This is a genomic window from Candidatus Gastranaerophilales bacterium (assembly GCA_028696075.1).
In the GTDB taxonomy this organism is placed as follows: domain Bacteria; phylum Cyanobacteriota; class Vampirovibrionia; order Gastranaerophilales; family JAILCC01; genus JAQVHS01.
Map to the genome: position 1 here is coordinate 1 of JAQVHS010000001.1, position 57671 is coordinate 57671.

Consider the following 57671-nt stretch of genomic DNA (forward strand, 5'->3'; position numbering starts at 1 on the left):
TCCCCTTAAAGTAGGAAGTGTTTACAAAGCTTTTAAAATGCCCTTTTCCGCTTTTAAACGAGGAAGTAACTTCCCTCTTGTTTCGATTACCTAAAATGAGAATTCTCATTCTGTCTGTTATTTATATCATATAACTTCAAACCCTTTAAGTAGGAAGTTTTTGTGCGAATTTTTGCCCGATTTCTTGAAATTCATTTCAAAATGAAAAATAAATATGCTCAGGTAATCGAAAAATCAAAAATCAGGTAATCGAAGAACGAAATATTCGTTTAAATTTGGACACAAATCTTTAGCCTTCCCCCTAATTTTGGATAAAATGATAATTTTACCGTACGGGAAATATTAAATCGTTTTTGTGGCTTTTTATGCAAATATTACCGAGCGGTAAATTTAAAAAATAGTCAAATGTTTTAATTAATTATTAATCGGAGAATTTAAAAGCATTTCGCATTTGTTCTATTTCAGAACGCTTTATGCCAAATGACTTTGCAATGTTTTCCCAATCGTTTACTAGAACCTGCATTTCTTTTACAATCGCATTTGCTTCATCATCTTTTATATCAAAATAATAAGCAACATCAAGTGCGGAATCGATATTTGCAGAATTATCATTTTCTGAAATAAATGTTGTTAAAGTCCCGGCACTTTGAGGATTAGGGTTGATGTCATAAACAGGGGACAACCTCCATCCCATTTCTGAGTCATATAAAAACCCGTGATTTCTCAAGTGATCGTCAGTATTTGAAATCATTATAGAAAAGACTATTCTCTTCCATAATTCTTTTAAGTCTGCTTTTGGATTAGAACCATTCATTCTTATTACATCTGCAATCTCCAAATAGCTATAATGTCTTTCGTCATTATCAATTGCATTTAACATGCTCATAGCTGATAAGAACGGGATTCTTATCTGTCCGATTCTATCGAATCTTTTCATTATTATCACGTCTTTATTACTGATTTTTTCTAAGTTCCATTCTTGAGTATTGAGCCCTGCCTTTTTTGCCAAAGTTAGTGCAACTGCCTCCCATAAAACTAAATTGTGAGTGTCGCTGCTTTTGGGGAATTTCGCAATGCAAAGATTCCCTTGCTTATCAATAACTGATGCTTTAGGTCTTGCCCCACCTAAAGAAGAACCCGGTGCAAGCAAAAGTTTTATGTCCTCAAAATTTTCATTGTCATTTTCAATATTCTCCGCCGCCGCCAATAATTTTTTTATATCAACCAATGGCGGTATCGGGTCGGCATTTTTTGTTGTTAAAAATTCGCCACTCGCAGCATCTTTAAATCTTAAAGCACCTTGTCTTGTTAAATCATTTACCCCAAGTAAATAATCAATTTCATTTAGTGTTTTAGATGCGCGACCTTCTTCTTTTGCAAGTTTAGACTCATATCTTCGCATTAAAATTCGCCCCCAAGTATCAGGAGCAGAATCTCCAAATGCACCGAATATTTTTATCCCTTGCCTTGTGGTTTGTTTCCCTTTGCCTAAAAACAAATTAGGCTCAAGAGAAAATGATTCTTTTCTGGCTAACCATTCATTTGCATATTCAAATGTAGACGTTTCTTTGCCATTCTTAAAATGGGACCACATTTCGCCAACGAAAAAATCTTCGCCTTTTATATTTATATATACAAATACTTTTTTATCAGCCATAGTTAATCATCAGCTTTCTTGTTTTTTATAACGAACCCTTTTGGGCAAGTTTTCACTTTCTAATATTTTCCCTACTTCGTCTTTGTCGGGGTTTGCAATTTCATAAATATTTTCTACTAAACCTAATACAAATAAAACTTTTGCATAAATACCCATTGAAACAGTTACACTTCCCTTTTCAACTTTAGATAAAGTGTCTGTTTTTATACCTGCACGTTCTGCGACAAGCTTCATCGTGAGTCGGCGCTTTATTCTTGCTTCTTTTAAATTAGCGCCGAATGTTTTTAAAGCTTTTTGTACAGGGATTGGAATAACTGTTGTCTTTTTCATTTTAAACCCCTTTATGGTGGTTATTATATTATTTAATATACACTATAATGGGTTTTATTTCAAGTACACTGATAAAAGATTTAACATGAATTTTATTGTTTCAGAAAGAACACACTTCCCCCAAATCGGTTCCAATTTGAGAATGAACGATTTATCATTCACAACAAGCGGATTGCGAGCAGAGGCTGAAGGGCTCGGAGTAGTCCGAGACCGAAACGCCGTTTAATGCGAGCAACCAAGTTGAGGAATCAAGATATGGCAAACATTAATAATATTAATACAGAAAACACTTGGCTTGATGTTGAGACGGTTGCAAAGTTGAAAAATATCAGCAAGCGAGGAATTCGACTTTCGCTCAATCAAGACAAATACGAATACAAGGTTGAAAAAGTCAGAGGCGGAAAAACATATAAAATTAAACTGAGTTCACTCGAGGAAGAATATCAAATTAAATACATTAAAGAATATTATAACGATTTAACTTATGTAGATGGCGAAATTATAGAATTACAAAATTTAAATATTAAGCAGGAAAAATTAATCTCCCAAGTTCAAAAACAAAGAGCACTTGCAAAATACGATATAGTAATGTGCTGGCTTGAGTTTAGAAGAAGTTACAAAAAGAATAAAATTGAAAAAGCTAACTCCGACAAGAAATTCGTTGAACTATACAACACAGGAATTCTTCACGAAAACATTTTTAAAACCTTGGGTAGAATATCATTTGGCTCATTATACAGATGGCGGTCGCTGATTAAATTCAGTGATGATTGGACGGCTTTAGTCGGACAGTACAAATATTCAACAAGCAAAGAATACAACACATCATTAAATGAAGAACAAGTCAAAATATTTTTAAAAATACTTTTATCCCCTAATTCATTTTCTATAGGAAAATCCATAAGCCTCACAAAACATATATTGTCAGAGCGAGGCTATGAAATTCTACCAAAAGATGTAACTTTCAGAAGATACGCAGAGTGGTTCAGAGATGCAAATTACGACAAATGGATACTCGCCAGAGAAGGTCAAAAAGCACTAAAAGATAAAGTTGAACCCTATATCGTCCGAAACGCAAGCCTTTTAAAAACGGGGCAAGTTTTAATTGCCGATGGACACACACTGAATTTCCAAGTTATAAACCCATTCACAGGAAGACCTTGCCGAGCAACACTGCTCGGCTTTTTAGACTGGAAATCGGGAGGGCTTGTCGGCTACGATATAATGCTCGAAGAATGTACCCAAAATATTGCATCAGCACTTCGAAACGCAATATTGAATTTGGACCACGTTCCAGATTTTGTTTATCAGGATAACGGCAGAGCCTTTAAAAGCAAGTTTTTTAATGGGGACAAAAAGTTTGAAGAATTAGGATTTACAGGGATTTATCAAAAGTTAGGAATAAAACCTGTTTACGCTGTTCCTTACAACGCCAGAGCAAAAGTAATTGAAAGATTCTTCCTCGATTTTCAAGAGGGGTTTGAAAAACTTATGCCAAGTTATATAGGCACAAGCATCGAGAATAAACCTGCTTACATGAAAAGGAATGAAAAATTACACAGGGCACTGCACGAAAAGAACCATTTTATTCCGACTATTGAGCAGGCAATGGGGTTAATAAACGAATGGTTAAAGTATAAACACGCACAGCCCTGCACCAACGCTGAAGGTAAAACAATTCAAGAAGTGCTTGATGATGTGGAAAAGCAAAACATATGCGAGAAACAGCTTGATGATTTAATGTTGGCACAAGAGGTTAAACACATCGGCAGAAACGGTATCAGGTTCTTAAAAGCAGATTACTTCGATGAGGCTCTTTACGGAGTCAAGGGGCAAGCCATTATCAAATACAGTTTATCAAATTTGAGATATATAAAAGTTTATTCAATAAAAGGTGAATTTATCTGCCGAGCCGACAGGGTAACAGAAACCCATCCGCTCGCAGTACAGATGGGCGATATCAATGACATTGAAGATTTTAAACACAAAATCGAAAAGCAACAAAAGCTTAGAAGAAAAACTATAAAAGCAGTCAAAGAACATTTCAAACTTGATGACCTTGAACTTATCGAAAAGGAATTGGTTAATAAAATGCTTATTAAGGATAATTTAAACTTGCCTAAAAAAGTTGCAACGGAAACAAAATTAATCCCAAAAGTAAAAACTTCAATTGTTGCTCGCCCGATATTTAAATCAAATTTTGAAAGATACGATTGGCATATGAAATACGGTTGTATATCGCAGGACGACAGAACTTGGCTTGCTAGCTATATAAAATCAGAAGAGTACAAAGAAATATATGAAATATAAGGAGGTAAAATGAAACGAGTTTTTGTAAAAACTAAAAATGTAAAAAACTTTATCACTATGATGAATAACTTACAGCAAAGGGCTGATGGGGTCCCAGGGATGGGGCTTTTGTATGGTGAACCAGGGCTTGGAAAAACTCAAGCCGTAAACTGGTGGGCAATGAAAAATGATGCAATTGTCGTCAGGTGCAGTAACTTGATGTCAGTGCGGTGGCTTTTATCAGAAGTAGTAGAAGAGCTTGGGGAAATGCCTTATTATTCAACGGCAGAGAGTTTCAAACTGATTGTTCAAAAACTTATAAACGAACCTCGGATAATTATTTTTGATGAGATTGATTACCTGACAAGTGAACATAATGTGATTGAAACTATAAGGGATATTCACGATAAAACTAATGTCCCGGTTGTTCTTGTCGGTATGGCACAAGCAAACACTCGTTTGATTCGCTACAAACACCTCTATGACAGAATATCTGAAATAGTTAGATTTGAACCTTTTACAAAAGGTGATTTAAATCAAATTTTAAAAGAACTTGCAGAGGTTGAACTCACCGACTGTGCCATAAAATTTATTCATTCAAAAACAAATCGTTTCAGGCAAATTGTGAAAATTATAAATAAAGCTGAGATTTTGGCAAAGGCTAACGGACTGACTACAATTGACGAAATTATTCTTAAGGAGGTGGTTAAAGATGAAACAACAGATAGCGAAGCTATTGAAGCGTCAAACTAAGTTAAAATTTGATGAACTTTTAATTCTTTCAGAACTTGAAGAAGGCGAATTAGAGAAAATTCTTCAGAATCTTATTTCTGAAGAAATCATTAAAAAAGTCGGCGATGAATATGTCTATATTCTTCCTTTAATTGCTGAAGCACATAAAAAAAGTAAAAAGAAAAATAAATTAAAAAAATATAATTCGATAAAAAGGGACTTGAGAGCTTTTTCAACTGAAATCCCCAAAAAAGAAAAAGTTTTCAGGAATGAAAAAGAAATTGAGCAATTTAATTCAATACCTGATTATGCAAAAAAATTCGTTTTCAAATATCTTACTTTAATGAAAGCCGCAGGAGGTTTGGGCGGTAAGGCATTGCAATTATTCTTGAAGAATTTTGCAGAAAATAACCCTGGCTACAAGGTAAGCTACTCTTCTTTCATGAGGGCGAAAAGAGATTATGCAAGATATGGCATTGCTGGAATAATTCCAGATTACAGCAGTAAAATTCCATTGGCCACCACGGATGAAGAATACGCAATATTTAAAAAATTATACCTTACTCCTGATAGTAGAAGTCTAGCAAGCTGTTTAAAGCTAATGAAAGAACAAGGAGTATTTGGAGATAGAATAATTATTCCAACAGAAAATACTTTTAAAAGAAGATTGCTCAAAGATTTTTCACTTGAAGAAATAAGACAAATTCGCACAAAGTATCTTTTTCTCCCTGAAGAGTTTTTGGAAGAACAGAAGGATGGTGTTCAAAAAAAGAAGATTCAAAAAACGAAAAATATTGAATTTATGAACTGTAAAAACCTGCTTCAGGCAAGTGAATTGTTTCTTAAATCTGATAACTACTATTCAATCACTGACGCAGGACAGAAGAATATTCAATCGGTCCTTAACAAGCATCTACTGCCCTTTTTTAAGGATATAGATTTGGCTGATATTACTGATGATATTATTGAAAAATTCAAAATTCAAAAAACTTCAGAAGGTTATCGTCCTGCGAGTATTTCAATGTTTTTAAATCTCATGCAGAAGTTAGTCTCCAGATATTCAAAAGTCAAAGTCAAAAATTATTACAATGATCCCCAGGTGGTAAATACTCTTTTGATTTTGAATGCAGAAGAAATGGCAGAATTGCTGAATAAAGCAAAAAACTCCGATCTATATACCCCATTGCTCTTAATCTTCTGCTTGGGGCTATCTTTGCCCGAAGTAAAGGCTTTAACTGCCGAGGATATAGATTTAAAATCAAATAAAATCGCTATAAGTAAGATTTTGGGAATTAATGGGGTGCAAAAATATCGAACCAAATACCAAATAAGAGAAATTTTTATTCCACAATCATTAAGAAAAATCTTAAAAATGCTGACATCAAAGGATTTTGAAAAATTTAAAAAAATTACTGATGCTGAGCTAAAAAAGTTATCAAATAGGAATATAACCTTTCTTGACCTACAAAACAGCAGTATTAATAATTTAATACGGAACAATATTCCTCTGAACTTAATCACAAAGCAAATCGGGTTAGCAAGCACGGATGAATTTATTAAAAAATACGGTACCTTTATTGATGAAAAAGCTTTGGAGAAATTTGATTTTATCTCCCAACTTTTTACATAAAAAGTATGGCACTTTTATGTAAAAAACTTCAAAACTAATCGAACAAAAAATAACCCAGTAGACCCTTTTCAACTTTATATTAAAATTTAGGGGCAGTGGTGGTAGCCCGAATTGAGATTCGGGAAATATGCTACTTGAAAAATTAATCAAAATACATTTTTCTGCACGACTTTTTGCAACATGAGCTGCATTTTACGCACGACTTTTTTGATTTAAATATTTCTTATCCATACATCCCGTTCGGGAATATTCACTTGACTTTTTAATAAAATCGGTTACAATGTTACTGTACGGTAACAAGGTTAAAATCCTTGTAATTTCAAAGGAATAGCCAATGATTATAAAAAAAGTTGAAGATATTGCACAAATTATCAAAGAAGCAAGAATTAAGCAAGATTTAACACAAGTAAAATTGGCACAGCTCTGCGGTGTTGGAACACGTTTTATAATCGATTTAGAAAAGGCAAAACCGACTTGTCAGATAGATAAAATATTAAAAGTAGTAGTCGGGCTTGGAATAAAATTAAGTGGCGAATAATAGAGTTAGAAAATTATCGGTAAGATTATACGGAAAAGAAGTCGGCATTCTTGAAGAACGCTTAGGCAAAATGCGTTTTAAATATAATGAAGATGCGACAGTTCCTTTATCTTTAAGCCTGCCGATTAAAACGACAGCATATTCTGAAAAAGCTTGCAAGGGTTATTTCGGAGGCTTGTTACCTGAAAGTGCAGATATAAGAAAAATTATTGGAATGCAAAATAAAATTAATGCCAATAATGATTTTGCAATGCTCGGAGCAATAGGAAAAGATTGCGCCGGTGCAGTCTCGTTCCATGGAATTGAAGAAGCTGAGCGCGATGAAAAAGATTTATTGATTGATGGTGATGTTTTATCTGAGGACGAGCTAGAAGAACATATTTTAAGTTTACCTAGAAAACCTTTATCTTCCGGTAGAAAATTATCCTTAGCCGGTGCTCAACAAAAAACTGCTGTTAGTATAATTAATGGTAAAATTGCGCTTGCTAAAGAAGGAAGCCCGACCACTCATATTTTAAAACCTGCAATGAAAGAATTTAAGCAAACTGTTGCTAATGAATATATTTGTATGAAGGCTGCAAAGGCTTGCGGACTTTTAGCGCCGAATGTAGAAATGAAAAAAATTAACTCAACTGAATTCTTTTTAATAGAACGATATGATAGGGTTATCCAAGGAAACAAAATAAAACGACTTCAACAAGAAGACTTCACGCAATCATTAGGAGTATGGTCAGATAATAAATATGACGTAACTATTAAAGACTGCGAAAAAGTGTTGATGATGCTCTCAAGACCAGCAATAAGTAAAGCCCAGTTTGTTGAGTATGTTATTTTTAATTATTTAATAGGCAATTGCGATGCGCATGGCAAGAACTTTTCGGTGTTATATAAAGAAAATGGAGATCTTGAATTAACGCCAATTTATGATGTTTTATGCACTTCTATATATGAAGAGTTAGATTCATTTATGGCGATGAAAATCGGTAAAACAAATATTATAAATAAAGTAACAATTAAAGATTGGCGTACTTTTGCAAAACAACTTGATATTAATCCAAGCTTTGTAGAAGGAACTCTATCAAAGCAATCAAAAAAGCTACCTATTGAGCTTGAAAAAATAGTAAAAAATGTTAATCTTGAAATAGGGTATGGAATTTTAGAATTTGTTACAAAAAATTGCCTAAGAGTTCAGTCAAAATTATCAGTTTAGCATTATTCCCGTTCAGTAATAATAAGCGATGAATTTCACTCAAACCCCTAAAATATTCCCGTACGGTAAACTTAAAGGTTTTTAAAATGGAATTTAAAAACTTTTAAAACAAAATTTCTTTAACATATTTTTTCAGTCTGTCGATATCTGTTTTAAATTCTTTTTCTGCGGCGGCTGTACCATATAATGTTGATTTATCGCAAATGGTATTTTTGCCTTTAATAAATATGGCTGCATCGGCAGGCTACGGTGCGTTAATTCAAGAACGAGAAATGACAAAAGATTTCATTGCTTTTGCGAAAAAATGGCTTACGGATATCACTGTTGCATCGTCAAAACATCTTATGGTTTTCACCGTAAAAGGTAATTCAATGGCTGGCGAAATCAATGACGGTGACTTGATTATCGTAAATGATTCGATGAATGATTTATCAAATGACGGAACTTATGTTGTGAGTATTGATGACAAATTATACGTTAAACTCCTGCAAAGAATCCCTGGAAATAAAGTTCAGGTAGTGAGCAAAAACCAAGAATACTCCCCTTTCACAGTAGACTTAGAAACCGAACACTTTAAAATCATCGGCAAAGTCATCTGGTCAGGCGGGAAAAAAGATAGGTATTGATAATACATATTAAATTTGGTGGCTATGATCAAAGCGATTTAGAGAATATTTGAAGTTGAATAACATAATATAGAGGATTACAAAAATGAATGAAGAATACAATCAGTTATCATTAGAAACAGACGAAATAGAAAAACAAATTGAAAATGAAGAAAAGTCATCACCATATAATAATGAAGATCGAAAACTAATAACACAACCTTATGATATGAGCGTATCTACAGTGGTGGAACAAATTAAATCGGGAGATATTCAATTGGGCCCAGAATACCAACGAATGTACCGATGGCAAAACGATAAAGCCTCCAAATTTATCGAGTCTTTATTATTAAACATTCCTATCCCTACTGTGTTTTTAGCAGAAGAAGAAGATGTTACATATTCTGTAATTGATGGCAGCAAAACTTAAAATACTATAAAGAGAAAGTTAAATTAGATAAATTACAAGAATTATATGATGTTATATTGAAATTTGATGATGTATTTAAAAGATTAAATCCTTCATACAACGAAATCCCAATTTTATTGAACGAAATTGATAAACTTCGAAAAAATATAACTTCTGATGTTGAATTATCAACTGCATTAAATGATTTTAACAGTATTTATTGGTTAATTAATCGTTTCTTAATAACACTGAATGACCCAGGGAATAAAAAAAGTGCTGAAATTTCTGAAAGTTCTAAGAAAGAATTAGAAAAAATTCAATCAATAGTTCAAGATTTAATTTTGAAAATCCCACTAAAAGCAGAGCAATTGAAAAACATAATTCAAAAGGAATTGGCATGATTTCTGTAAATAAGATACGAATTAATTTAACACTTGCTTCAAAATATATTTATTTGTCAGCCAAAAACATTGTTTTGTAAAAGGTTTTCCATTTGGCAGCTCGTAACAATCGTTTTTATCTTGCCCATGGGGACGGACGTGAGATACTTCATTAAAAGTCATTCCCGGTAGATTATTGTAATCCTTGCCACTTTTTGTCGTAATTTTAATTCCGTCTTTTATAACCTTTACAGTTTCTTCCCAGACTTTTTTAACTTCTTCCAAATCTGAGACGGGCATATTCCAAAACATAACTCGCTCAAAAATCAAAACCCCTGTTTTATCAAACTTAAAAATAATGAACATAAATTTCGTTTGTGAAAACAAATTGTACATATAGGAATCTTCCCAAGTCTCTTCGATAATTTCTTTAAATTTAAATGTCGGGAAAGACATACTTTCTTTTACAGTATTATTGCTTTCTATTCGGATAGTTTTCGGAGCAATATTTGCTTTTATAAATTCTTCTGTTTTTGCAATACTTCCCTTAACTCCAAGGATAGCAGCAACAATCCTTTCGTTAACCTGTTTCATCTTTGGATTAAGATTAAATTCTTTAATCAATGAATCTTGAGTTCTTCCATAATATGGACGGAGTTTATTTTCAATGTATTCTTCAAATCCAACTTGAGCAAGAGTTTTTTCATCGCTAATCAATGTTTCTTCGGGCTTTTCACCAAATGCATAATTATTTAGGACATAAGTCATATAGGACTGTTTTAGGCAGAAAGCTCTTTGATTTGCTTTTATATCGCAACATGGTTGATTTCTTAAATCTTTATCACCGCCGGCACCTTTACGACAAGCCCCAAGATACAATGTATCACCTTCGGAAAGTTCATGAGCTTTTCCATCTCTGATTTTTTGAACAATTTTTTGCCAATCTTGTTTTATAATTATCAAATCTTTTTCAGGATATTCAAAAAGAATGGCTGAAAGTACTTTGAAATCTTTGACTTCAAGGTCTTTGAGGTATTCATAATACATCAACAATATTTTTTGATTTTTCGCCCAAAAATGACTTGTTTCAAAGCTTACCTTTACTTCTGCCATATAATCAATAACATTGAGGACTAAACGCTCTTTCGCAGTTTTCTTTCCTGATTTATTTTTTATAAACGGTGTAACTTTAAGCTCAACACCCAATTCTTTAAAATCAGCTTCCGGGCGTGAATTAACTTTTCTTCCAAACCAACATTCTTCAAACATTTGACCGACATTGCCTTTGTTTTTGCCTGTAGCAAGTCTCCCTGTACTATCAATTGAGCCGAAAGGAATATCAATTGCTTCTTTTGCTCTCGTCAATAAATCTGTTGTTGTTTTGTAACTTTTTTCTTGCATTTATGCCACCTTCACCCCATGTATGGTAACATAATTGAGTAGGAGAAAATAGGATTTTTAATCAAAATTAACATGGTGCAAGAAAAGAATAAAATCAGAATTGTTGAATTATTTGCCGGTGTCGGAGGCTTTAGGCTCGGATTTGAGCGGACTTCTGATGTTTTTGAAACCGTTTGGGCCAATCAATGGGAGCCTGGACGAATTACACAATATGCTTATGATTGTTATAAAACACGCTTTGGAGAAAATCATAATTGTATAAATAAAAATATTTCTTTGGTTAAAGATGATGTTCCCAACCACGACCTGCTCGTAGGCGGTTTCCCTTGTCAAGATTATTCTGTTGCTAAAACAGGTGCAAAGGGAATTAACGGCAAAAAAGGGGCTCTATGGTGGGATATTGTTGATATTGCTGAAAAGAAACGTCCCCAATATATTTTGCTTGAAAACGTTGATAGATTGCTTAAATCTCCTGCTGCACAACGTGGAAGAGATTTCGGGATAATACTTAGAGGTCTAACAGACTTAGGTTATGCTATTGAATGGCGAGTTATAAATGCTGCAGAATACGGTTGTGCTCAAAGAAGACGCCGTACATTTATTTTTGCAGTACATGAATCAGCTTCTTTTTATAATAAATTATTACAAACACCTAAATTTAAAGTATTAACTGAATGTGGATTTTTTGCTTCTGAATTCAAAGTTGATAAAAATATAATTTCAGAAAATGAAATAAGCGTTTGCGATATTTCGAAGAAAAAATATGCATCGCTAGTTTCTGTATCTGAAAAATTTAACATGCAATTTTGCAATACAGGAATTTGCATTGAGGGCAAAATTCACACGATTGAAACGACACCAATTATGCAATCGCCGATAACACTTAATGATATTTGTCTTAAATTTGAAGTTGATGCCAGATTTTTCTTAAATGGTAGCACAGAAAAATGGCAGTATTTGAAAGGTTCAAAGCGTGAACCGAGAGTCAAACCTAACGGGGAAAAATATTTTTATACTGAAGGGTCTATGGCTTTCCCTGATCACATGAATATGCCAAGCAGAACAATGCTTACAAGTGAATCTTCTTTAAACAGAAGCACACATGTTATTGTTGATTATAAAACTAAAAAAATGAGGCTGCTTACGCCTATTGAATGTGAAAGACTTAACGGATTCCCTGATGATTGGACAAACACAGGAATGCCTGAGAAATTTAGATATTTTGTAATGGGCAATGCACTTGTTGTTCCTATAATTGAAAGAATAGGTAGTAACCTCCTAAATATTATTAACAGCGAAAAAGTTATTTCACTTCCAGTCGAAAGTAAAGTTTTGGCACAAGTCTAAAAAGATTATAAATTAACCCCCAAAAAGCATTCAAAAAGCCATGCTTGTAATTTTCATAATATTGCCCAAAATCATTATTTTATAATGATTTCAGATGGGTAAACTCTTAATATGCTATAATTAGGAAATGAAGTTACACAAAACACAAAAAGGAGCCAAAGATGGAAATGACGATAAATCATTTAAATAAACTTATTGAGACAGGGAAGCAAATTCTGAAAACCAAAGAATATTATAATGTCAATGATAATTTTTCGGGGGTAGTTGTCGTTAATATAAATGCCGAAGGCTATAGGGTAAATTCTGAATTGTTTACAAGATGGAAAGCAGATATTGATATTTTTTTAGGAATGAATCAACTATTTTCAAAATCTTACGACTCCTTTAAGGAAAAACATAAACTAAATTCATTCGACGAAACAAATAGGTGTTTAACAATATTAATGGCTTTAAAAGATTATATTGAACAATATTTACAAAAGAATATTGATATAAATACTAATAAAGCCGTTCGTGCCAAAGTTGGATTTTGAAAATAAAAGTCAGATATAAAAGAAAGGCAAAACATGATTAATTTTAATATTCACGAAATGTGTCGCAAGGATTTGAAAATCTTATTGCAGTCATAACATCTATTATTAAATTTATTACGGTTTTCATTGCAATAAAAACTTATTTATCCAATATTACAAGCTCTTGTTTTTTAAATGATAAGAAATATTCTTCATCTGATAGTTCAATGCTAGGATAGTCAGAAAAATCTTCAAATTTGCCTTCAAGTAAATTTATACATTTATGTTTATAGCCCAAATATAAACAATGAGGAATAATAAATTCTTTCACAAATGGATTATTTTGATATTCTTTGCATACAAAATTCTTTATACCTGGAGGATTTTCAATAAACCACGGACGAAACCCAAGTGCGGTAAAAAAATAATCTATTATCTCATGTATTAAATTTACGGCTTGTAATGCTTTTTCTCTTCCATTGTTAAATATACTTTTATTATAGTGTACCGATTCAGTACGAAGCTTTTTTAATTTTTCAAAGCAGGTCCAAATATCTTGATTGTCAATGAATTCCCATTTTTTCAAAACTTTTATCATAAAACTCCAATCATCACAGGATTGTTTATTATAAATTGTTTTAATCTCTTTTGTGTTAAAAAGATCTTTTGCTTGTGCTTTATAGTAATCTCTCAGTTTAAACATAAATTCATTTAAAATTCTCTCCCCAAGGGTGCAAGCACCAACCCATGCAGTATAATAATTCCCAAAAACAAAGGTTTTGTATATTTGGCCATATAGAAGATTTTCTTCAGATGAAATTAATATTGGAGCTTTTTTTAAGTCTTTTAAGTTTTGAAGTTTTTCTTCAACATTGTTTTCACCAAAATCTTGGATGATGCTATTAACTGTATCATCCAAATCTAAGCTATTTCTTCTGAAATCAAAAAAATAATTAACAAGTCTATATCTTTTCATAACTTAATTATACATTGAATTAATAATATATAATTATAAATTTCTCAATTTGCCCTGTCACTTTTTCTCATTCTCTATGTCACTTTACAGTAGTTCTTATCAGGTTCATTCTGAATGTTTGACAATCAGTTTGGAAAATCTTCCCACTTGATTATATATGTAAGGTATACTCCCCCCATTCCCCCCGTAAGGGTTTTTCTCAAAGTGCGACATGGGCTGGGAACGAAAGAAGAGAAAGAAATGCGGACATATTTTTTATGGAATATTATTATCAAACCATATGTCTGATTATAGAATAGTTTTTGAAAAAGTCTTGCCTCGCTTTGAGTCCAAGCACTCAAGCTCAGCATTAACTTTTTCGTAACTTCTCCTAGGAGAAGTTCGCCAGGGCTCACTTCCGGATTTAAAGCGCCTGCAACACCTTTGGTGGTGGCGGGCTGAAAATTCCGAAGGAATTTGAAGGCCGCGAAAAATTGATATTTGGATGATATTGCTACGAAAGAACGTTTTGCTGACGTCAGCAAAATGGTCTTTTACTTCAAAATGTAATTTAATTATAGATTTTTATATTAAGACTTCAACATATTTTCTTGAAAAATTATCAGTCAGTTTTGTAGTTCTTATCAGGTTCATTCTGAATGTCTGACAATCAGTTTGGAAAATCTTCCCACTTGATTTTCTCAAAATTAAAATTTTTCCATTCTACTTGTCACATTTTCCATTCTGTCTGTCAAATTATAATTATAACTTAAATATTTATCAGACAGTTTTGTAGTTTTTATCAGGTTCATTCTAAATGTCTGACAATCAGTTTGGAAAATCTTCCGACTTGATTGTCGCAAAATTAAAATTTTTCCATTCTACTTGTCACATTTTCCATTCTGTCTGTCAAATTATATCCGACTTGATTTTCGCAAAATTAAAATTTTTCCATTCTACTTGTCACATTTTCCATTCTGTCTGTCAAATTATACAAATTATACAAAGAAATGACTTTAAAAGTATTACTTATTCAAGAATATAAAGAAGCTACCGATGAAGTAAAAGAAACTTGGCAATTTATAAGTATTCAGATATAGTCAAATAACTATGGGTAAAATTAGGGGTAATTTCAAAAAAATAAGGCTTTCGATTTCTCAAAAGCCTTATTATAATTGGTTGCGGAGGCAGGATTTGAACCTACGACCTTCGGGTTATGAGCCCGACGAGCTACCAGACTGCTCCACTCCGCGTTATAACATTTATTTAATTTTCAAGAACCTCGGAGCAGTCTTCCAGACTTACCTCTCACAAAACGATACTTAATCGTTTTGTTCGGCAGAGTACTCCGCGTTATAACATTTATTTGATTTTCAAGAACCTCGGAGCAGTCTTCCAGACTTACCTCTCACAAAACGATACTTAATCGTTTTGTTCGGCAGAGTACTCCGCGTTATAACTTTATTCTTTTTTCAATTCTATCTTATAATCACACAAAAAGATATTAATTTCAAGCATTTGCTAAACTACGCAATTTTCCGGGATAAAAACTCTTTATTAAAGTATGAGAATTATAGGGAACCTTTAATGAGCGAAATAACAATTAAACCTGTAGCTGAACCTGTAGTTATGCCTGTACCTACAGCTAAATCTAGGGCTGTAGCTGCATCTGGAACTGGGGCTCCATCAATTTTCTCAGGCACAGAATCTAAAACAAAACCGGAAACACTACCTGCAGAACCTGAATTTTCCGAACACACTGTAAAAAAAGGCGACACATTAACTAAAATAGCTGCTAGACATGGTATAGAGTTAAAGGAATTAATGCGGGCAAACGGACTTAATAAAAAAAGTGCAGACAAACTACAAATTGGACAAAAACTTCTTATTCCGATAAAACCTAAAGCACAAAATACCACTCAAACAATCAATAGCGCAAGTTCAGATAAAAACTTCCAACAAGCGCTTTCTTTCGTTCTCAAAAAAGAAGGCGGCTACAACCCTAATGACAAAGGCGGTGGAAGCAATAAAGGCATCAGACAAGATATTTACCATGCTTATCTGCGCAAAAATGGAAAAGAAATCAAACCAATAACACAAATAACTGATAAAGAAGTCGAAGAAATTTATTACAAAGAGTACTTTAAAGCCTCGGGTGCAGATAAAATAAAAGACCCTAAATTAGCATTAGCTGTTTTTGACACTTCTGTTAACATGGGTGTTTCTGTAGGAAAAGCTATTCTTAAAGCAAGCAACGGGGATTTCAATAAATTCTTGGAACTTAGAATAGAAAAATATAAATCAATAGTTAAAGCAAACCCTGCACATGCAAAATATTTAAACGGATGGATTGCCAGAGTAAATTCTCTTCGTGACTTTTAGTCAACTCCAAACGAACTGTTTCAGCCAACTATTTTATTGTTTAATCAATAATTTTACGTCTGTATAGTAAATAAATTAGCGAGATTAGACTTCATTTTATCAACAAGTCCCGTAAATTGCGCAAGTTCATTTTCCGTAAAGTTCTTAAGAATTTGCTGAACCTGTTTATTTTTAATAATAGCGACTTCTTTAACACGTTCCAGCCCTAAATCTGTAATATAAACATAAATAACTTTTTTATTACTTGCCTGTTGTTCTCTGCGAATAAATTTCTTTTCTTCAAGAATAGAAAGCATTCTTGTAACATTAGGTCTGTCTTTAAGCAAAAGTTTAGCAAGCTGTCTTTGATAAACCCCGTTATTTTTAAGCAGGACAAACAAAACTTCGTACTGTTCCAAAGTTATATCTTTAAAAGGTGACGCCATCAACGCCTGTAAAACCGATAACCTAATCATTGTAGTAATTCTATTAATATCGTAACAAATACCAAGCTCAACCGATTTATCTAAATTACTCAACGCCTTAACCCCTTCCAATAGTAACTTACTGTTATTATTAAATATATTAAACAATTAAGGCATGATTGTCAATTATATATACCAATAGCGGAATTAAAATCCGTTTAAAAAACTTTCATTTTAAGGCAAGCTTTTACTTTTTGCCAAAGAGAAAAAGGCATACATTTTTCGTAATCAAAGAAACCTTGTGTAAGGGGATTATATAACTTTGAAAAAGAATATTCATTTTTAATACTGTCAATAATCTCTTTAATTGTAACGCTTGCTGATTTATCACCATACAATTTGTTAATTTGTACGGCATCCTCACCCGTAAATATGGCATGCGTAGCTATTTTATGAGCCAATTCAGAAACAGGTAACATATTATTATTTTTATCAAAAACATCGGTTATTTGAACCTGGTCCACTAATTCAAACGGAATTTTTCTTTCTTTACACTTTTGCTTAATAAATTTTGTCATGGTATTTAATCGGTTCAAAGCGTTATAAACAGCATCATCAGCCTGAATATCAACAGAATCCCTGCATTCATAAAGCAGCATTTTCCCGGAAAAAGAAATAGGCGCAACCATAAATTACCTCAAGATGAAATATTATTCCTTAATGTAAAAATAGGAAAAGCAAAAAATTTGCTACTTTGTATATTAATCGTTAAGAACAAATTTTTCAATAACCTGTGCAATGCCGTCTTCTTCAACATCAGGCGCAATAAAATCAGCATTCTTTTTAATATCGGGGCTGCCGTTAGCCATAGCCACCCCAAAACCTGCCGCTTCAATCATATCTATATCATTATCCTGATCACCTGCAGCCATTATCTCATCTGTTTTAAGCCCCCACATTCCGGCCAAAAATTTTATTGACTTCCCCTTAGAAGCTTCTATATCAACAAATTCACAGTAATTATCAGTTGATTTAACAACGTTTAAAACCCCTTTATATTTTTCGGCGAATATATCTCTTATTTCACTAACCTTATCCTTGTTATCATCAATGGCAACTAATTTAGCAAAATGAGCATCATGCAAATCTTCAAACCTATCCACTTTTTTATATCCAATATGTCTGATGCCGATATAATTTGCCAAACAATCATAAACTTTTTCTACAATTAATTTTCCTTCCGCATAGAGATTTACTTGTACATCAAAAGGTCTTAACGCGTTTGCAACTTCCATTACGAGATTTTTTGGCAACTTAATTTCCCTATATATTTTATCTCTATCCCTGATAACTGCACCCTGATAATTGATGCAAGGGGTATCAAGCCCCAATTCTTCAAGCAAAGGATAAGTAGCCTCATACATTCTTCCTGTAGCAATAACCACCTTTACACCTTGCCGGGTAACTTTTTTAATAGCTTTTTTAACTCGTTCCGAGGGTTTTGTACTTTTGCCTACAATAGTACCGTCAATATCCAAAACAATTAATTTAATATTCTTTTTCATTTTTTATACTGCCTATAGCCCTGTAAATAGCACAAATAGTCTTCGCATCATTAATTTGTCCTGATTTAATCATATCATCAACCTGGTTTATATTCACATTAAACGTTTCAATAACTTCACCATCGTCAAAGTTTGTCTGCAAATACTCTAAATCCCGTGCAATGTACAGATGCAGCTTTTCATTACAAACCCCCGGAGTGGTAAAAATAAACCCCAGATTTTCCCATTCTTTAGCGCTGTATCCTGTTTCTTCGGTAAGTTCTCTTTTTATACAATCAAACGGGTCTTCCCCCTCTTCAAGCTTTCCTGCCGGAAGTTCAATAATTTCCTGAGAAACGGGATAGCGGTACTGTCTGATAAAAACTATTGTTTCCTTATTAAGAAAAGGAACCGCCACGACCCCTTCAGCAAGCTCAACAACCTCTCTTACACTTTTTCTGCCGTTAGAAATAAGTACATCATCAGAGCGGACTCTGAGCATTTTAGCTTTCAGAAGTTCTTTTGATGATAAAGTTTTTTCTTCAAGTTTAGACATAATTTTCCTCACTGAAATTTCGGGTAAGAGCCTATCAGCCTGTAAAAAGTAGTCATAGGCTTAATTAATTCAATAGCATTTTTAACATTTTCATCTTCAACATGCCCGTCAATATCGACATAAAACATGTACTCTCCGAGATTTTTCTTGGAAGGACGAGAATCGATACAGGACATATTAAGCCCACAATCCTTTAATACATTTAAAACACTAACCAGCGCCCCCGGTTGATTTAATGTAGAAAAAGCAATAGAAGTTCTGTCATTACCCGAAGCGGAAGGATAGGTTCTGCCGATACAAAGAAATCTTGTTTTATTGTCAGGCTCATCATTTATGTTTTTTTCAACAATTTTTTTACCGTATAACGCAGCAGCTTTTTCATTGCCGATAGCGGCAGCGTCATCAGCGAAATCACCTAATTCACTGATAGCTTTGGATGTACTTGTTGAAGGGATTAATTCTATATCAAGTCCTAATTTTTTTTCCAAAGAATGTATATAGTTATTGCATTGAGCCAAAGGCTGCGGGTGCGAAATTATCTTGCGGACTTTGGTTATATCGCCGCTGTTGCTGATTAAACAGTTGGCGACAGGAACTATAACCTCTTGGAATACCCTGATATAATTTTCAGTTCTAACTATTTTATCAACGGTTTCGCGCACCAAGCCTTCAATAGAATTTTCAACAGGCACAACAGCGACGCAATCAGGATTTTTATCTACATTAACAATAATTTCATTAATGTTAAAAACAGGCACAGGCTCAAATTCCTCCAAAAAAGGAAGTATTTTTTTTGCAACATCAACTGCAATATCAGAATAAGTGCCTCTTGGACCTAAGTATAAAAGCTTTTTGGAGTTATCCATTTTAAAACCGCTGAACCTTGTCTGCAAGTTATTTTATCACAAAAATTTATGAAAATAAAAATTACCTTGTACAAGCAGCCCCTGTTATGATTTAATAAGTGTATTGTCATTGTGGACGCAGGCAAAGAAGCAACCCTGTCAATATTTTACAAATTGGAGTAAACAATGCCGCATAATATAAAATTTGGTACAGATGGCTTTAGAGCAATAATAGCGGAAGATTTTACCTTCAAAAACGTAGAATTAATAACCAAATCCATTGCTATTTACATAAAAAACCGATATGGCGCTGATAAACCTGTATTAATCGGCTATGATACCAGATTTATGGCAGACAAATTTGCAAAGTTCTCAGCCGAAATTCTGCAATCCTTAGGTTACAAAGTCCTTTTAAGCAACGCTTTTCTTCCTACCCCGGCCATTGCATACTGCGCAAAACACTTGTGCAGCGCAGGAGCAATAATGTTCACAGCAAGCCATAACCCGCCCGAATACTGCGGAATTAAATATATTCCCGATTATGCAGGACCCGCTACGAACGCTATTACTGATGAAATCGTCGCAAACATAGGTATAGAACCCCAACCGTCGGGAAAAAAACATGAAATACAAACTTTCTGTGCCAAAGATTATTACTTTGCAGCGCTTGAAGAATTAATAGATTTTGATAAAATCAAAACACTAAAAACAAAAATAATTTTTGACCCGCTTTATGCTACAGCCCAAGGATATTTTGACACAATATTGAACAAAAACGGAATTGAAGTAACCACCATTCACAATTGGACAGACCCGTTGTACGGCGGGCATATGCCGGAGCCTAAAGAACAATATTTAGGCGAATTAAAACAACTTGTCCTCTCAAACCAAAACGCCGTAGGCTTTTCTAATGACGGAGATGCGGACAGATACGGAGTATTTGACGAAAACGGCGAATACGTAACTCCGAATGAAGTTATGACGATTTTACTCAACCATCTCATAAAGTATAAAAAAGCCAAAGGCAAGCTCATAAAAACCGTTGCAGGAAGCCTTATGCTTGATAAAACGGCAGAAATATATAATATAGAAGTTATAGAAACCGCAGTGGGTTTCAAACATGTAGGTGAGGCTATGAGGGAAAATCCGACTATAATAGGCGGAGAAGAATCAGGCGGATTAAGTATAGGAGTGCATATCCCCGAAAAAGACGGAATACTTGCGAACCTGCTTGTTTTAGAAGCAATGGCATATGCTCAAAAACCTTTATTTGAACTAAAAAAAGAAATAAAAGAACTTATTAAAACAAACTATATAAACAAACGTTATGACTTAAAATTAAGCGAAGAGCAAAAGCAAAAAATGTTAGATTTATTTTTGAATACCCCCCCGACTTCATTTGCAGGTAAAGCAGTAACCAAAACCTGCAAAAAAGACGGCGTCAAATTTTATATGGACGATAATAATTCCTGGATTTTAATAAGATTTTCAGGTACAGAGCCATTGCTTCGCATCTACTTTGAATCACCCGATGAAAATTTTATAGAACAAGCCTTTAACGAAATAAAAAGAACTTGTTAAATTGATTTATATTTGTTAAAATTTTGGCATCATAAATATGGAGTGGAATATGAAAAAGAATTTACTAATAATCGCAGCATTATTACTTATGTGTCTGAGCGCACCGCCTTCATTTGGAATAGAAATAGATGTAATTGATATAACAAAAGAAAAACAATACGTCGATACACTAAATCGGGTCGGATTTAGATTGCTCAATGCAAATGGACTTACCAACAGAGCAATATTTCGTTATGATCCTAAAAGAGTCGCAAATGCCTACGCATTAACACATATACGTACCGATAGACGGGTTGTAGTTTATAGAGGAGCATTAATGCTATGTGATTCAGATGATGAATTAGCAGGAGTGCTGGGGCATGAAATATCTCACATAATGGACTCATATGACGGTATCTTAAGGGGAAGCTTTGATATTCTCAAATACGTACTTACACCCAGAAAGTATGAATACAAAGCAGATAAACGCTCAATAGATTATATGGTAAAAGCCGGTTATAACCCTGTTGCTTACATTGTCCTAATGACAAAACTAATGGGGCAATTTAGATATGATACTATTTTCTCGGGGCACCCTCTTACAACAAGACGCACAGCAGAAGTATATGAATATATTTATAAAAAATACCCTTACTTCTTGGCAGAGAATGCGTACAAAGATAACATTTATTACCAAAACTTCCTTCTTACTTCAAGTGAAAACAGAAGAAGATTACAAAAAAACATCCAAAGCGGTTCGAACAAAAAAACCAACTACAAGTAGGGCATTATTATGAAAAAAATAATCTTGTTATTAGTTTGTTTTCAGTTGTTTATCATGCCTGCAACCGCCGCTGCCCCAATCAAGGATGACTTTGTCGAAAGCTCTCTAAGTACATACAGCAAACAAAAACCAACACCTAAAGCTACACCCGTTGAAGATGATTTTGCCCAAAAATCCCTAAATCAGTACGGAGAACAAAAACCAACGCACAAAGATACGCCTGTTGAAGATGACTTCGCCAAAAAATCTTTAAACAAGGAAAACATCCAAAAACCGGATTATACAAATAAACTCATCAACTCTCCTCTCGATTTTTTCAAAAAAGAGAAAAAACAAGAAGTAATTATAAGCGATGAACAAATAAAAAAATATCTGGAAGAGAAAAAATATGAAATACCTCAGGTTAATCTCGTCTATGATTACACCTCCATCGAACAATACCCGATTAAAATAAAAGTTGCAAAATATGTAACAAGCAAACAGAAAAATGCCGAAGGGCAATTTATTAACTTCTATACCAAAGAAAAAATAACGCTTAAAGACGGTACAATCCTCCCTGCCAATACCCTTATAACAGGCAGGATAGAAACTATTGCACCAAATCAAGTAATGGGAATCCCGGCAGATATCGACATAGGAAGTTTTAAAATAGACAACTATCCTAATATTAACATACAAGGAACTTTGGACAAAAAAGGTGCTAATCGTGCAATATGGGTATACCCTCTGGCATACAGCGGTATAATCTTTTTTGGAATAGGAGTAGTGGTCACATATTTTCTATTTATGCCAATCAGAGGCGGGCATGCCAAATTGCAAAAATGGCAAACATATACCATTTACTATAAATAACCTAATTTTTAGCCTTAAACCAAAATTTCAAATACTTAGGCATCATCAATAAGACAGGCAAATATCCTAAAATCCCGTAGCAAAGTTTATAATATAAGAACTTGCTTTCAAGCGCCTTCAACTGTTTTTTAGGCAATTTAGACTTACCTTCAAAATGATAAATCTCAGCCTGCGGAACCAAAAAAGCCTTATATCCGCATTTTCTTGCCATAAAACCCAAATGTGTATCTTCAAAATACATAAAAAACTTTTCTGAAAAATACCCTAATTCCTGAAGAACATTTCTTTTGATAACAAGGTCAGCACCTGTAATATACTCAACCTCAAAAGGTTCATGCGAAAATTTTTGTTCATAAGAATTGTAAAAAATTCTCTCTTTTTTAAACAAATACTTCAAGGGTGTTTGTGTACAAATTAAACTCTTGATTGTATGCAAATGCCCGAAAGAATGAGTTTTTTTCCCATCCTCTCCAAAAAGCAACGCTCCCGCAATGGGTGCGTCAGAACTGCGCACAAAATCTACAAGAATTTTAACGGCATTGTTTCTTAATTTGGTATCAGGATTTAAAAACATGACATAATCCGCCATGCTCAATTTAGCAGCCTGATTATTAGCTTTAGCAAAACCTTTATTCTCAGTATTGGCTATTAACTTAACCTGAGGGAATTCTTCTCTTATCATCGCAACAGTATTATCGGAAGAATTATTATCAACAACCGATACTTCAAAATCAACTTCCAAAGTATTTTCAAATATAGAGTTTAAACAATCTCTTATCAGGGTACATGTATTATAGCTGCATATAATAATTGAAATATCCATGCAATCATTATATGTCAAAAAGCCGATAAAAAGTGGATTTAGCAACAATGATTAACTTTTGTAACGAAAAGTACAAAAACTGAAATCCGCCCCTTCCGATATACTTTATATATACAAGGTAAATAAATTCAATAAGGAGTAAAAAATGGGTTCCATAGATTCAATATCAAATATCAGCTTCGATTTCAAAAAAAACTTCCTTCAAAATACTGAAAATTCCTTCTCCTTCACAGGTGCAGGAAGAAATATCAATTTATCAGCAGCAGAAGGTGCATTTTCATCAGCATTAATTAATAAAACAGAAAAAGAACTTGATAAAAACATAGAAGAAAATCAATTAACATCAATCTCCAACAATTTTAAAACAGCACAAGGTGAATACTTAAATTATTCAGGCATGCTTGATCAGGCGAAAGCAGTATCAGACTCATTATCAACACAATCAGCATCACTACTTTCACAACTGACAAAATCAGATGCAAAAATAGCCGGTTTAAACACACAAAGAGATGCAGCTCAAACAGAAGTAAACAGCATTAAAACAACAAAATCCGGTATTGAGCAACAAAAATCCCTTCAATTAACAAACTTGGGCAGACAAAAAGGCAGTGTTAACAGCAGTATTTCAAATGTAAGCGGAAAACTTTCAGCAGCTCAGTCAGAAGCAGCAATGCCTGCAGCAGACGGTTCTGAAAACACAGCGGCAAAAGCGTTGGTAAGTGCATTACAAAGCCAATTAGCAAGCCTTAAAGAAAACTTGAACAAAATCAATCAAGAAATCAGTGAAACAACTAAAGACTACAACCAAAAAATAAATGAACAAGAACAAAAATTAAACAAAGCCGAAGCAAACTTCAACAAAATCTCAAATGAATTAAACCAAGAATTGGTTGTAAATAACGGAATTTCTTTAGAAAGCGCACAAGTAACCCAAACATTAAAAGAAGCTCAAGTTTATGAAAGAAGCGTAGAAACTCTTTTAACAACTGCCGAAGCTAAAATGAACAAACTTGAAGCAGAAGAAAAGCTTCAACAAGAAAAAACAACAGAAAAGAAAAATGTATTCGCAACAGCAAGCAACTACACCATCGAAAAAGAAAAAGAATTGATGGAAAGAAAACAACAAGCACAGCTTGAAGAACAAAAACAACAACAACAATAATCAAATAGTTTGAAAAGGAGTAGAAGAAAAGCCGGTTATTAAAACCCGGCTTTTTCTTCTACTAACGCACAAATAATATGTCCAATCATAATATGCGCCTCTTGGACAACAGAAGTTTCAAAAGAAGGAACCTTAATAACAAAATCACACAAATTATCTAAATCGGATTGCGCGCTGCCTGTTAAGGCAACGACTATAAGCCCTGTTTTTTTTGCTTCTACAACAGCCTCAATAATATTCCCGGAAGAACCCGAGGTAGAAATAGCGAAGAAAACATCGCCCTTAGCGCCACAAGCGTTTATTTGTCTTGAAAAAATATTATTAAATTCAAAATCATTGGCAACAGCAGTCAAAATAGAAGTATTAACCGTAAGGGCAAATGCACACAAAGCCTTTCTATTTTTTCTGAATTTAGAAACAAGCTCACATGCCAAATGTTGTGAATCGGCAGCAGAGCCGCCATTACCTGCGAAAAGCACTTTCTTGCCTGATTTATAAGCTGTAACAATAACATTGACAATATTTTCTATATTATGTAAAAGTGCTTCATCAGCAAGCATCTGACATTTTACATCAACAGCTTCTTGTATATATTGCCGGATAAAATCTTTCATAAATCCTCGTAAACAGAACCACAAAACAATTATACAGCAAATTTTATACAAAAACATAGTTCATTTAAAGCACTTTTTCATAAATAATATTGGAAACAAGATTTCCTTTTTCCATCCCTGCGGCGAATTTTTCACCTACTTTCCTAAATCCAAGCCTTTGCGCCAAATGCCTCATAGGACGATTATTTTTTTTTGTTTCAATCCACACCCCCTTACAGCCTTTAAGTTTTAAATCATCAAGAATAAATAAGAGGCTTTGCTCTATCTGAAGAGCAAAGCCTCTTTTAGCCCCGCCATAAAAAGAACAGGTAAAATTTTTATCGGAAATTTTTTTAAAATCACACAAAACCACAAACCCAAAGTACTCTTTAGAATTTTGAGTAATAGAATAAGCTGCAATGGGAATATTTTTTTTGTTCAAGAACCCGTCCAAAAAGAAGGCAACAGGATTTTGATATGAAGAAAAAATAATTTCGGAATAAAAAACAAGCAGAGCCAATAGCTCATAAAAAGCCACGGACAGGTTTTTCACCTCAATCAACTGAATCATAAACTACCCTTGCAACCATCTGCTATCTTTCATCAAAAAACACATCACAGAACTCTACTCCTAAAAGAGCCAACGAATGATATAATTTATCCCCAAAGAACTGCAGCTGAACAGATTTATTACTTCCGCTGATAACTGACGAAAAATCGATTACCTTATCTGTGGTCATAGTTACGTAACCATAAGCAACATCATCATCGTCCAAGACACCTTGACCTTTTTGTCCATGGTCATCATAAAACACTAAAGTATTAGATTCCAAATGAGAAAAAGCAGAATTATCCTCAATTTCATAATCCGAATAATTCTTTTTAACCTGACAGTTAAAGTTGTTATCTTCATCCATAGCAAGTATCAAATAAAGATTTTCAATCGTTTTATTTATATTAATATTGCCAAAGTGAAAAAATGGACTGGACCACGAAAAAGTAACCGGTTCGCCTAAAAAACTGGAACCGACAGCTTCTTTAACAATACGCCCATCTCTAAGTGAACATAAAATCTGTCCTTCATATTCCCATGCAGCAACAATTTCATAAGGCGCAATCCTCTGAAACCAGGCTTTGTTAACATAATCGTATATCAGAATTGTATCAAAATACTTTTTATTAGAACGATATAAAAAGCACCACAGCTGGGATTTATCGTAATAATTCAAAAGCATGGCTTCGCGATTAGCATAATTAACAAAGTCCTGAAGTTTATTCTTTATAATCCCGGAAAGTGCGGATTCCTGAATAATTTGTCCCAGTTCATTAACCGTAAAAGGATAAATTCCGTTATTAAAAAAGACCTGAATACCATGGGAAGCATTTGTAGCAAACGGACTTACGGAGCCCAAATTTGAAAACGGCTCAATAGTAAAATTACCGGGAGAATTCCCTGTTAATACAAAAGTCTGCTGTGCTTTATGAATAATAAGCGTATCTTTATAGCAGCATAATGCCGTAATAGGGCTGGTATCATTATGAAAATTATTAATAACTCCCGCATCATTAGCAGAGGTCCAATCATTAAACTTTCCCAAAGCACTGTAATACAGAGCAGCCCCATCACCTATAAAAATCCTTCCTTTATAGATTTCAACGGCCTGACCTCTAATTTGGTGATTACCTGCCGTAGTGGCATTAGCCTGATAAATTTCCTGAGAGGAGCCGGGTATAAACAAAAACGGGTCATCAATACCGTTAGAAACAAAAACCCCATTTAAAAATTTCTTAAAATTAGGCTTTGTCTCCGGAGTTAAATCAGCTTTTTTAACTATAAACTCCTCATTATTATAATATAAAAATTTACCATTTTTAGTTACCACAACTAAAAAAGAATTGCCCTCGTTTTCCCCTTCAAAACCGCCGATAATTTCATCAGAAAGACTCTCAGGCAAAACAGCGTAAAGCTGTGAGCCTTTCATCTTAACAATACCGCCGCCTTTTAAAAGTTCAACATTGAATCCGTCAGACCAGGAACATTTTTTCTCATCCTGTGCAACTAAAGGCGGCGAACTTTTAAAATCAAGCCCCCCGCTAAAATTATAATATTGAAAACTTCTAAATTTAGCCATTATAACTTTTTAAAACCTCCGTTAATAATTATGTGATTTCCGGCAAATAATTTTGCATTGCCTGTCAATTTCCCTACAGAAGAATCAAAATTCATCTTCCAATGATTATATTTAGGATGAGTAGTATTTTGTTTAAAGTTGAAAGCCGCACCGTTAATAAACAGCTTTTCTACAAAATTTTCAGGAATAATACTTTTATCATCAGCTTCTTTAAAATCGCTTTTAAGCTCTCCTGTAGCATCTTCTACAAACAAATCAGTAATATAAAAAACTTTAGCTACTGCGTTTGTCGGCGCAATAAGCAATTTTGTCCCAAAAGAACCAAAAGAATAAGCAGGGGCAGTATTTTTATAGAACAAAGAATAATCAGATTCAAACTTATACTCCTGAGTTCCGGCAATAATTTTAGAAATATGTCCGCTTATATTTGGAGAATACTCAAACCTGTCATTAGTCAATTCGATTTCTTTTACTTTTTGTCTGAAATAAAAATCATCGCTTAATATGCAAATATCTTTGTTTAACCTGTTAATAACATCAAGCAGTCTTTTATTATCAGGCTTTTTAATATCAATATCAAAATCCGTTATTTCTTTATAATTCAACTCTACAAGAGTTTTATTCATAATTTCAAGTAAATTCATTATACATACTCCCTGCAATAAAAACTTATTAACTTATCATCCAATTGAGCCTGCCCGTTAGTCTTTTTTTGCATAAACTGTTTTTTGTACTCATCATTTAAGCCAAACAGTGCAGCAATTTGAGGACCATTCAAATAGTAAACCGTATTATTTTTAATATCAGATACCTCATAAAACGTCGAATAATCAAACACATCTCCGGAAGCCACTTTATCAAAGTCAGAAATACACTTTGTTTCGGTCTTGCCAATATTTTTAACCAACATGCCCAGCTTTTGTTTTTTTAATTCAGAAATTTTCTCGTCAATTTCCATAGGTGTAAGCAGCCTTTCCTCAAGACTTTTGTTGTTTTTGGAACTCATAATTTTCTCCTATATTAAGTAATACAAAAATGAGGCTTAAAGTGTTAAACCTCTCAAGCGCCGATTTAAAAGTTCAACGCTTATAAAAGCAATGCTTTTATGCTAAATTCAAAGAATGAGTGCAATAAAAGCAATATTTCAAGAATATAAAACATACTTCACATCACTAATATCCTTATCGCTGCCAATAATCGCAGGTAATTTGGGACATATTCTTATAGGTACCGTAGATGTAATAATAGCTGCGTACCATTCAACATTTACTTTAGCCGGGATAAGCCTTGCCACAGCAATTTTTATGACATTTTTAATAGGGGCTATAGGCTTAACTTCAAGCATCTCCCCTGTCATATCAAATTTACGCGGAGCAAAAAAACCGACAAAAAAACTTCTTCTGTCAACCATTGTATATTCACAAATAGTAAGCTTATTCTTTTTTATACTTTTAAGCATAGTAACATTTTTAATACCTAAAATAGGCTTGGCTGAAGGTATAGCCCCATATGTTATAACCTATTTGAAAATAACGAATTTTTCTATTTTCGGCGGAATTTTATTCAATGCGCTCAAAGAATTTCTGCAAGCTTACGAAATAGTAGTATTCCCTAATGCATTATCTATAATAGCAATCTTCCTGAATTTAATTTTATGTATAATTTTTGTATTCGGAGGTTTAGGTATCCCTTCACTTGGCATAGCAGGGCTGGCATACGCGGCATTGATAGTCAGAAGCCTTATAGGCATAATTTTGCTGATATATTGTTTGCCGCTCATAAAATTCAGCACAAGAAAGTATAATCATTATATAAAAGACCTATTAAAAGTAGGCTTACCTATGTCATTTGCTTTATTTTTTGAATTTTTAGGATTTAACACAACCGCCGTGCTGCTGGGTACATTTTCTGCCCTTCTTGCCGCAACCCACAATGTAATAATAACAATCACGGGAATGATATATATGATACCTTTAGCCATTTCCAATGCTATCTCAATAAAAGTAGGATTTTCTAACGGCGAAAAAAACATAACCAACGTTAAACGCTACACAATAGCAGGAATTATTTTGATACTTGGTTATATGACAACAATGATAATTTTGTGTTCGGTTTTCCCATCGCAAATTCTCGGTTTGTTTACTCCCGATAAAACCATAGTAACAACAGCAATCCCCGTTATAAGTATAGTATGCTGTTTCCTTTTGTTTGACGGGCTTCAATGCGCAAGCGCAGGGGCTTTAAAAGGGCTCAAAGAGACCAAAGCAATAATGCTGACAATGTGTCTTTCTTATCTGGTGCTTGGAATTCCCATCGGCTGCATACTGGCATTTAAATTTAATATAGTCCTTACAGGTTTTTGGCTCGGACTTGCCATCGCACTTTTTGCAGCCGGCATGGTAGCAACCGGTATTTTAATTTATAAAATAAAAAAATTGCAGTATAAATATGACTTTTAATACTGGTATTTTAAATTTTTAAGTAATAGAATATATACAGTAAGAGATTTCATTAGACAGAGATGATAGAAGAGAACAAAAAGGCAGAGAAAACCCTATGGGTATCACACTTTGCAGTTGATACATATTCCGGTTTCGTAAACCCTATAATGCCATTTATAGCAGCCCATCTTGGCATGTCATTAGCAATTACAACATTGATAATAGGCTTATCTCACTTATGTTCTTCAATGTTACAACCGATTTTTGGGTTTATATCAGACAACTGTAGAAAAAGGTTTTTCATATTTTGGGGAATGCTGATTACTTCAATCTTTATTCCAATGATAGGTATAGCCCCAAGCATTTTTGTTTTAGCCATATGCCTTATTTTAGGAAGCGTAGGTAACGGTTTTTTCCATCCTCAGGCAACAAGCTTCATTAACCTGTTTTCAAAACCCGAAACCTTAACCAAAAACATGAGTGCTTTTTTGGCGGCAGGAACTATAGGATTTGCAGCAGGACCCATAATTTCATCATTAATACATGATTGTTTCAGCGAAAAAGCCCTTATCTATACCTCACTGCCGGGTCTGTTATGTGCTTTTGCAATAATAAAATTTGTCCCTAAAATATCCCATATTCCGATTACAACCCCCAAAATCATTTTCAAAAAAGCAATAAGAGATATATTTTCAAGCAAACCAATGAAAGTTCTGCTGTGTTTTTCCATTTCCAAATCACTTACAACCCAATCTTTGTGCATATTATTGCCATTTCTATGGAAAAGCATAGGGTACAGCGCATCTCATATAGGTATACTATTATCTTTGTATTTGATAGCAGGAGCCTTAGGCACAATGACAAGCCCAAAACTTGAAAAAAGATTCGGCACCCGTAAAGTTATTAACGGTTCCTTATTGTCTATATTGCCGTTATCCGTTATTTTTGCAATAACCTATCAAAGCATTCCGTTAATCTCATATTTAACCTTCATAATAATAGGCTTTTTTTCAATGTTAAGCGTGCCGATAAATATGATACTTGCCCATCAGGTAATGCCTGATTATAAAAGCCTTACTTCAGGGTTAATAGGCGGCTTCAGCTGGGGAATAGTAGGGATTGCAATGTCGCTGGTCGGCGCTTTAGCCCAACAAATAGGAATAATCAATATTCTTATCACAGTAGCAATTTTCCCCGCAGTTTTCGCATATTTTACGAAATATATCCCAAATAAAATCGGTGAATAAACCTTTACCTCCAAACTCTCTATGTTGATGGTCTTAAATTTCAGGTTTATTGGCTATGCTCAATTCCACCCTCCCGAAATCCGCTGAAAAGCGCTCACAGCCCCTGCCATAAAACAAGCCTTCAATCTGTTTACACCGTATAAAATCAAAATATCCCTGAAAATATCACTGCTGATTTTGGCACCGTCTTTTATAATGAAGTCTTTATTTTCACAAAGCCAATCATGCACCATAGAAGCGGGCAAAAAAGCGGGGTCGTACTGCGACCCCACTAACCGCCATAAAAAACGGGGTATATTTGCCCCGTTCCAATTATAGCCCTTATTTACGGCAATTCCGTAGGATTGCCCGTCGCCGAAATAAGAAGACAAATAATAAATATCGTTCTTTAAAATAAAAGGTTTTTCTTTGTTTTCAGGATTAACAACAATCACGGGTCTTTTATTAAAAGAATTATACATTTAACCCCTCTTTTTCCTTTTGCAGAATAGCTTTTGCTTGTTTTCGCTCGTTAAAATACCCTTGCTGAACCCCTGCCAAAAATATGGTCAGATTAGTTAATTCGCTTAAAGACATTTCAACGGCACGTTCTTGCAGTTCGCTGCTATCCCAAATTTTCATGGGGAACATATCAGGTATCATCTGTCCTGCGCTTAAGAGCGAAATATAGGTATCTTGAGCGTATTTAGGTTTATAAGCAAACCCATTTGTATAAGTAACAGGTGTGTCAAGCTTTATAATATATTCTCTATCAAGAGTAATAAGCTCCTGCTCAACCTCTTGTAAACGCTTTTGTTTTAGATATTCAGGCGATTGTCTTAAATCCACAAACTCACCATCAATAATATCCCAAGTTATACCCGCAGGTTGTGTACAAAAAACATCCCAAACCTCATCGGCAACAGATGTGATATGGTTTGGTATTTTATCTCCGTAAGCTTTTTTGTTTTCATCAAAATAAATAGTCATTATGCAACTCCTTTTAATGGTATAAACCTTATTATGCCTGAACCCGATGTAACAGTTAATTGATAAGTTGAATTTTTGCCTATCAGGTAAGAAGCATTATCGTACCAATTACTACTTGTACTATTTTCGACAAATATAAATACTTCCACGCCATCAATATATAATTTTACATCAGCAGCTACGCCTCCGTGAAAACCATGAATTTTTAATAATCCTGCTTTATCTGCTGTATGTAAGGTATTAACTGATTTAGATACAGCATTTACATAACTTGGCATAACCATATCAGCCAGACTTGCTTTTCCCGCAGTTGACAGATTAGATAAGTCAACACTAGCTTTATTGTCAATAACCGCTTGCCCTTCTGTTGACAGATTAGATAAGTCAACATTAGCTTTAGCAGTAATAACCGCTTGCCCTTCTGTGGACAGGTTAGACAAATCATTATCAGCTTTCAAATGTAAATTATCATAAACACATTTTGCGGAAGGATATTGAATATCATCAGCAGAAGCAGAAAGGCTTACAATTTTATTAGCAATATCCTCTTTTAAAGAAAAATCGGATGCCGGAACCAAGCCTAAATCTGCACTTGAAATATTTCCTTCCAGCATAACATTATTAATAGAAGGCTTATTAGACAAAGCTTTATAATCACTTACAGAAAAACTTTGAACATTAATTACATATTCAGCCTTTTCAAGTACAAGGACATAATCCTGATTAATTATTTCTATGCCGGACATACTTTAAACTCCTCAACTTTTAACCCGCTGGCGGATATAACTTCTTTGTTCTGACCTTGTATCTTCCAGATTGTATAGTAATAATCCTTATTTATATTAAGGCTTATAGTATCTTCAGATTTTATAAACACACTAAAACGACCTTCAGAAGGGCTGTAAATCAAACCGGTATCATAAGGATCAGAAATTTCCGTAATAATTTTTTCCAGCAAAAAATCACTTAACTGATTTTCGGTTTCTTTTAATTGAAAAATAATGGTGCTTCCAACCAAACTCACGGGCAGACCCGTAGTTTTTTCTCTGATAGAATAATTAATTGGCTTTTGCTCGCCGATTTTAATTTTAATCATAATTTCCCCCTTAATATTTAATACATGGAACTAATTGTAAATACTTAGGAAAACAATCCCCACCCCATCCTGTTGTTGATGTAGTATTAGTTGTCATCCCTACTAATGCGCTCCCCTCTCCAATATATGTACCGGGAACAGCCATAGTCAGGGTGCCCAAAGTATGGGAGTGAGCAGGTAATATAGTATTAACGGCATTGCCGCTGGCACCCGAGGAAGTCCATCCTCTGATAAACCTTTGGTCGGTTAATAACGGCAGATTAAACGTTGTAGAGCCGTCACCATTGCCAAAAGCAGTACCTATGGCAGTAAACAAATCAGCATAAGTCGTACGTGAAACAGCTGCCCCGTTACAAATCAGCCAACCGCTTGGCGCAGAACTTCTGGCGCTCCAAATCACAGTTCCTGCGGGTACATACTGTTTTAACAAACTCAAATTCACGGAATGAGAAGTTTCTGTAGCATTAGCCACGTTGAAAGCTTCTGATACCGAGCCGTTTTTATCGGCTTTTAAAGATATATTGGTATTTAACATTGAAACATTGGTATTAATACTCACTTCCAATGCATTTACAGCATCATTTGTTTTTGAAAAATTTTGGTTCATAGCCGAAGCGCTCACTCCCTGCCCCGCCTGAAACTCATTATAGTCAATCGACATAATTTTCTCCCATATTTAAGTAACACAAAAAACGCCCACTCTGGCGTTAAGCCCTGATAAAAGAAAAAGGCATATTCCAAAGCCATGCCGCAAAGAAATATCAGAGATTGTTCATTTTTTTAGAAATATCATCTTCAAATTTATCTATAGCAAAACGCATACCACGCAAAAAATCCTTAGATTCAACGCTGTTAAGGTAAGAAAAAGCGAGTTCTTTCACATATTGTTTAAAAACCGCCCATTCTTTGGTTTTCATAACCTGATCTAAAAGGTAAATTTGGTGAGAAGTCAGCTGTTTTAGGTAATTCATTTACTTTAAACCTTTCAAAATTATCAAACCCATACTGCTCAAGCAAAAATTTCATTACTTCATTAGCATTAACCGTATTTTTAAGTTCAGGAAATATTTTGAACAGATTAGCACAGGCATCAAACATTTCTTTAGCCTTGAATTTTCGCACCTGAATAGCATTTCTGTCGCCATAAATATACTTATATTCACCGTTTCTAACATTTTGATTTATAGCAAGAGTTTGTTTACTATTATCAATCTGAACAAAAATATTTTCATCTTCAAAAACCAGATTAGCAATCAAATCGGCAGATTTTTCAACAATAGGAATAACCAAATCCTGATTAATACAATCAATAATCATAGCCAATCTGGCATTTTGCCCTCCTGCGCTGAATTGAACTTCTGTAGCGCTGCGCTGGGTGGAATTTGGTAACCCTGCAAAGTTTTTGAAAATCCCCGTTGTAGTTTCTTCAATTGACTTTAAATAGGTCAAAAACTCCCAGCCTTGCAAAGCGCCTGTCATATTCAAAGGCATAGGAGTTTGAGGCATAAGCGCAGGTTCATATTCCACAATTTTACCCGGGTCAATTTTTTGTTCCGGAGAGCTAAAAGCCCCTTTCGGCGCCAAATAAGCAGGATTTGTAACAAATTCCAAAGCTCTCAGCTGGTTTACAAAAATCTGTTGAGCCTTTTCTTTCATAGGCAAAGCTGTTTTCAGATACAAGAACCCCCTTTTTGTATCAGGGTCTTCAACTATATTCATCACAACAAAAGGATTAATCACAAAAGGATTATCCTCCAGCCTTATAATAAATTCCCTTGCGGCAAGAACCACAACCTGATTGCGCAAAACAGTGCCATCTTGAAGAACAATATCCCCCCAATACTCCAAAAGCTCAATCTTATCATCAATAACACCCTTAGAAGTTTTCCTGTCTTTTTCATGTATAAGATGTTTAAGCATTGTCTTTGCAGCTTCATCAAGTAAATTAAAATCATTGATACAATCAAGCTGCTCAGGAGTAATAAAAGTCTGATAGATAAAATATTTTTTGTTTTCAGTATCAAACACCAGATTTTCAGGGTCAATAGCTTTAATATCAAGCCCTTCATAAACTTTTTTAGGCTGTACTTCAATAACTTTCTTTGTTTTCAAAGAAGTCTGAGCGTCAATACCCGCAACAGGCTTTTCCACTTCCCTGCGTACAAATTTTTCCTCGGTTCTCCAACCGACAAAAACAACGGCTTCAGATTTTCTTATTAAAAAATCAATAGCTTTATCAAGTGTGGAAACAAGCCTGCTGCTCTCAAAATATCTCATTAAATTACGTTTTTGAATAAGAGCATTTTGTTCACTTTGCTGATTTAAACCTTTCACATCAAACAAAGATTCCAAGTTCGAATACAAATTTTCCCAAATATGAGATTTAAAAGTTTGATAAAGTTCAAACAAATCAGGCATTTGAAATTTATCATTATCTTTTAAAAAAACAGCATTTTCTAAAGACTTAATGTCCTCTTTTTGTTTAGCCCTCGCACTATCAAGCTCCTCAAACATAAAAGCTATCTTATCTCTCAAATAATCAAGCCTTAAATCAACTTCTTCCTTGTCTGTTTCAAGATTTTCCTGCGCCAAATTCTCAAGCGCCATGTCCTTTTTCTTACCTTTACTCATCTTTCCTCCTGTTTAATTAACACTAAGAATTGAGGCCGTCTATTTAAGCCGACCCCTGTTTTTTAATTAATAAATAACAAATTATTTTACAAAATCATAAATTTTACCGTTGAAAACCAACAGCCCGTTTTTTCCAAGCAAACGCGGAACAATAATTTTTTTATACCCGTTTTCTTTTTTATGCAGAGCAACAAGCCCCATCTGCGGGAAAAACCCACCATTATTAATATTGACCCATTTACCATCTTTAAGTTGCAAAATATATAAAGCACACCCCTGCGCACCGCCGCCGCAATACACAGTGGAAGTATTATACCCCAACAACTCCGGAACAGAATCACCATTCAAATCAAACACCACAGCCTTTGTGTCTTGCAATGCGGCATTAAAAATATTGCCTTCCCCGTCAATATACAAATGACCTTCCTGCTCCAGCAAATAATTATACAAAAGCAAATCTTCTTCGGTAATATCATCATGCTCAAAGTTAATGACGGTATCCTTATTAGAACTTTTTGCAACTATCAAAAAAACACCCAAAGCTATTATAACTATTATGATTAATAAATTTTTTAATTTCATCCCATTATTTTAACATACTTAAATCTCAAAAAAAAACTCCCGGTTTAGGGGAGCAAAATTAGGGAAAGGGAAGGTTTTAGGGAAGGTTTATAAAATTCTTTGATTGTTCACTGCTTACATATATATAAAGTATATACTCAATACAGAATTGCAATTTTTCCTATTTTATTTACAAAACTTTACACACAACCTGAAAATCCTGCTCTGATAAGCCTTAATCAAATAAGATTAAAAAAAATCAAGCCGTTTTAAAAAAACGGCTTGATAACAAAGAGAAGAAGCAATGAAGAAATTAGCCTCATGTTTTTATTTCAATTTAATACCAAAATAAAAATCCACCAGATAACTTGCCGCATCAAAAGAATGGGACAAAAATTTGAGTTCTTTATTCTGTTTAATTTGATGAAAAGTCGGTACATCAATTTTACTGGAACCTTCTTTATATTTAAGATTTTCACAATTATATATAAGCCACTTGCACTTAGGCGAAATCAAAATTTCGCGTTTACCCTCAAGTGTTTTAATTTTTTCATTCCATGACGCAATCCTGTTTTTAACAGGCGGATTAAAGTGCTTCAGACGAAACTCCACATCCGTATAACCCCAATCCCTAAGCCTGTTTTTAATCAAAACATAGTTAGTGTATTCACTTGTACAAGAACGGTTATCCCCCGATGCATCACCGTTAATAATAATTTGCGCCTTATGGTTAGGATATCTTCGATAAAATTCATCCACACAATCAACGGTTGTTGTATTTTCCACAACAATTTCATCAAAGAAAAACACTTTATCATCGGTTTTATGTGCAATAACCCAGCACATAGGGTCAACGTTAAAATCACAGGAAATATGCAAAACAGCATCATCTATATAGTTAATATCAACAATATTCTCACTGCTAAAATTTTTAACAACATTATTTTGCGCCGCATCTCTGGGTTTACCCAGCCAAATATGCTTATAATCCCCGGGTCTGTTAATTTTTGTCAGCTCCGCCATTTTTTTCATAGGCTCGGGACAAAAAGGATTATCAAAATAATTCACATGCAAAATCAAAGCATCTTCTTTATATGATTTTTCAATCTCACTCAAAACAGGGTCTTTAGGAAATTCCGGGTTCATTGTGATAAATATTTGGCTGTCTTCTTGCCTGATGGTCGGGTCAAGTTTTTTAAAACTATTCAGCGTAAATTTTTGTGCCTCTTCAATCCATGCATCGGCAAACCCCTCGTATGATTTTATACCGTCAGCGGTCAAATCATTCATTCCCCTGAAAACTATCTCGCTTTTTGTAAGTTCGCTTCTAAAAAAATCGGAATAGATTTTAAATGGCAGGTTATGTTTTTCAATCAAAATTCTGTATAATTTGTAATTAGATTGTTCCAAATTAGCCTGAAATTCTCTGACACAGAGCAAATCACGTTTTTTATAAAGCCTGTCTTCAAGCGTTTTTCTGGCAACAAAATGCGATTTCCCCGAAGCTCTACCGCCTTTAAGCACTATATATCTACCCTTAAAATCAAAAACGGGAGCTAATTTTTCACCAAATTGCCAAGAAAAATCTATTCTCACTTCACACTTTCCCTATTAATATATACCTCGTAACTCAAACTGGCACTCAATTCTTTTTTATCTTTTTTCAAGCCGGAAACATCAATAATAGCCTTAGCTGCCTGAATTTTGTTAGTATGAGCGGCATCCTCGCTATTCAATATTTTTTCAAGCTCATCAAACGCACTTTGCGTTAATTTTTCAATTTTCTTTTCAATAGAATCAATAATTTTATCTTTAATTTTAATTTTCTTTTCTTTCCATTTTTCATAACTTACTTTAGCGCTGATTTTTTTGGCTTCAACACCGTATTCAACAGCCAAATCTTTAGGAGCCGCCCCTTGCAGATATTTAGTATAAATCTCATTCCAATTAATCATCCCAAATCTCCCCATATTCAACCAAAACTTACCATGGCATAAAAAGAGGCTTGCTTTGCAAGCCTCAAGTTCCCTACTCCAACCCACAAATAAATTACAAACAGAACTCAAAACCTTGTCTATCCCATCATTACAACTCCCCGCTATCTTGCACAACCTGCCATATTAGTGTAATATAATCATATGAATTTTCTTTACAAACTAATTTTCATATTCTTATCCATCACCCTTATGGCAGGCGCTGTTTTCGCTGTTTCGTTTGATAACATCACGTTAAAGACCTTCAGAGCACCTGAAAACAAAGTCGCTTACGAATATTTTGAATCTTATTCCAAACAGCTTTTTTATGCCTTTGAACCCAAAAAACTCGACCTCCCCGCAGGCTATGGAACCTACATATTATATATTATAAATCGTGATGGCACTTTGTCAGATATTCAGCCTGTTTGGGAATTCAAATCCATTTATAAACCTTTTATTTACGGATCTGATTTTTTGAAAAAAAACCCGCCCAAACCCTTCCCTAAAGAAATAGAAGACCAAAATATCAAAGTAAATATCTTTTTATATAACAGTACTGAAAATATTATTAAACTGGATTATCAACATGGGGGGGACTACAGATCTTCCAAAGGAAATATATCTATCCATATCGGAAAAAATCCAAAAAGCAAAAATCCTGCAGCGCCCACGCCGGAAAAGAACTTTCCGCAGAGTAAACTATTATGGGACTAGCCTTTCCAACTTTTCGTAAATGCTATTAGATAGAGCGGGAAAACCCCGCCCTATCTAATAGCAATATCCCCTCTGCTCTCCTGCCACTCCGTCTTTGCGAGCAAAAGCAAGGCAACAGTTTCACCCCTACTGTCACCCTGACTTTATGTCAGGGTCTATCCCGCGCCCATCGTTACAACTCCCCGCTATCTTGCACAACCTGCCATATTAGTGTAATATAATCATATGAATTTTCTTTACAAACTAATTTTCATATTCTTATCCATCACCCTTATGGCAGGCGCTGTTTTCGCTGTTTCGTTTGATAACATCACGTTAAAGACCTTCAGAGCACCTGAAAACAAAGTCGCTTACGAGTATTTTGAATCTTATTCCAAACAGCTTTTTGACGCCTTTGAACCCAAAAAGCTCGGACTCCCTGTGGGTTCAGGAACCGAAATATTATATGTCCTCAACAGAGATGCTTCTATATCAGATATCCAGCTTCTCTGGTCATTCAAGCCTACTGACAAAGACGTTATTTACGTTATTGACATGCTAAAAAAAAACTCGCCCAAGCCTTTCCCAAAAGAAATAGAGGACCAAAATATTAGAGTAGATATATTTTTATACAAAAGCACTGAAAATGTTATTAAAATGGATTATCACGATGATGGAGATGTATTCTCATCAAGAGGTACTATATCTATGCATATAGGGAAGAACTCTAAAATCAAAAATCCCACGGCACCTACCCCGCAAATGCACTTTCCTCATTTAAAAGACATGATGCCCTAGGGGTAACTCTATTTAATATTCAGCATCTCTTATATTTTTTAACCCCTCTTGCCTCCAAGTTTCTATAAGAATTTCTCTTTCAGCAGGTGTGAATATAGTATTTCTATAATGAACAGGCAAATACCTTCTCAAATAATCCTCAACCAAAATCGGATTTCTTAAATCATTGTAACCAAACAATAACCTATGAGCATCAGGTATCCCTAAAGGTGTATATCTTTTAACCCAATGCTGATTAGGCTCTACAACATAAGTAGTTCCGATATTAGGCTTTAACTTAGGTACTATATCATTAGGAGTGATATAATTAATAATAGTTCCTGTATAACTATCAGGGATTGATATTTTCCCAACGCCCAATGCACCGTATGTTATAACATTGAGGTTATTACGCAAACCTGCGTTTATAGCTTCTGTTCCGCCTTCAGAATGCCCTATAACAGTAATTTTTTTATCCGGATATGCCTTCTTAACATCATAACAATGTGCTATAGCCTGAGTTATTTGTTGGCTCCTACCCGTAAAAAACGCCTTCAAGTTCGCCCCGTGATCAGGAGCATTTAAAAAATCGGTTCCTACGTAGTCAATAACTATCTCATCACCTTTTTCATAAACAACCATCTTAAAATTACTTGCTTTATCATGTACGGCATCTCTGACCACCCAGCCATCAGGTGTAATCTGCCCGACAGCAAGTTGACCTTGCTTTGCATAACCACCGGCAAAATCCGCCAAACGCGCATATTCACGGTTCTTATCATGAATGTCAAAAGAATTCTTCGGCACAGACTCATAATTGTAGTTCATAACCTGGTTTTGATGCGGCAGCTCGGTTGGAATTGCTTCTTGCTGCACATTTTGAAAATCATTAACATTTTTAATGTTGCCAACAGGCTTATAATTCGGCGCATTAGCATTCATTTTAAACGGCACGGGATTATTTTTGCTCATTTTAGGAACATCAACCCCCGCTGTCTTTACAGATTTTTGAACAAAATCACGCAAATTCTCCTCATAATCGGAAAGCTCTCTTGAAACCATCTCATAATCCCTGTTATTAACCCCGGTCTTTACTCCTCGCAAAACACCTTCATTCTTGCGATACAAATCCCGCTGCAGCATATATTTGTTGTACATTTTCTTGTACTCGTCCTGATTTTTTGTTTGAACAAGCTTCTCCAGAGTTTTTTCCTTCTCAATACGAACTGCATCTTGCGCCGCATCCATATCAAAAGTTACTTTCTTTAATGCATTATGAGTACGGGTAAAATCCACGTTTGATACATTACTTGCGTTCAACTCATCAAGTTTTTGTTTAACTTGATATGCCTTTGACAAAGCAGCTGTTGCAACGCCGAGAATATCACCCAAACCCTCGCCAAAAGCGTCGCCCAATGAACCTAATATCTCTCCCCAAGGAATCACATCCACAGAAATTTCTCCTTCTAATATGGAAGCGCCATTAAACGAACCTTGCGCATTTCTTCCTGACGGAGCAGGAGGATATTCTCTATCCCCGGGAAGAGCGTATACAGGGTCACCCGGAAAAATCGCCTTGATTAACTCTGCCAATTCAGGCGGAAATAATTTATCAATAACCTCATCGGGGTCAGTTTCCTCGGGCGCAAACCGAGATTCCGCCATTCCCCCTTCTTCGGGATAACTACCCTCGGACGAAGGTCCCCGCCCGCGCCAATGTTCCCTGACTTCTGTTCCATCCCTTTTTACGTAAGAATCCACATGTACTAACTTTTGATTCACGTCATACCTCGCTTTCTGTTTTATTTAACCTTTATAACCCTCTCACTTAATCTTGTACTTCATCTCCAAAAATTGATATAATAATCCGGTAAAGTATTGAGAGACCAAAATGAATATTAACCCTATAACACTGAACAACATCGAAAACATAAAAACCGCCTACGAAAAATTCTGCACCGAAGCTGTTAAAGACTACGCCTTTGAAATAGAACCTTTAAACTTTGACCAATTCATATTGGCATTAGAGCAGCAACTTATAAAAGGATACTTTTATCAAGAAAACAACATCTCAGCATTTTTAATTTATTCGGACTGTTTAAACGATGCCATCGAAATCAACCTTATCTATTGCGACGAAACCCCAAACAAAATAGACATCAAAAAAGCCCTTACCTCACAACTAATCAATGATTTAAAATCCATATGCCCGGGAAGAACTATCAGCTACCCCATGCTCGGAAAACAAGCCGATTTTATAGAAGACATCGTACATTTAGATTTCAGGTTAATAGGCGAATGCATATTTGAATTAGAGTTTTTCAACAGCATACAAAGGATGATTTTAGGAAAATCAAAAGCCTCTATTCCCCAAAGCCCATATAACGCGGATATGTGGCGTAAGGAATATTTTGACGCTGCCGCTAAAATAATTTACGAAAGATTTTCCAAGCTAAACGATGCCAAATTTGACCCCAGATTTCAAACCCTTGAAGGTTCAATAGCGGTACTAAAAAGCATAACAGAAGGCGACCTTGGCACCTTCATCCCCGAACTTACGACAGTTGTAAGGTATGAAAATACCCCGATAGGCTTTTGTTTTGTAAACCTCACAACGCCTGATATTGCAAACATCCCGATTTTTGTAATTGACAGAGCTCACAACCACAAAGGACTGGGATTGTTCATGTTGAAGCAATCCACGCTTTTAACTCTCAAGGCTGTACAAGACGGCGCCATTACCACAAAACTGATAAATGCGACATGTGATACTAACAATTACCCCGCAATCCACAGCTACCGCAGAATAGGTTTCAAAGAAAAAACCAACTATGCGCATGCCTATAGAACAGTTTAAATTATTGAAGTTTAATTCTCACAGGGAATCAAGTCCAGATTAGAATAGTTAACTACTGCATCGCCTTTAAATTCAATGTTTTGAGCTTCAACTAACTGGAAAACACGAACAATGCGTTCTACTTCAATTAACACTTTTCTATCGCTGATATTAATATAATTCTTTTCAGGATCCGGAATGATTCCAAAAATAGCATTTAATTCTTTTTCGTTCATAATTTTCCTCTTGGCTCAAAATATCTCTTATATTTATAAAAAAAATCGCCCTAAAATAATTGCCTTTTTAGAGCGAAAACATCAAATATTCTGTTACAAAGCTTAAAGCCTTATAAAAGCACAGTTATATCCCACTGCTTCTCAATTTTAAATTGATACTCCTATAGCGGATAGCCAAAAAAGGTTTCCCGTTACAGAAACGTAAAATTAACGTTATAACTATAATACAAGGTTACAAAAAATTCTCCAAATAGAGCATTAACTTTTGTAAACTTTTCTGCAAAAATTGAAATCCGCCCTAAAAATTCCCCTTTATATAAGTACAGACCCCAATAAATAATAAATAAGAAGAGCAATATGTAATAAGGAGTATCCATCATGCAAGTTAATTTCTTTACCCCTGCTTTAGCAGCAAACACCAACCCGGATGTTAAAAAGAAAACAACAGAAACTACAGGCGCATTGGCACATTTAAAAAACAATACCCCGATATTCGGAGGTAAAAGCACAGAAACCACAGGAGCGATAGCATTTGGAAACAATGCCGGCGCAGGCGGAGCATCAGGATCAAGTTTCTCAGCAGTAGCATAACAAAAGGAATATGACTATGAACTCTCATTTCATAAGAGAAAAATTTTTGATAAGCGGAATACTAACATTGTTCCTGATGATGATTCACACAATCGGAATGATAGAAGGTATCAACAATCAGGCAGAAAATGCCCCCAGTGTAATTAGCGCATTCCAAGGTTAACTAAAAAATAAAAATTTTTTCAAAAAAGACTCTTTGCAAAGGGTCTTTTTTACTGTTAAAAAGCATACTCTGCCATTAGTTTAATCTTTCCAATGACATATTTTTTTGTTTTATATAAAATTAAATATGTAAGAAAGTTAAAACAGGAGAGAAAAATGAAAAAATCAATCCGTGATTTAGACAATATTAAAGGAAAACGTGCTCTTGTAAGAGTAGATATGAACACCCCTCTGACAGAAGACAAAGTTGTATCTGACGACACAAGAATCAGGGCAATTTTACCGACAATAAAACTACTAAAAGAAAAAGGCGCGAAGATTATCCTTATGGCACACCTTGGCAGACCAAAAGGAGAAAAGAACCCTGAATTTTCGCTTGCTCCTGTAGCAAAAAGACTTGCGGAACTTTTAGGTGAACCTGTAATGTTTTTAAACGACTGCGTTGGCGAGGAAGTAAAATCAAAACTTTCAGAATTAAAAGACGGCGAAGTTGCACTTTTAGAAAACATCAGATTTTACAAAGCCGAAGAAGCAAAAGACGATGATATGACTTTCGCAAAAGAACTTGCGGAATCGGGTGATTTTTATGTAAACGATGCGTTTGGCGCAGCTCACAGAAACCACTCTTCAACAGCAAAAATTGCAAAAATCTTAAAGCCTGCAGTATCAGGCTTATTAATGGAAAAAGAACTGGCTTCACTTGGCAAAGCGCTTGATAATCCGATAAGACCATTTACGGCAATCGTAGGCGGAGCAAAAGTTTCAACAAAAATAGGTGTACTGGAAAACCTGGTAGACAAAGTAGATAACCTTATTATCGGCGGCGGAATGGCTTATACGTTTGTAAAAGCCAACGGAGGGAAAATAGGAAATTCTATTTGCGAAGACGACCAAATGGATGTAGCCAAAGCCATTGAAAAGAAAGCTGCAGAAAAAGGCGTCAAAATCATTATGGCAAAAGACGTATTAATAACAAACGATTTTTCAGGCAACGGCGAAAACAAATTCACCGATGTAACAGAAATTCCCGACGGATTTGAAGGGGTAGATGCAGGACCTGAAACCCGCAAAGAATTTGCCGAAGTAATCAAAAACTCTAAAACAATCCTTTGGAACGGACCTGTAGGAGCATTTGAAAACGATAAATTCACAGAAGGAACAAAATCCGTAGCACAAGCTGTAGCAGAAGCAACCAAAATAGGAGCTGTCAGCGTACTTGGCGGTGGTGATACTGTTGCGGCAGTAAAAAAATATGCAATGGATGAAAGTTTATTCACTCATATTTCAACAGGCGGCGGAGCAAGCTTAGAATTTATTGAAGGCAAGGTTCTACCGGGTGTAGCTGCGCTGGATGACAAATAATCTTTAAAAAACTTTAATACACAAAATGCCTGATATAATTATCAGGCATTTTGTTATTTATTTTAATCGGGAAACATACTATAAGAACATAAGAATGGGCTGCTGCCATACTCGGTTCTTTAAATAATATTTTCTCTGATAGCTTTAACAGCGGCTTGTACTCTGTCATCCACGCATAGTTTTTGCAAAATACTGCAAACATGAGCTTTCGCCGTATGAACACTTACTATTAAATCTTTCGCGATTTCTGTATTGCTCTTGCCTTTTACAAGAAGTCTTAAAACCTCAAGCTCACGCTCTGTCAACTGCCCTCTGGCATCTTGCATATTATTTGCAGAAGAAATTTTAATATTGTTTGGTTTTGGAAAAAGTTTTAACGCTGTTTTGGCTATCACAGGGTCTAACCAACAAGCGCCTTGTTTTACTGTTCTTATCACAGAAACAAGTTCATTCGGGTCTATATCCTTCAAACAATAAGCCTGAGCTCCTGAGCCCAACGAAGCTACCACTTCCTCTTCCCTTTCATGAGAAGTTAATACTATTACTTTTACATCAGGGCATTTCAGCTTTAAATGTTGTGTTGCTTCAATACCGTTCATTCCCGGCAATCCTAAATCCATTAATACAACATCCGGTTTTAATCTTTCTATTACAATAAGCCCTTTTTCGGCATCTTCGGCTTCTCCCGTTACCTTGATACCTTCATACTCTTCAAGCGAAGACTTTAATCCCATTCGAGTAAGTTTGTAATCCTCTACTATAACTACTGAAATTGTTTCCTTTTCTGTTGCTGTTACCATGGCGCTCTCCTGTAAATATTATTTACCTAACATATATACCCGGTAAGTTAATACCTAGCATGTCTAGTAAATCATATTTTCTAGTTATACGATATTAGCCATGTAGCTATAAATATTCGCAAATCTCATCCTAAAATTATGTGTAATTTTGTCTAAATTGTTTGTTTTCCCAACCCAAATAACAGGCTGTTAATAGCCACCACTCCCTTCATTACGGTTATTTCATTAAAGCAAAACGGTAAGCAACATGCAATAGAAGAAGTTTAAATAAATGTAAACTTCTTGCCATTTGAGGCTTAACGTGCTTCATAATTTTTAATAGGAAAATTTTCCTTAAATTTATTCCAAAATCACTTTAATTTTCTCTTGTTTTTTTCAAAAGAGCTGCCCCTACCACACCCGAAAAATCGCCAAGTTTTGCTTTTACTATTTGGATTTGGTTAGACGGAACAGGCAATGATTTTGCTATTGCTTTGCTTTTTGTTAAATCAAAGAAGAAGTCCACAGCCTCAATCAACCCGCCCCCTATAATTATCAATTCCGGATTTAAAAAGTTTATTATACTGGCAATTCCGCTGCTTAAGTATTCTGCTGCTTCCGTTATACAGTTCAGTACAATTTCGTCCTGTTTATCAAGAGCGCTTTTAAGGTGCCTTGAGCGGATAGCCCCGTCTTGTTTTATGTAATCGATGATTACCGACTGATGACCTTTTTTAATTGCGCCTTTAATCTTGTGTTCAATTGCGCTGCGCGAGGCATAAGCTTCCAAACATCCGTTTCCGCCGCAGCCGCAAGCTCTTCCGCCGGAAGATACGATTATATGACCTATTTCTCCTGCCGTACCCGTTGCTCCCAGGTGAATTTTTCCGTCTAAAACTATGCCGGAACCCACACCTGTTCCTACAAAAATGCATACAAAATTCTTATAGCCCGCTCCTGCCCCAAAGGTTTTTTCGCCTATTGTAGCAACCTCTACGTCATTACCTGCATAGACAGGAATATCAAATTTTTCCTCCAGTATTTGTTTAAATTTTACGGCATAGCATTCCAAATTCGGTGCGGAAATAAGCACTCCGTTTTCTCTGTCTACTTGTCCTGCAAGCCCTATACCTATTGAATTAATCTCTTCTTTTTTAACAGCAGGATTTTTTAAGAGTTCATCAAGGATAGAAATTATTTTTTTTGTAATAACTTCGGTGCCTTTTTCTTTTTTAGTCTTTTTTTTACAAGATACCACTACTTCGCCGGTTTGTTCATTTACTATTCCGGCTATAATTTTTGTTCCGCCTAAATCTATACCTATTGAATATTTTTTACTCATTCACTGCTCCATTGTAATGATTTTCATAATATCATAATATTATATTTAGCCGGCGTGTACAAGTACAAAAAAATACTTTTGAGTTACAGATAAAAACTATCAAATAAAAATTTTTTGAGATTTAATATTATTGAGATATTCGAGCAGTTAAAAAATTATGAACGGAATAAATACAATAAATACAGCTTATTTTAGCAATTTCAATATACAACATGGCAACACGAATCAAGTATATTTGCGCTCTTCGGGAGAAAGTAAATATCCGAAGGATACCCCTTTGGCAGTAAAAATGTCAGCATTTGCCGGATGTATCAGCGGTATTTTAGCGGCTGCGTATTTCATTTCCAAAGGACAAAGTTCCAAGCTGGGACAAAAAGTAGGAATGTTCAATATTCAATACGGACCTAAAGAAATTCTTGCTTTAGCATCAGCTTCTGTTGCAGGCGGTACCTTGGGCGGATTAATTTCTGATAAAAAACAACATAAAAAAGCTAAGTTAAAAGAAGCCCTGCATCAAATGATAGGTAATATTATTACTCCTTTGGCATTTATAGTTGCAGCGGAAAAACTATACAGCAAAGTTTCACACAAAATTAAACTGCCCCAACTTCCTTCTGCCTCAAAATTTGCAAATACAATGAACCCGATTATAAGCAAATTGCCGAATTTTGTGATTACTTTAGGCGGGTTAATAAGCGGGGTTTTTGTAGGAACAGAGATAGCTTCTTTCTTTAATTCCAAACTTCATAGCGAACATTGCAACAGAAAAGTTAAGCCGAGAGATTTTGCTTTTCATATCGATGATTTAGCTACCACATTTGCTATTATCGATGAAAAAGGAGCAATGAGAAGCATTTTAGGCAAAGTTGTTCCGATAGTATTTACAATGTGCGGATATGAAGCCGGTACAAAAAGATAATTTTTTGTTAATATATTAATTATGAAACAATTTTTTTCAGATAAAGATTCAGACGAGCTGATAGTATTTTTTTGCGGCTGGGGAATGGATGAGCGCCCTTTTTCGCTTTTTCAAACGAATAAAGATGTCTTATTTCTTTACGATTATGAAAATGCCGATATAAATTTTGATTTCAGCAAATATTCTAAAAAATATTTAATAGCTTTTTCTTATGGAGTGTTTATGTCGGCGCTTTGTAATTTGCCCGATTTTGACTTGAAAATTGCAATTAACGGCACGCTTAAACCTATTGATAAAACGTATGGAATTCCGCCAAAGATTTTTGAATTAACGCTTAATAATATGACGCTCGAAACCGCCGTGAAATTCAGGCGGAGTTTGTTTCGAAACGAAGAAGACTTTCAAAACTTCAATAAAAATCTGCCAGTTCGTTCACTTGAGAGCAGTTTAAACGAGCTAGATTGTATAAAAAAAGCAGCATTTAGTAACCAAAATTTAACAACGGGCTTTGACAAAATTATTGTTAGCAAGTTTGACAAAATTTTTCCTACAAAAAACCAGTTAAATTTTTGGGGAGAAAATGAAAATATTGTTCAAATTAATGCGGGACATTTTTTGTTTTATAACTTTAAGTCTTTTGAAGATATTATTAACATCGATTACAAATAAAAAATTATTCTATAGTAATTCTGCCTTCTTTTTTAATATCTACAGGTGTATTGCCAAAGGATTTAAGATGTTCTTCCACTGCCTGAAGGTCATTCCATTCAAAATTCTTAATTAGTTTGTCCGGCGCTTTTAACATTGTCATTCTTTCAGGTCCGCCTGCAAAGAATGAACCGTATGTTACCGTAAAAAATTTATCTGTGCTTGGATTTTTCTCATTCAGCTTTGTTTGAGTTCCGTCATCGTTTAAAACATAAACCTCTTTTACATTTTTATCTTTTCCTATGGTGTATTTCATCCCGCTAACCTGAAGATTGCCTATTTTATCACGTTCCGTACCCTCATAGCGAACGCTTGTATTTAGAGCATCAATTATATCTTTTTCGCTCATTTTATAAACATATACGGCATTTACGTACGGCAGCGCAACTTCTAAATCACGGTTGGTTACTTCACCGGCTTTCATATCCGTCTTTAAAGACATTTTATTGTGGAAGGCTATTTGTGCGCCTGATTTTTTTCTTATAGCATCCGCTACAAAACAAGACATCGGATGCTCTGTAAGATTATCAACGCTTCTTTTTTGTTCCGAGACAAATGTGGCGATTTTCACAGGGTAACCATAAACCATATTTTCTACGTAATTTATAAGAGAACTTTCCGGGAGTTCTTTTGTAGAGTTTACTTTATTATCAGCCATTTTTATTTTGCCGTCTTTATCAAACACCACATCCAATACCCCGTAATGTTCACCGTTCTGTCCTGCCTGCAAAATTAATACGGGTTCTTGGGATTTTGAATAAAGATAGTTTTCGTTTGGCACTACGCCTGACAGCGTATGGTGCGAATGTCCCCCCACTATTACATCAATCCCTTCCGTTTGCCGGGCAACTATTTTATCTTTGTCTGCCCCTAAATGCGAAAGCAGGATTATTTTATTTATCCCCTGTTTTTTAAAGCTGTCTATTTCTTTTTGAATTTCTTTAACAGTATCGTCAAGATGCATAACTTCAAAGTCTTTACAACGGTTTGCGCTTTCCGATGATATTGTACTTAACATATCCGTTGGCGCAGCGCCCAAGACTCCGTACTTATTACCGTTTTTTTCTATTATACTGCTTCTTACCACTCTGTTTGCATCAATATCATCTTGCAGGCTGCAATTGTCTTTATACCTAAAATTAACATTAAAGAAAGGAAACTTATGAGTATCCACAAAACCTGATAGTTTTTGGCTGCCCATATCAAATTCATGATTTCCGAAGGCTGAGCCGTCTATGTTTAAAGAATTTAAAAACAACCCGGCAAAACTCTTATCCGCCGCACCTATATAAGTGTCGCCGCCTACAAATTTAAAAGTATCGGCTGTTGAATTTTGGACTTGTCTTTCAAAAATATCGGAGGCAGTTTTAATTTTTTTTGCCCCTTTTACATTCGCATGAAGATCATTAAAGTAAAATATCTTTGCCCTTGTATCAGTACTGCTTATGCTTTGTAAACTCATGACCCAAACAACTATACTACCTTCACTTCCATTAAACCTCATGAACCCCGAAATTTGCTATTATTTAATTAATATTTGTAACAATTTCTGAATTTTTTAAAAAAAGACCAAGTTCCTCTTTCGCTTCTTCAAAATTTTTGGTAGAATGGTTTGTAACAAAATTTTAATAAAGTAGCAAAAAAAATTTTTATTGTTTTTAAAATAACCGTGATATAGGCAAGGTGTGTTATGTTAACAGCAAAAATAAACCCTAATTTGAACTTCGGTCAAAAAGTCGTATTTGACGGCATTAAAACCACGGATAAAAATAATCAGCCAATAGTTGTTATTAAAGAAGAAAAAGATGAAAGTCTTGTTAGAAAAGCATTTCATGTGACAGCTAATGTGCAAAAAGTCGGAGCTGTTGCCACTGAAGGTACAAAAGGTGTTATATTATCAACGCTTGGCGGTTTGGCAGTAGGCGGTGGTGTTTTAGGTGTAGATTGGCTTATAACAAAAGCTAACGGCAAAGGGTTAAAGGCTCAGTCTTTATTTGGAACTCCTATTAAAGCGGTAGGCGGCATTATTGGCGGTATTTTCAAGAAAATTGCAAAATTACCTAACAAAACAGTTTTAGAAATTATTACATATCCTTTCTACCAAGGACCTAAGAGCGTTTATAACTACATGAAAAATATTCAGGGTATAAGCAAATTAGGTAAAACTTTGGCGGTTACGGCGGGACTTGCTGCTGTAGGCTTAGGCTTGGCTAAAACCGTTATCAACGTGAACAGGAAAACTGCTGATATTGACCACGGCTACAGAGTCGGTCATAGACAAAAATAGACTGTTCCGACTTACTTAAGATGTTTGTTTATTTTCACCTTTTTTACAAGGTCTTTTATGTTGTCTGACAATTCTAGCCTTTGTAAGGACTGGTTGTACAGGTTTAAATTTCCTATTCTTTCAACTTCTGATATAAGGTCTTTGCTCGGTTGATTTAAGTGCGTTTCTTCTTTAACCTGCTCGAATTTGCTTTGGGATTGATTCGTTTCCAGCATATAAATCATTTCGTCTAATGATTTGTAAGGTTGTGTACCGTAGCTGCGGACAATTTCCTGCCATGGTACACCGTATGGCAGCCTGTAAAGCCACTTTAAGGTGTTTTTATCACGTTGTGTTATGTCAACAACACCATACTGATGCGGAACATACATAATATCATTTTTAAAAGGGCTGTGCTGTAGACCCAAAGCATGCCCGATTTCGTGGATTATGGTATGGTAGACTTCATTCTCACTCATATATTCATGGTGAATTACACCGTCTGACAAGCCTATTTGTACTTCTGCACTAAAGAGCCGTCCCTGTTTATCAAAGTTAAAATAGCAATGTCCTAATGAGCTTCTGTCTACTCTCTTCCAGTCAAGATTAATCATAGAGTCGGTTAAAGCCTGAACTATTTCAAACGTAACCATTCCATCGGTTGCCTTTGTCCAATGATTAAGAGCATTAATGACCATTTGCCTGTACTGATACTCCGCATTAATATCGTTTTTGGCCTGATACCACCTGAACGGCGCAACATAAATTCTCAATGGCATAAGTGTTTCAGGCCATCTTATTAATACATCATTTTTTAAGCATTCGTTAATATATGTTCTTTTTTGCATTATAATGATTAAATAAATAAGTACATCATTATTAATTTTAATATTTTAATTGGTTAAAAGCAAATTTAAGCAGGAGAGAAAAATGTTCAATATTCAAAAAATGATTAAACAAGCGCAAGAAATGCAAAAAAAAGTTGAAGATGTAAGAAACAGTCTTGGAGACATTGACGTAGTAGCTCAAGCCGGCGGTGGTGTTGTAGAAGTTAAATGCAACGCCAAAAATGAGTTTCTTTCAATAAAAATCAAGCCCGAAGCCATCAACCCTGATGACCCTGCAAGCGTTGATATTGATACCATTGAAACTTTAGAAGATTTAATTACTTCCGCCATAAAAGACGCCAATAAAAAGGCGGAAGAAATTTCCGAAGCCAAAATGAAAGAAATCACCGGCGGAATGAACTTAAATATTCCGGGATTATTTTAATGCAATATACCAAGCCTTTAGCAAGACTTATAGAGTATTTCCAAAAGCTTCCGAGTATAGGTCCTAAATCTGCCCAGCGGATGGCATTTCAAATCCTGAAAATGCCCAAGTCAGAGGTAGAAAAGTTTGCTGCGGCGCTTGTTGAGGCTAAAGAAACAATCAAATATTGCGATATTTGCTTCAATATGTCTTCGCAAAACCCTTGTGAAATATGCTCCGGTTCTTCACGCAGCCAATCTGTAATATGTGTTGTAGCTGAAACAAAAGACTTGATAGCTATAGAAAAGACCAATGAGTTTAAAGGACTATACCACGTCTTGCAGGGGATGATTTCCCCTTTGGACGGTATCGGACCTGAAGAGTTACGACTGAAAGAACTTCTAAACAGAGTTGCAAAAAATGACGTTCAGGAAATCATACTTGCGCTCAATCCTTCTGTTGAGGGCGAGACGACGAGTATGTACCTGGCTAAAATTTTGCAGCCTTTTAATATAAAAATCTCAAGGATAGCTTTTGGTTTGCCTATCGGCGGCGAACTTGAATATGTGGATGAACTCACTCTTGCAAGAGCTTTGGAAGGAAGACGTGAAATCAGGTTCTAAATGGATGAAGTTAAGAAAATAGCCTTTATAAACTGCGAAGTTCAAAACGCTTTTGAAGCGCCTTTTGCAGCGGACGTTTTTGTTCAGGACGGTAAAATTTCGGCGCTTAAAGCCCCCGATGCTGATACGGCGGGGTTTGAAGTTTTTGACTGCCAAGGTCTAACCCTTATGCCGGGCTTAATTGACAGGCATTTACACGGCGGATACGGCTGCGATTTTAATACGGCATCTCAGGAAGCAATCGGGCATTTGCTTGAAAAACTGCCTTATCATGGTGTAACAGCGATTTTGCCTACCGTTATGACAGACAGCATTGAAAATATAAACAGGCAGCTTGATATAATCAAAAATGTTAAGTCCCAAGGCGCCGAAATCCTTGGTGTACATCTGGAAGGACCTTTTTTAAACCCTCTGTATAAAGGCATACATCCTGAAAAATATCTGCTCAAACCTACTGTCGAAAATTTGCGAAAGATTGATACAAGTTTTGTGAAAATTTTGTCTTATGCACCTGAAATAGCGGAAGAAGGGTTCGAACAAGAACTGACAAGGCTTGGCATTATACCTTCTGCGGCACATTCTGATTGTGATTATGATACAGCCGTTGAGAAGTTTAAGACTATTAAATCTGTTACGCATATTTTTAATGCAATGAGAGGCATTAAACACCGTGACCCCGGTATGATTACGGAAGCCCTTTTAAATAACGAGGTTTTCGCAGAAATTATTTGTGATATGCAGCATATTCATCCGGCTGTTGTACAAATGTTTTTGAAACTCAAAAACAAAGAACATATTGTGTTTATTTCCGATGCACTGCCGGGGGCTTACGGCAAAGCAGATTCTTTTGCTTTCGGAGGAGAACAAATATTTTTAAAAGACGGTAAGGCTGTTTCTGAAGAAGGAACCGTTGCGGGAAGTATCTTATTTTTGGATGATATATTTAGAACTGTAAACAAATATTTCAATTTAAAGCCAAGTGATTTTATAGGATATACATCATTAAATTCGGCAAAAAGTTTAAAATTGCAGCAGTTAGGTTCCATAAAAGCAGGTAATAATGCCCACTTGATTTTAGCTGATAAAAATCTTGTTGTAAAAGCTTTTATGATTAAATCCAAGTTTGGTAAATTATTGTAAACAAATTTTTTCAAATATGTTTAAAAATCTTAAAAAAAGGACATAATTGTAGTTGAGGGTATAAAATTTATATATCTTAATTTTAAAGATTAATTACTTAAGGAGAATTATATATGTGTAGCAAAAAGTCCGCTTTTACCTTATCCGAAGTCCTTATTTCAATGACTTTGATAGGTATATTGGTTGTTGTAATGTTATCTATTACCAACTTTTCCGATCAAAATGCAAAAGTTCTGACAGGCAAAAAACAACAAGCAGAGAGCCTTATTGTAAGCATTTCCAAGGCTCTGTCCTCAGGCGACACAACAGGCTTGGCTTTGACAGCTTATACCGGCGATAATAGTACTCTAAAAGAAGTTTTTGCCGATAAATTAAATACAAAAAATGAAAATATTTCCTTAAGTAACGTTGACGATTATAATCTGCCGGAGGGGATGCCCGCTCCTGAGGGTCCATTACCGGCTGTCGAACTTGTTAACGGTACAACAGTAGCATTTCAGGTGCTGAATACTAATTGTGCAAAATTAGCGGACGGCGGCGCTCCTTGCGCTTTAGCCTATGTAGATGTGAATGAAAAATCCGCAGGCGGTGAAAAAGCCCAATTTATGATGGCAATATACCGAGACAGAGCAGTCAGCGAATATGAACTTTGTCCTGGTTATACCAACGGTGAAAAAACAGTAGAGCTTGAATGCCCGTTGGATAAACCTAACGGTAAATCAACAAGAATAGACACATGTTCTTTTGGAACTGTAACAATAGGCAGCGTTACAGAGAATTGTTGTCCTTCCAGTCAAACGTATGGCAGCAATGGCTGTGAATGTACGAACAAAGACTTAATAATTGCGGGTTCGCAATGTATTTGCCCGCAAACTAAACCGAATTTCAATACAAAAACCGGTAAATGTGTGGAAGCTTGCGTAGGCAATAAAGTATGGAATGTTTCCAAAAACGCTTGTGTATGCCCGGCAACTTTACCTGATTTGATAGATGGCGAATGTACTTGTACCGATAAAACAGAAGCCTGTAGCGGCGCTAAAGAAGGTACCATAATTTACAAGGCAACTTGCAGCGATACCGGCAAAACTTTTGCCGCTGATCCCGTTAATACTTGCAAATGTCCTAAAACTTTGCCTGATGAGATTAATGGAAAGTGTGTTTGTTCCGATATCGTGAGTGCCTGTTCATCTCCTAAAGTAGGAAGCATTACCTATACCGCAAGCTGTTCGGCTTCAGGACGGGTTAAAGTTGCAGAAAAGGCAAACACATGTACCTGTCCCGCAAAAGAAAAAATTACATTGAAAACTAATGAAGTATATTCGCCGTTGAGCGAAACTTGCACAGCCTGTATTGACTCTGTTATGGAAAAGGCTTCTACAGGCTGCAAATGCCCTGACAATTTGCCTGATTTAGTCAATGGAAAGTGTGTTTGTTCCGATATCATGAGTGCCTGTTCATCTCCTAAAGTAGGAAGCATTACCTATACCGCAAGCTGTTCGGCTACAGGTAAAGTTAAAGATAAAGTTAAAACAAACACTTGCGCATGTCCAACTACAGGCGTTAATTCCAAAGCCGGATGTGACGGAATATTTAACAGTAGTACTTGTGTATGTACGGCGGCTTGCCTTGCGCCAAAAGTTCCCAATGCAGCCAAGACAGGGTGCGAATGCCCTGCTACAGGATTTAATTCCAAAGCCGGATGTGACGGAATAAACTTTAATAGCAGTACTTGTACATGTGAGGCATGTGCTCCGCCAAAAGTTCCTAATAAAGACAAGACAGCTTGTGAATGTCCTGCTAAAGAGCAGATTTCCCTTGTACCGGGTAAGGAGACATATGACTCAAGTCAGCCCGAGTGTAAACTTTGTAATGGCAACGCAAATTTAATTTATTCCGCCGGTGTTATTCCATATAGCTTTATACATAAAGGATATACGTATAAAAAATATATGTACTCTACATTGAATGATAAAAATGCTGACGGATACGGTTATATATTTGTAGCTAATAAAGATGCAGCAAGAGATAATAACAATAACAGCGTTGCCAAAACATATGCCGAAGCTGCAACTATTTGTAGCAATTTAGGTGCAAGAATTCCCACTCAACCCGAATTTGACGTTATACATACTTTAAGAATAGTAAGAGATGGGGATGTAATGGAAAAGAACGGGGATACGTACTATTGGACTTCCGACGTAGGGAAAGAAGATAGTGGCAAGACTTATTATAACGCTTATAATCCTAAAAAAAGTACCACTAAGCAACATGCAATATACGTTCTAAGAAAATCAACCGATAAAGCTTATGTTCTTTGTGTAGCAAAAACGGATACGATTCCTAAAGGTGATTGTATTTGTCCACCGGATAAACCTAATTATAACACCCAAACCGGGGAGTGTAAAAATGCTTGTCCTTCTCATAAAGAATGGATTGAAAACGCTTGTGTTTGCAAGCCGTCAAGTAAACTCAAATCCCAAGGGTATTTGAAATCCAATGAAATTTACGATAATACCCAAAATATATGTAAGAGTTCCCAACTCGAATGTCCTGCCTGGGATAAGTTGTATGTATTAAGGTATAAGGCTTTAAGTGCTGACAGTGCAACGGTTTACCAGCAATTACAAGGTACTAGCGCTAAGAAAAGCAGCACTAGTACAGGAAATCAGGATTCATCAAGAGCAACTACGCCCGGCATGAAGGCGGTTGCGGATGCATTATCTCAGGATGATAAAGATAGAAACTTTATGTACCATTTTGCATATATTGTTGCTGTGACGTATAAGCCTCTCGATTCGTTGAGTTACGGAGTACAGAAGGAAGGTAGTACAGCCTATGCACTGTGCAAAAATATGTCTAACTCAGGAACGACAGAATTGAAATACCAAAAGGCAGTTGAATTTTGCGCAGGTCAAAAAAGCACACTTATGAGTGAAGCCGAATTTAGAGAAAAGTATGACAGCATAAAAAAATTAGGTATAATCGATGGTAAATATTGGACTATTACTTTAGAAGATGCATATTACACAGTGAAATTTCTTATTAAAAAACAAACTAAAAAAGCTTATGTAGTATGTAATAACGGCAATGTTAGTACTTCTACAGTTAAATTTGCTGATGCGCAAAAATATTGCGGTGGTATAGATAAATTGCCTACTTATAACCAATTATTGACTATCTATGCCTCCAGTCCAACTAAGTTTAAAAAGGATGCAAATTATTGGACAACTACAAGTGCGGGAAGCACTCAAAATTATGTCTTTAATGCTACAGCAAGCAAACTGTATTCTAAGAAAGCACGCATAGTTTGCCAAAACAGTACCGTATCTGATAAAGACTTGACATACAAAGAAGCGTTTGACTTTTGCAAGAGTAGTGGAAGCAGTATCCCTTCGCTGTCATCTATGCCAAGTCCGGCTTTATTATCTAAAGT

Annotated in this window: 61 protein-coding genes and 1 tRNA gene (1 of these 62 running past the window's edge); 30 read left to right on the forward strand and 32 right to left on the reverse strand. The window is 35.2% G+C overall.

Annotation, left to right across the window (positions count from 1 at the left end):
• Positions 1 to 421 precede the first annotated feature (421 nt).
• Together PHX18_00005 and PHX18_00010 are read right to left on the reverse strand one after the other, a co-directional pair.
• A complete protein-coding gene (locus tag PHX18_00005) occupies positions 422 to 1657 on the reverse strand; it encodes a HipA domain-containing protein (GenBank protein MDD3592990.1) in 1236 nt (411 codons plus the stop codon).
• Between the two features lie 9 nt (positions 1658 to 1666).
• Positions 1667 to 1987: a helix-turn-helix transcriptional regulator gene (locus tag PHX18_00010; GenBank protein ID MDD3592991.1), complete on the reverse strand. Its 321-nt coding sequence runs from the start codon at positions 1985 to 1987 to the stop codon at positions 1667 to 1669.
• A gap of 255 nt (positions 1988 to 2242) precedes the next feature.
• On the opposite strand from PHX18_00010, the gene PHX18_00015 reads away from it, so the two are divergent.
• The 8 genes from PHX18_00015 (at position 2243) to PHX18_00050 (ending at position 9801) form a co-directional block, all read left to right on the forward strand.
• Positions 2243 to 4297 (forward strand): transposase family protein, encoded by a 2055-nt coding sequence (locus PHX18_00015; protein MDD3592992.1) that lies wholly within the window; start codon positions 2243 to 2245, stop codon positions 4295 to 4297.
• Positions 4298 to 4306: 9 nt separating this feature from the next.
• Complete coding sequence (locus tag PHX18_00020; GenBank protein ID MDD3592993.1) at positions 4307 to 5029, forward strand: AAA family ATPase; 723 nt, start codon at positions 4307 to 4309, stop codon at positions 5027 to 5029.
• A complete protein-coding gene (locus PHX18_00025; protein ID MDD3592994.1) occupies positions 4989 to 6638 on the forward strand; it encodes a hypothetical protein in 1650 nt (549 codons plus the stop codon). Before PHX18_00020 ends, PHX18_00025 begins: the two co-directional genes overlap by 41 nt.
• Before the next feature lie 334 nt (positions 6639 to 6972).
• Positions 6973 to 7176, forward strand: a complete 204-nt coding sequence (locus PHX18_00030; protein MDD3592995.1) for a helix-turn-helix domain-containing protein — start codon at positions 6973 to 6975, stop codon at positions 7174 to 7176.
• Positions 7166 to 8386, forward strand: a complete 1221-nt coding sequence (locus PHX18_00035; protein ID MDD3592996.1) for a type II toxin-antitoxin system HipA family toxin — start codon at positions 7166 to 7168, stop codon at positions 8384 to 8386. Before PHX18_00030 ends, PHX18_00035 begins: the two co-directional genes overlap by 11 nt.
• A gap of 212 nt (positions 8387 to 8598) precedes the next feature.
• Positions 8599 to 9012, forward strand: coding sequence for a helix-turn-helix transcriptional regulator (locus PHX18_00040; GenBank protein ID MDD3592997.1), 414 nt, complete (start codon positions 8599 to 8601; stop codon positions 9010 to 9012).
• An 85-nt stretch (positions 9013 to 9097) separates the two neighbouring features.
• Positions 9098 to 9421 (forward strand): DUF262 domain-containing protein, encoded by a 324-nt coding sequence (locus PHX18_00045; protein ID MDD3592998.1) that lies wholly within the window; start codon positions 9098 to 9100, stop codon positions 9419 to 9421.
• A gap of 56 nt (positions 9422 to 9477) precedes the next feature.
• Positions 9478 to 9801 (forward strand): hypothetical protein, encoded by a 324-nt coding sequence (locus tag PHX18_00050; GenBank protein ID MDD3592999.1) that lies wholly within the window; start codon positions 9478 to 9480, stop codon positions 9799 to 9801.
• 21 nt (positions 9802 to 9822) lie between these two features.
• On the opposite strand, the gene PHX18_00055 is transcribed toward PHX18_00050, so the two are convergent.
• Positions 9823 to 11181, reverse strand: a complete 1359-nt coding sequence (locus PHX18_00055; GenBank protein ID MDD3593000.1) for a Sau3AI family type II restriction endonuclease — start codon at positions 11179 to 11181, stop codon at positions 9823 to 9825.
• A gap of 72 nt (positions 11182 to 11253) precedes the next feature.
• Here PHX18_00055 and dcm point away from each other — a divergent pair, with 72 nt between their 5' ends.
• Both dcm and PHX18_00065 read left to right on the forward strand, forming a co-directional pair.
• Positions 11254 to 12528 carry a DNA (cytosine-5-)-methyltransferase gene (gene dcm / locus PHX18_00060; GenBank protein ID MDD3593001.1) on the forward strand — a complete coding sequence of 425 codons (1275 nt, stop codon included), beginning with the start codon at positions 11254 to 11256 and terminating at the stop codon, positions 12526 to 12528.
• A 161-nt stretch (positions 12529 to 12689) separates the two neighbouring features.
• Entirely contained in the window at positions 12690 to 13061 is a 372-nt protein-coding gene (locus PHX18_00065; GenBank protein ID MDD3593002.1) for a hypothetical protein, read from the forward strand.
• Between the two features lie 139 nt (positions 13062 to 13200).
• On the opposite strand, the gene PHX18_00070 is transcribed toward PHX18_00065, so the two are convergent.
• Positions 13201 to 14016: a hypothetical protein gene (locus PHX18_00070; protein MDD3593003.1), complete on the reverse strand. Its 816-nt coding sequence runs from the start codon at positions 14014 to 14016 to the stop codon at positions 13201 to 13203.
• Between the two features lie 1155 nt (positions 14017 to 15171).
• Positions 15172 to 15248 (reverse strand) — tRNA-Met (locus PHX18_00075).
• Positions 15249 to 15582: 334 nt separating this feature from the next.
• Here PHX18_00075 and PHX18_00080 point away from each other — a divergent pair.
• Positions 15583 to 16377, forward strand: a complete 795-nt coding sequence (locus PHX18_00080) for a glycosyl hydrolase 108 family protein (protein MDD3593004.1) — start codon at positions 15583 to 15585, stop codon at positions 16375 to 16377.
• A gap of 53 nt (positions 16378 to 16430) precedes the next feature.
• On the opposite strand, the gene PHX18_00085 is transcribed toward PHX18_00080, so the two are convergent.
• From PHX18_00085 to pheA, 5 genes are all read right to left on the reverse strand, one after another.
• Positions 16431 to 16895, reverse strand: coding sequence for a MarR family transcriptional regulator (locus tag PHX18_00085; GenBank protein MDD3593005.1), 465 nt, complete (start codon positions 16893 to 16895; stop codon positions 16431 to 16433).
• A gap of 104 nt (positions 16896 to 16999) precedes the next feature.
• Positions 17000 to 17470, reverse strand: a complete 471-nt coding sequence (locus PHX18_00090) for a hypothetical protein (protein MDD3593006.1) — start codon at positions 17468 to 17470, stop codon at positions 17000 to 17002.
• A 72-nt stretch (positions 17471 to 17542) separates the two neighbouring features.
• Positions 17543 to 18346: a Cof-type HAD-IIB family hydrolase gene (locus PHX18_00095; GenBank protein ID MDD3593007.1), complete on the reverse strand. Its 804-nt coding sequence runs from the start codon at positions 18344 to 18346 to the stop codon at positions 17543 to 17545.
• Entirely contained in the window at positions 18330 to 18881 is a 552-nt protein-coding gene (locus PHX18_00100; GenBank protein ID MDD3593008.1) for an NUDIX hydrolase, read from the reverse strand. The genes PHX18_00095 and PHX18_00100 overlap by 17 nt, the downstream gene beginning before the upstream one ends.
• A gap of 8 nt (positions 18882 to 18889) precedes the next feature.
• Positions 18890 to 19747 carry a prephenate dehydratase gene (gene pheA, locus PHX18_00105; protein MDD3593009.1) on the reverse strand — a complete coding sequence of 286 codons (858 nt, stop codon included), beginning with the start codon at positions 19745 to 19747 and terminating at the stop codon, positions 18890 to 18892.
• Between the two features lie 165 nt (positions 19748 to 19912).
• On the opposite strand from pheA, the gene PHX18_00110 reads away from it, so the two are divergent.
• Genes PHX18_00110 through PHX18_00120 form a run of 3 tightly spaced genes read left to right on the forward strand, consistent with a single transcriptional unit; the run spans position 19913 to position 22922 of the window.
• The gene (locus PHX18_00110) at positions 19913 to 21307 is read left to right on the forward strand and encodes a phosphoglucomutase/phosphomannomutase family protein (GenBank protein ID MDD3593010.1); all 1395 of its coding nucleotides are present in this window, start codon (positions 19913 to 19915) and stop codon (positions 21305 to 21307) included.
• A 49-nt stretch (positions 21308 to 21356) separates the two neighbouring features.
• A complete protein-coding gene (locus tag PHX18_00115; protein MDD3593011.1) occupies positions 21357 to 22070 on the forward strand; it encodes a M48 family metallopeptidase in 714 nt (237 codons plus the stop codon).
• Positions 22071 to 22079: 9 nt separating this feature from the next.
• Entirely contained in the window at positions 22080 to 22922 is an 843-nt protein-coding gene (locus tag PHX18_00120; protein ID MDD3593012.1) for a hypothetical protein, read from the forward strand.
• 1 nt (position 22923) lies between these two features.
• On the opposite strand, the gene PHX18_00125 is transcribed toward PHX18_00120, so the two are convergent.
• Complete coding sequence (locus PHX18_00125; GenBank protein ID MDD3593013.1) at positions 22924 to 23745, reverse strand: glycosyltransferase family 2 protein; 822 nt, start codon at positions 23743 to 23745, stop codon at positions 22924 to 22926.
• 145 nt (positions 23746 to 23890) lie between these two features.
• Here PHX18_00125 and PHX18_00130 point away from each other — a divergent pair, with 145 nt between their 5' ends.
• Positions 23891 to 24907 carry a hypothetical protein gene (locus tag PHX18_00130; protein MDD3593014.1) on the forward strand — a complete coding sequence of 339 codons (1017 nt, stop codon included), beginning with the start codon at positions 23891 to 23893 and terminating at the stop codon, positions 24905 to 24907.
• Positions 24908 to 24945: 38 nt separating this feature from the next.
• On the opposite strand, the gene PHX18_00135 is transcribed toward PHX18_00130, so the two are convergent.
• From PHX18_00135 to PHX18_00155, 5 genes are all read right to left on the reverse strand, one after another.
• Complete coding sequence (locus PHX18_00135) at positions 24946 to 25521, reverse strand: SIS domain-containing protein (GenBank protein ID MDD3593015.1); 576 nt, start codon at positions 25519 to 25521, stop codon at positions 24946 to 24948.
• Between the two features lie 64 nt (positions 25522 to 25585).
• Positions 25586 to 26071 carry a hypothetical protein gene (locus PHX18_00140; GenBank protein MDD3593016.1) on the reverse strand — a complete coding sequence of 162 codons (486 nt, stop codon included), beginning with the start codon at positions 26069 to 26071 and terminating at the stop codon, positions 25586 to 25588.
• Between the two features lie 22 nt (positions 26072 to 26093).
• A complete protein-coding gene (locus PHX18_00145) occupies positions 26094 to 27632 on the reverse strand; it encodes a hypothetical protein (GenBank protein MDD3593017.1) in 1539 nt (512 codons plus the stop codon).
• Entirely contained in the window at positions 27632 to 28276 is a 645-nt protein-coding gene (locus tag PHX18_00150; GenBank protein MDD3593018.1) for a hypothetical protein, read from the reverse strand. Before PHX18_00150 ends, PHX18_00145 begins: the two co-directional genes overlap by 1 nt.
• Positions 28276 to 28638 (reverse strand): hypothetical protein, encoded by a 363-nt coding sequence (locus PHX18_00155; protein MDD3593019.1) that lies wholly within the window; start codon positions 28636 to 28638, stop codon positions 28276 to 28278. Before PHX18_00155 ends, PHX18_00150 begins: the two co-directional genes overlap by 1 nt.
• 115 nt (positions 28639 to 28753) lie before the next feature.
• Here PHX18_00155 and PHX18_00160 point away from each other — a divergent pair, with 115 nt between their 5' ends.
• Together PHX18_00160 and PHX18_00165 are read left to right on the forward strand one after the other, a co-directional pair.
• Entirely contained in the window at positions 28754 to 30091 is a 1338-nt protein-coding gene (locus PHX18_00160) for an MATE family efflux transporter (protein ID MDD3593020.1), read from the forward strand.
• Positions 30092 to 30153: 62 nt separating this feature from the next.
• Positions 30154 to 31320: an MFS transporter gene (locus PHX18_00165; GenBank protein ID MDD3593021.1), complete on the forward strand. Its 1167-nt coding sequence runs from the start codon at positions 30154 to 30156 to the stop codon at positions 31318 to 31320.
• A 59-nt stretch (positions 31321 to 31379) separates the two neighbouring features.
• Here the strand turns inward: PHX18_00165 and PHX18_00170 are convergent, their stop codons facing one another.
• The 10 genes from PHX18_00170 to PHX18_00215 form a co-directional block, all read right to left on the reverse strand.
• Complete coding sequence (locus PHX18_00170) at positions 31380 to 31781, reverse strand: DUF1353 domain-containing protein (GenBank protein MDD3593022.1); 402 nt, start codon at positions 31779 to 31781, stop codon at positions 31380 to 31382.
• Positions 31774 to 32289, reverse strand: a complete 516-nt coding sequence (locus tag PHX18_00175; GenBank protein ID MDD3593023.1) for a hypothetical protein — start codon at positions 32287 to 32289, stop codon at positions 31774 to 31776. Before PHX18_00175 ends, PHX18_00170 begins: the two co-directional genes overlap by 8 nt.
• Positions 32289 to 33035: a hypothetical protein gene (locus PHX18_00180; protein ID MDD3593024.1), complete on the reverse strand. Its 747-nt coding sequence runs from the start codon at positions 33033 to 33035 to the stop codon at positions 32289 to 32291. The genes PHX18_00175 and PHX18_00180 overlap by 1 nt, the downstream gene beginning before the upstream one ends.
• A complete protein-coding gene (locus PHX18_00185; protein ID MDD3593025.1) occupies positions 33023 to 33385 on the reverse strand; it encodes a hypothetical protein in 363 nt (120 codons plus the stop codon). The genes PHX18_00180 and PHX18_00185 overlap by 13 nt, the downstream gene beginning before the upstream one ends.
• A 10-nt stretch (positions 33386 to 33395) precedes the next feature.
• A complete protein-coding gene (locus PHX18_00190; GenBank protein ID MDD3593026.1) occupies positions 33396 to 34046 on the reverse strand; it encodes a phage tail protein in 651 nt (216 codons plus the stop codon).
• Between the two features lie 100 nt (positions 34047 to 34146).
• On the reverse strand, positions 34147 to 34302 hold the full coding sequence (locus tag PHX18_00195; protein MDD3593027.1) for a hypothetical protein: 156 nt from the start codon (positions 34300 to 34302) through the stop codon (positions 34147 to 34149).
• Positions 34274 to 36016 carry a hypothetical protein gene (locus tag PHX18_00200; protein MDD3593028.1) on the reverse strand — a complete coding sequence of 581 codons (1743 nt, stop codon included), beginning with the start codon at positions 36014 to 36016 and terminating at the stop codon, positions 34274 to 34276. Before PHX18_00200 ends, PHX18_00195 begins: the two co-directional genes overlap by 29 nt.
• 81 nt (positions 36017 to 36097) lie before the next feature.
• On the reverse strand, positions 36098 to 36598 hold the full coding sequence (locus PHX18_00205) for a hypothetical protein (protein ID MDD3593029.1): 501 nt from the start codon (positions 36596 to 36598) through the stop codon (positions 36098 to 36100).
• A 306-nt stretch (positions 36599 to 36904) separates the two neighbouring features.
• On the reverse strand, positions 36905 to 38173 hold the full coding sequence (locus PHX18_00210) for a PBSX family phage terminase large subunit (protein MDD3593030.1): 1269 nt from the start codon (positions 38171 to 38173) through the stop codon (positions 36905 to 36907).
• Positions 38170 to 38532: a hypothetical protein gene (locus PHX18_00215; protein ID MDD3593031.1), complete on the reverse strand. Its 363-nt coding sequence runs from the start codon at positions 38530 to 38532 to the stop codon at positions 38170 to 38172. Before PHX18_00215 ends, PHX18_00210 begins: the two co-directional genes overlap by 4 nt.
• Before the next feature lie 183 nt (positions 38533 to 38715).
• Here PHX18_00215 and PHX18_00220 point away from each other — a divergent pair, with 183 nt between their 5' ends.
• Both PHX18_00220 and PHX18_00225 read left to right on the forward strand, forming a co-directional pair.
• The gene (locus PHX18_00220) at positions 38716 to 39267 is read left to right on the forward strand and encodes a hypothetical protein (GenBank protein MDD3593032.1); all 552 of its coding nucleotides are present in this window, start codon (positions 38716 to 38718) and stop codon (positions 39265 to 39267) included.
• 225 nt (positions 39268 to 39492) lie between these two features.
• Positions 39493 to 40044, forward strand: coding sequence for a hypothetical protein (locus PHX18_00225; protein MDD3593033.1), 552 nt, complete (start codon positions 39493 to 39495; stop codon positions 40042 to 40044).
• A 12-nt stretch (positions 40045 to 40056) separates the two neighbouring features.
• Here the strand turns inward: PHX18_00225 and PHX18_00230 are convergent, their stop codons facing one another.
• Positions 40057 to 41805: a hypothetical protein gene (locus PHX18_00230; GenBank protein ID MDD3593034.1), complete on the reverse strand. Its 1749-nt coding sequence runs from the start codon at positions 41803 to 41805 to the stop codon at positions 40057 to 40059.
• A 109-nt stretch (positions 41806 to 41914) separates the two neighbouring features.
• Here PHX18_00230 and PHX18_00235 point away from each other — a divergent pair, with 109 nt between their 5' ends.
• Positions 41915 to 42880, forward strand: a complete 966-nt coding sequence (locus PHX18_00235; protein MDD3593035.1) for a hypothetical protein — start codon at positions 41915 to 41917, stop codon at positions 42878 to 42880.
• Between the two features lie 11 nt (positions 42881 to 42891).
• Here PHX18_00235 and PHX18_00240 read toward each other — a convergent pair whose 3' ends face one another.
• Positions 42892 to 43095, reverse strand: coding sequence for a hypothetical protein (locus tag PHX18_00240; protein MDD3593036.1), 204 nt, complete (start codon positions 43093 to 43095; stop codon positions 42892 to 42894).
• Between the two features lie 378 nt (positions 43096 to 43473).
• On the opposite strand from PHX18_00240, the gene PHX18_00245 reads away from it, so the two are divergent.
• From PHX18_00245 to PHX18_00255, 3 genes are all read left to right on the forward strand, one after another.
• Positions 43474 to 43686, forward strand: a complete 213-nt coding sequence (locus PHX18_00245; GenBank protein ID MDD3593037.1) for a hypothetical protein — start codon at positions 43474 to 43476, stop codon at positions 43684 to 43686.
• 16 nt (positions 43687 to 43702) lie between these two features.
• Complete coding sequence (locus tag PHX18_00250; GenBank protein ID MDD3593038.1) at positions 43703 to 43849, forward strand: hypothetical protein; 147 nt, start codon at positions 43703 to 43705, stop codon at positions 43847 to 43849.
• Positions 43850 to 44004: 155 nt separating this feature from the next.
• Entirely contained in the window at positions 44005 to 45210 is a 1206-nt protein-coding gene (locus PHX18_00255) for a phosphoglycerate kinase (GenBank protein ID MDD3593039.1), read from the forward strand.
• 119 nt (positions 45211 to 45329) lie between these two features.
• Here the strand turns inward: PHX18_00255 and PHX18_00260 are convergent, their stop codons facing one another.
• On the reverse strand, positions 45330 to 46010 hold the full coding sequence (locus PHX18_00260; protein ID MDD3593040.1) for a response regulator transcription factor: 681 nt from the start codon (positions 46008 to 46010) through the stop codon (positions 45330 to 45332).
• Between the two features lie 355 nt (positions 46011 to 46365).
• Entirely contained in the window at positions 46366 to 47331 is a 966-nt protein-coding gene (locus tag PHX18_00265) for an ROK family protein (protein MDD3593041.1), read from the reverse strand.
• A 277-nt stretch (positions 47332 to 47608) separates the two neighbouring features.
• Here PHX18_00265 and PHX18_00270 point away from each other — a divergent pair, with 277 nt between their 5' ends.
• Positions 47609 to 48250, forward strand: coding sequence for a hypothetical protein (locus PHX18_00270; GenBank protein ID MDD3593042.1), 642 nt, complete (start codon positions 47609 to 47611; stop codon positions 48248 to 48250).
• A gap of 21 nt (positions 48251 to 48271) precedes the next feature.
• Complete coding sequence (locus PHX18_00275; protein ID MDD3593043.1) at positions 48272 to 48919, forward strand: DUF452 family protein; 648 nt, start codon at positions 48272 to 48274, stop codon at positions 48917 to 48919.
• 4 nt (positions 48920 to 48923) lie between these two features.
• On the opposite strand, the gene PHX18_00280 is transcribed toward PHX18_00275, so the two are convergent.
• A complete protein-coding gene (locus PHX18_00280) occupies positions 48924 to 50420 on the reverse strand; it encodes a 5'-nucleotidase C-terminal domain-containing protein (GenBank protein MDD3593044.1) in 1497 nt (498 codons plus the stop codon).
• A gap of 228 nt (positions 50421 to 50648) precedes the next feature.
• Here PHX18_00280 and PHX18_00285 point away from each other — a divergent pair, with 228 nt between their 5' ends.
• Complete coding sequence (locus tag PHX18_00285) at positions 50649 to 51245, forward strand: hypothetical protein (protein MDD3593045.1); 597 nt, start codon at positions 50649 to 50651, stop codon at positions 51243 to 51245.
• An 11-nt stretch (positions 51246 to 51256) separates the two neighbouring features.
• On the opposite strand, the gene PHX18_00290 is transcribed toward PHX18_00285, so the two are convergent.
• Positions 51257 to 52072, reverse strand: a complete 816-nt coding sequence (locus tag PHX18_00290; GenBank protein ID MDD3593046.1) for a matrixin family metalloprotease — start codon at positions 52070 to 52072, stop codon at positions 51257 to 51259.
• 49 nt (positions 52073 to 52121) lie between these two features.
• Between PHX18_00290 and PHX18_00295 the strand changes: the two genes are divergently transcribed.
• The 4 genes from PHX18_00295 to PHX18_00310 form a co-directional block, all read left to right on the forward strand.
• The gene (locus tag PHX18_00295; protein MDD3593047.1) at positions 52122 to 52496 is read left to right on the forward strand and encodes a YbaB/EbfC family nucleoid-associated protein; all 375 of its coding nucleotides are present in this window, start codon (positions 52122 to 52124) and stop codon (positions 52494 to 52496) included.
• Positions 52496 to 53098: a recombination mediator RecR gene (gene recR / locus PHX18_00300; protein MDD3593048.1), complete on the forward strand. Its 603-nt coding sequence runs from the start codon at positions 52496 to 52498 to the stop codon at positions 53096 to 53098. The genes PHX18_00295 and recR overlap by 1 nt, the downstream gene beginning before the upstream one ends.
• Entirely contained in the window at positions 53099 to 54238 is a 1140-nt protein-coding gene (gene nagA / locus PHX18_00305) for an N-acetylglucosamine-6-phosphate deacetylase (GenBank protein MDD3593049.1), read from the forward strand. It begins immediately after the preceding gene.
• Positions 54239 to 54351: 113 nt separating this feature from the next.
• Positions 54352 to 57671: the 5' portion of a type II secretion system protein gene (locus PHX18_00310; protein MDD3593050.1), read on the forward strand. Its footprint extends 988 nt past the window's final position; 3320 of the gene's 4308 nt are visible here — the first part of the coding sequence; the start codon lies at positions 54352 to 54354; its stop codon lies beyond the right edge, outside the window.

Excerpts from the sequence above, each read along its gene's own strand:
- PHX18_00005 (MDD3592990.1), bottom strand. The coding sequence starts at position 1,657 with ATGGCTGATAAAAAAGTATTTGTATATATAAATATAAAAGGCGAAGAT.
- PHX18_00010 (MDD3592991.1), bottom strand. The coding sequence starts at position 1,987 with ATGAAAAAGACAACAGTTATTCCAATCCCTGTACAAAAAGCTTTAAAA.
- PHX18_00015 (MDD3592992.1), top strand. The coding sequence starts at position 2,243 with ATGGCAAACATTAATAATATTAATACAGAAAACACTTGGCTTGATGTT.
- PHX18_00020 (MDD3592993.1), top strand. The coding sequence starts at position 4,307 with ATGAAACGAGTTTTTGTAAAAACTAAAAATGTAAAAAACTTTATCACT.
- PHX18_00025 (MDD3592994.1), top strand. The coding sequence starts at position 4,989 with ATGAAACAACAGATAGCGAAGCTATTGAAGCGTCAAACTAAGTTAAAA.
- PHX18_00030 (MDD3592995.1), top strand. The coding sequence starts at position 6,973 with ATGATTATAAAAAAAGTTGAAGATATTGCACAAATTATCAAAGAAGCA.
- PHX18_00045 (MDD3592998.1), top strand. The coding sequence starts at position 9,098 with ATGAATGAAGAATACAATCAGTTATCATTAGAAACAGACGAAATAGAA.
- PHX18_00055 (MDD3593000.1), bottom strand. The coding sequence starts at position 11,181 with ATGCAAGAAAAAAGTTACAAAACAACAACAGATTTATTGACGAGAGCA.
- dcm (MDD3593001.1), top strand. The coding sequence starts at position 11,254 with ATGGTGCAAGAAAAGAATAAAATCAGAATTGTTGAATTATTTGCCGGT.
- PHX18_00065 (MDD3593002.1), top strand. The coding sequence starts at position 12,690 with ATGGAAATGACGATAAATCATTTAAATAAACTTATTGAGACAGGGAAG.
- PHX18_00070 (MDD3593003.1), bottom strand. The coding sequence starts at position 14,016 with ATGAAAAGATATAGACTTGTTAATTATTTTTTTGATTTCAGAAGAAAT.
- PHX18_00080 (MDD3593004.1), top strand. The coding sequence starts at position 15,583 with ATGAGCGAAATAACAATTAAACCTGTAGCTGAACCTGTAGTTATGCCT.
- PHX18_00090 (MDD3593006.1), bottom strand. The coding sequence starts at position 17,470 with ATGGTTGCGCCTATTTCTTTTTCCGGGAAAATGCTGCTTTATGAATGC.
- PHX18_00095 (MDD3593007.1), bottom strand. The coding sequence starts at position 18,346 with ATGAAAAAGAATATTAAATTAATTGTTTTGGATATTGACGGTACTATT.
- PHX18_00100 (MDD3593008.1), bottom strand. The coding sequence starts at position 18,881 with ATGTCTAAACTTGAAGAAAAAACTTTATCATCAAAAGAACTTCTGAAA.
- pheA (MDD3593009.1), bottom strand. The coding sequence starts at position 19,747 with ATGGATAACTCCAAAAAGCTTTTATACTTAGGTCCAAGAGGCACTTAT.
- PHX18_00110 (MDD3593010.1), top strand. The coding sequence starts at position 19,913 with ATGCCGCATAATATAAAATTTGGTACAGATGGCTTTAGAGCAATAATA.
- PHX18_00115 (MDD3593011.1), top strand. The coding sequence starts at position 21,357 with ATGAAAAAGAATTTACTAATAATCGCAGCATTATTACTTATGTGTCTG.
- PHX18_00120 (MDD3593012.1), top strand. The coding sequence starts at position 22,080 with ATGAAAAAAATAATCTTGTTATTAGTTTGTTTTCAGTTGTTTATCATG.
- PHX18_00125 (MDD3593013.1), bottom strand. The coding sequence starts at position 23,745 with ATGGATATTTCAATTATTATATGCAGCTATAATACATGTACCCTGATA.
- PHX18_00130 (MDD3593014.1), top strand. The coding sequence starts at position 23,891 with ATGGGTTCCATAGATTCAATATCAAATATCAGCTTCGATTTCAAAAAA.
- PHX18_00135 (MDD3593015.1), bottom strand. The coding sequence starts at position 25,521 with ATGAAAGATTTTATCCGGCAATATATACAAGAAGCTGTTGATGTAAAA.
- PHX18_00140 (MDD3593016.1), bottom strand. The coding sequence starts at position 26,071 with ATGATTCAGTTGATTGAGGTGAAAAACCTGTCCGTGGCTTTTTATGAG.
- PHX18_00145 (MDD3593017.1), bottom strand. The coding sequence starts at position 27,632 with ATGGCTAAATTTAGAAGTTTTCAATATTATAATTTTAGCGGGGGGCTT.
- PHX18_00150 (MDD3593018.1), bottom strand. The coding sequence starts at position 28,276 with ATGAATTTACTTGAAATTATGAATAAAACTCTTGTAGAGTTGAATTAT.
- PHX18_00155 (MDD3593019.1), bottom strand. The coding sequence starts at position 28,638 with ATGAGTTCCAAAAACAACAAAAGTCTTGAGGAAAGGCTGCTTACACCT.
- PHX18_00160 (MDD3593020.1), top strand. The coding sequence starts at position 28,754 with ATGAGTGCAATAAAAGCAATATTTCAAGAATATAAAACATACTTCACA.
- PHX18_00165 (MDD3593021.1), top strand. The coding sequence starts at position 30,154 with ATGATAGAAGAGAACAAAAAGGCAGAGAAAACCCTATGGGTATCACAC.
- PHX18_00170 (MDD3593022.1), bottom strand. The coding sequence starts at position 31,781 with ATGTATAATTCTTTTAATAAAAGACCCGTGATTGTTGTTAATCCTGAA.
- PHX18_00175 (MDD3593023.1), bottom strand. The coding sequence starts at position 32,289 with ATGACTATTTATTTTGATGAAAACAAAAAAGCTTACGGAGATAAAATA.
- PHX18_00180 (MDD3593024.1), bottom strand. The coding sequence starts at position 33,035 with ATGTCCGGCATAGAAATAATTAATCAGGATTATGTCCTTGTACTTGAA.
- PHX18_00185 (MDD3593025.1), bottom strand. The coding sequence starts at position 33,385 with ATGATTAAAATTAAAATCGGCGAGCAAAAGCCAATTAATTATTCTATC.
- PHX18_00190 (MDD3593026.1), bottom strand. The coding sequence starts at position 34,046 with ATGTCGATTGACTATAATGAGTTTCAGGCGGGGCAGGGAGTGAGCGCT.
- PHX18_00195 (MDD3593027.1), bottom strand. The coding sequence starts at position 34,302 with ATGAAAACCAAAGAATGGGCGGTTTTTAAACAATATGTGAAAGAACTC.
- PHX18_00200 (MDD3593028.1), bottom strand. The coding sequence starts at position 36,016 with ATGAGTAAAGGTAAGAAAAAGGACATGGCGCTTGAGAATTTGGCGCAG.
- PHX18_00205 (MDD3593029.1), bottom strand. The coding sequence starts at position 36,598 with ATGAAATTAAAAAATTTATTAATCATAATAGTTATAATAGCTTTGGGT.
- PHX18_00215 (MDD3593031.1), bottom strand. The coding sequence starts at position 38,532 with ATGATTAATTGGAATGAGATTTATACTAAATATCTGCAAGGGGCGGCT.
- PHX18_00220 (MDD3593032.1), top strand. The coding sequence starts at position 38,716 with ATGAATTTTCTTTACAAACTAATTTTCATATTCTTATCCATCACCCTT.
- PHX18_00225 (MDD3593033.1), top strand. The coding sequence starts at position 39,493 with ATGAATTTTCTTTACAAACTAATTTTCATATTCTTATCCATCACCCTT.
- PHX18_00235 (MDD3593035.1), top strand. The coding sequence starts at position 41,915 with ATGAATATTAACCCTATAACACTGAACAACATCGAAAACATAAAAACC.
- PHX18_00240 (MDD3593036.1), bottom strand. The coding sequence starts at position 43,095 with ATGAACGAAAAAGAATTAAATGCTATTTTTGGAATCATTCCGGATCCT.
- PHX18_00245 (MDD3593037.1), top strand. The coding sequence starts at position 43,474 with ATGCAAGTTAATTTCTTTACCCCTGCTTTAGCAGCAAACACCAACCCG.
- PHX18_00250 (MDD3593038.1), top strand. The coding sequence starts at position 43,703 with ATGAACTCTCATTTCATAAGAGAAAAATTTTTGATAAGCGGAATACTA.
- PHX18_00255 (MDD3593039.1), top strand. The coding sequence starts at position 44,005 with ATGAAAAAATCAATCCGTGATTTAGACAATATTAAAGGAAAACGTGCT.
- PHX18_00260 (MDD3593040.1), bottom strand. The coding sequence starts at position 46,010 with ATGGTAACAGCAACAGAAAAGGAAACAATTTCAGTAGTTATAGTAGAG.
- PHX18_00265 (MDD3593041.1), bottom strand. The coding sequence starts at position 47,331 with ATGAGTAAAAAATATTCAATAGGTATAGATTTAGGCGGAACAAAAATT.
- PHX18_00275 (MDD3593043.1), top strand. The coding sequence starts at position 48,272 with ATGAAACAATTTTTTTCAGATAAAGATTCAGACGAGCTGATAGTATTT.
- PHX18_00280 (MDD3593044.1), bottom strand. The coding sequence starts at position 50,420 with ATGAGTTTACAAAGCATAAGCAGTACTGATACAAGGGCAAAGATATTT.
- PHX18_00285 (MDD3593045.1), top strand. The coding sequence starts at position 50,649 with ATGTTAACAGCAAAAATAAACCCTAATTTGAACTTCGGTCAAAAAGTC.
- PHX18_00290 (MDD3593046.1), bottom strand. The coding sequence starts at position 52,072 with ATGCAAAAAAGAACATATATTAACGAATGCTTAAAAAATGATGTATTA.
- recR (MDD3593048.1), top strand. The coding sequence starts at position 52,496 with ATGCAATATACCAAGCCTTTAGCAAGACTTATAGAGTATTTCCAAAAG.
- nagA (MDD3593049.1), top strand. The coding sequence starts at position 53,099 with ATGGATGAAGTTAAGAAAATAGCCTTTATAAACTGCGAAGTTCAAAAC.